Raw genomic sequence first — 46,137 nt, 5'->3', positions numbered from 1 at the left:
CGGCATCGGCGGCGCCACAGCGCGCCGGCTCCTGGAGGAAGGCGCGCGCGTCGTCCTCTCCGACGCGCACGCCCGCCGGCTCAAGGAGTCCGAGGAAGCGCTCGCCGCCGAGTTCGGCGCCGACCGGGTCGCGGCCCTGCCCTGCGACGTCACGGACGAGGCGCAGGTCGCGGCCCTCCTCGACCTCGCCGAGGAGCGCCACGGCCGGCTCGACATCGTCGTGAACAACGCCGGGCTCGGCGGCACCGCCGACCTGGTCGACATGACCGACGCGCAGTGGGACCGGGTCCTCGACGTCACGCTCAACGGCACCTTCCGCTGCACCCGCGCGGCACTGCGCCGGATGAAGGCCGCGGGCGACGGAATGGACGAGGGAGCGGACAACGGAGCCGACCACGGCGGTGTCATCGTCAACAACGCCTCCGTCATCGGCTGGCGCGCCCAGCGTGGCCAGGCGCACTACGCCGCCGCCAAGGCCGGCGTGATGGCGCTGACCCGCTGCGCGGCGGTCGAGGCGGCCGAGTACGGCGTCCGTGTCAACGCCGTGGCGCCGAGCCTGGCCATGCACCCGCACCTCGCCAAGGTCACCACCGACGAGCTGCTGCAAGAGCTGACCGCGCGCGAGGCGTTCGGGCGGTACGCCGAGCCCTGGGAGGTCGCCAACGTGATCGTCTTCCTGGCCAGCGCGTACTCGTCGTACATGACCGGCGAGGTCGTACCGGTCAGCAGCCAGCGTGCGTGAGCGGCCGGGCGACAATGGGACCGTGCCAACCGCCAAGAAGAAACCCAACGTGAGCCCGTCCCCCGAGCGCCGCCGCGAGCTGCTGGACACCGCAGCGGAGGTGTTCGCCGCGCAGGGCTACAACGCCACCACCGTACGCAAGATCGCGGACGCCGCGGGGATGCTGGCCGGCAGCCTCTACTACCACTTCGACTCCAAGGAGTCGATGCTGGACGAGATCCTCGCCACCTTCCTGGACGAGCTGTGGACCGGCTACGACACCGTGCTCGCCGCCGGCCTCGGCCCCCGGGAGACCATCGAGGCCCTGGTCACCGAGTCCTTCCGGGAGATCGACCGGCACCGCGCCGCCGTCGCCATCTACCAGAAGGAGGCCCGGACCCTCGCCACCCAGCCGCGCTTCGGCTACCTGGCCGACTCGCAGACGAAGTTCGAGAAGGCGTGGCTGGGCACGCTGGAGCGCGGGGTGGCCGACGGCGTGTTCCGCGCCGACCTGGACATCCGGCTCACCTACCGCTTCATCCGCGACACCGTCTGGGTCGCGGTGAGCTGGTACCGCCCGGGCGGACAGCACAGCCCGGAGGAGATCGCCCGCCAGTACCTCTCGATGGTCCTGGACGGCGTCGCCGTACGCACCTGACACCCGACCGAGGAGCAGCCGTCATGGCCGAGGCATACATCGTCGACGCGATACGCACCCCCGTGGGCCGCCGGAACGGCGGGCTCGCCGCCGTCCACCCGGCCGACCTCGGGGCCCATGTACTGGGGGCCCTGATGCGGCGCACCGGCATCGACCCGGCGGCCGTCGAGGACGTGGTGATGGGCTGCCTGGACACCGTCGGGCCGCAGGCCGGCGACATCGCCCGCACCTCCTGGCTGGCGGCCGGGCTCCCCGAGGAAGTACCGGGCGTCACCGTCGACCGGCAGTGCGGCTCCTCGCAGCAGGCCGTCCACTTCGCCGCGCAGGGCGTGCTCTCCGGCACCCAGGACCTGGTCGTGGCGGCCGGCACGCAGAACATGTCGATGATCCCGATCGCCTTCGCCAGCCGGCAGGCCGCCGAACCGCTCGGGCTCACCGAAGGCCCGTACGCGGGCAGCGAGGGCTGGCGGGCCCGGTACGGCGACGCGCCCGTCAACCAGTTCCACGGCGCCGAGCTGATCGCCGAGAAGTGGGGCATCACCCGCGAGGCGATGGAGGAGTTCGCGCTCCGCTCCCACCAGCGGGCCCTGCGCGCCGCCGACGAGGGCCGCTTCGACCGCGAGCTCGTACCGTACGGGGACGTGGCCGCCGACGAGGGGCCGCGCCGGGACACCTCGCTGGAAAAGATGGCGGCGCTGAAGCCCGTGGTCGAGGGCGGCCGGCTGACCGCCGCGGTCTCCTCCCAGGTCTCCGACGGCGCCTCGGCGATGCTGCTCGCCTCCGAGCGCGCCGTACGGGAACACGGCCTCACCCCGCGCGCCCGTATCCACCACCTCTCCGTACGCGGTGAGGACCCCATCCGCATGCTGTCCGCGCCGATCCCGGCCACCGCGCACGCCCTGAAGAAGACCGGCCTGACCATCGACGACATCGACCTGGTCGAGATCAACGAGGCGTTCGCGCCGGTCGTACTGGCCTGGCTGAAGGAGACCGGCGCCGACCCTTCGAGCGTCAACGTCAACGGCGGCGCCATCGCCCTCGGGCATCCGCTGGGGGCCACCGGTACGAAGCTCATGACCACGCTCCTCCACGAGCTGGAGCGCACCGGTGGCCGTTACGGCCTGCAGACGATGTGCGAGGGCGGCGGCCAGGCCAACGTCACCATCATCGAGCGCCTCTGACGCAGGCGGCCCATGTCTTCAGCGCTTCAGTCCTTGCTTCAGTGCTTCAGTGCTTCAGCGGGAGAGCAGGACCGGCTCCGCGCTCCAGCGGAAGACATGGGCCAGCTGCGGCTCCACGATCCCGGCGCCCGGAATCTCGCCGTCGAACCACCGGTCCACGCAGGTCCAGTGGAAGGGGTGGCCGAGATACTCCCCGGTCAGCCCCTCGATGTCCGCGTACTCCTGCTCCCAGACGTGCGTCCACCGGGAGGGCGTGAGCGCCTGGTCCACGCGGCTCAGCGCCCAGGAGCGGATGGTGGAGATATGGCCGGGCATGGCGAGGAGGTCCGCCTCCAGCCGCTCGACGGTACCGCCGGGTGTCCCGGCGCGTACGGCGAGGAGCAGCGTCCGTTTGACGCGCGGGCCGGAGAGGGGGACGACCCGGCCGCGTACGGGAGCGAGGGCGACCGTGTCGAGTGGTTCCGGCAGCCCGAGTCCGGCGGCGAGGGCGACGGGAGACCGGTCCGCCGTCACGTCCCAGGTGGCGCCGCGGCCGCCGAAACTGCCCGGAAGGTCGGAGGCCGCCGACCCGTCCGATACACCGGGCACCCCGCGCACCTCGTTGTACGCCTCGGCTCTTTCGGCCGGGAGCAGTGCCACCCAGCGGGTCATGATGCCGTCCTTTCGCCTTCATCGAGAGCGACCGGCTCCAGTACCTGGCGGTCGCGGTCCAGTGCGATCTCATCGGTACGCGCCCAGAACTCGGCGACCCGGACATCCCCGGCGGACGCCGCGCGCGCAACGAAGAACGCGCCGCTGTCCCGTACCGACCACAGGATCCGGACCGCCACCGTCTCCGGCCCGGTCCAGGTGCGCCAGAGGCGTTCCGCGACCATGCCGCGGCCGCGGGCACCCGGCAGATAGTCGGTGCGCCAGCGCCGCAGCCACGGCTCGACCTCGCCGGCCGGGAGGACGACGAGGTCGAGCACCTGAACCCCGCTCGTGTCGGCTTCGTTCATGACAGCTTCTCCAGGACCTCGGTGCGGTAGCGGTCGATCCGGTCGCGCAGGGCGTCGAGTCCACGGGGGCCCGACAGGCCGTCCGCGCCCCGGATGCGGGGTGCGATGACGAGACGGGTCGCGCCCGCGTCGACGAAGCCGCGTACCCAGGACGGATCCGACGCGCGTGCGCGGTCGCGGGAGCCCGGCCATACCGTGATCTCCACGGCGTCCGCCGGCCGCCCCGCCCGGTGTGCGGCCTCGCGCAGCAGGTCGGCCTGGCGTGTGAAGTCCTCCGGGCCGATCGTGTACGGGAACCAGCCGTCGCCGATGCGGCCCGCCCGGCGAACGGCCGGATCGCTGTTCCCGCCGAGCACCACGGGCACAGCGCCGCTCGCGGGCCGCGGCAGCGAGTGCAGGCCCTCGAAGGAGATGTGCCGCCCCTGGTACGAGGCGGGGCCGCCGCCCCACAGCGCGCGCATCGCGCCGACGCACTCCTCCAGCCGCCGCCCGCGGTCCCGGTAGGGCACGCCGACGGCGGCGTACTCCTCCTTCTGCCAGCCGATGCCCAGGCCCAGCAGCAGCCGGCCGTCGGAGTGCCGGTCGATCGTCGCGGCGCGCTTGGCCAGGACCACCGGGCTGTGCAGCGGGGCGACGATCATCGCGGTGCCGAAGCGCAAGGTGTCCGAAGCGCCGGCGAGGAAGGCGATGGTCTCCAGCGGGTCGGGCATGGGGACGGACCCGGAACTGCCCGGTATCCGGCCGTCGGGGGAGTACGGATAGAGCGGTTCGTACCGGTCGGCGACGGCGACGTGCTCGACCGTCCACAGCGACTCGACGCCGCATTCCTCCAGCGTGCCCGCCAGGTCGCGGAGGAAGCCGCCCGAGGTGATCAGGCCGTCGGTGAACGGTGCCATCATTCCCAGTCGGAGCATGCCGGTATCCCTTTCACTTCACCAGCCGGGCGCGGAGCCCGGCCAGGGTCGACGCGTGCAGGCCGAGGCCGTCGGTGAGATAGCCGTCGAGGCTGCCGTAGTCCTGCTCGACCTGGTCCAGGGCCGCCTGGAGGTAGTCCTCGCGGACCTCGAGGAGCGGGGTGAGCAGGTCCGGGTCCTGCATCAGACCGGCCTTCTTCAGGCCCGCGCGGGTCCTGTCGTCGGCCTGCTCCCGGTAGCCGTTGGAGCGGAGAAAGTCGCGGGTCGCGGCGGCCTCCGGCACGCCGACGGCACGCAGCAGTACGTAACTCAGCCAGCCGGTGCGGTCCTTGCCGGCGGTGCAGTGGAAGAGCAGGGGAGTCCGAGTCCCCTTGCCTGCCGCGATGTCCCTTACGGTCGCGGCGAATTGGCGGCGGGTGTCCGGATCGGTGACGAAGGAACGGTAGGTGGCGCGCATCAGCCGCGCCGCCCGGCCGCCCCCGAGCAGCTTCCGCTGGGTGGCCGGGTCCTTGGCGGCGAGGGCCCGGTTCGTCGTGTCGTTGAGTCCGCTGTCGTCCACGGGGCGGGAGGCGAGGGTGAGGCCGCGGGGGAGCCGGTCGGCGCCGTCGCGCGCGGTCTCGGCCGGGATGCGGAAGTCGACGACGGTACGGAGGCCCAGCGCGGCGAGCTTCGTACGGTCCGCCGGGGCCAGCTTGCCGAGCCCGTCGGCCCGGAAGACCCGGCCGTAGCGGACGTGGTGGCCGTCGGCGGTGCGGTAGCCGCCGAGGTCGCGGACGTTGACGGCGCCATGCAGTGCCACGCGGTGCACGGTGGGGGCCGACGACGAGGGGGCGGGGGAGGTGGCCGGGCGTGGTGGGGCGTCGGCCGCCGTGCACGCGGGGAGGCAGCCGAGGGCCAGGGCGGAGAGCACCACGCCGGCGGTTCTGCGGAGGCGGGTAGCACGCATCGGGGCGGCTCCAGGGGGAGTGGGAAGGTATCCGAGCGGGGCGTGCGGGTCGGTCAGCCCGTGGCGGGCAGGCCGCGGAGAGTGGCGTGGGCCTCCGCCATGACGCGGGCGACCAGCTCCGCACAGGGCGGCAGGTCGTCGATCAGGCCCGCGACCTGGCCCGCCGCCATCACGCCCAGATCCGTACGGCCGTCCACCATCGACCCCTTGAGCAGCATCGGAGTATTGGCGGCCAGCAGCACCTGACTCCACGTCATGTCCTTGCCGTGCCGCATCGCCAGGCCGTCCCTGACCAACTGCGGCCAGGACAGCCCGGATTCGCGCTTGAAGGCCGCGGCGTGGCGCACCGCGCGCAGCAGCGCGGCGGCCCGGCCGGAGCGTTCCAGCGCGTCGACCAGCTCGCTGCGCAGCATCCGGTGGGGGAGCCCGTCGACGGCGGTGGTGAGGGTGATGTCCTTGACGGTCGCGGCCAGGTAGCGGGCCTTGACCGGGTCGGGAACGGTGCTGTCGGAGGTGAGCAGGAAGCGGGTGCCCATGGCGATGCCGGCGGCGCCGTACGCCAGTGCCGCCACCAGACCGCGCCCGTCGCGGAACCCGCCGGCCGCCACGACCGGGATGTCCACCGCGTCCACGACCTGCGGCAGCAGCACGCTCGTGGCGACCTCCCCGGTGTGGCCGCCGCCCTCGCCGCCCTGCACGATCACCGCGTCGGCGCCCCAGGCGGCGACCTTCTCCGCGTGCCGCCGGGCCCCGATGGAGGGGATGACGACCACCCCGGCGTCCTTGAGCCGGGTGATCAGCTCCCGGGAGGGCGCGAGGGCGAAGGAGGCGACCCGTACGCCTTCCTCGATGATGATCCGTACCCGGTCGGCCGCGTCGCCCGCGTCGGCGCGCAGGTTGACGCCGAACGGCGCGTCCGTACGGGAGGCGACCTCGCGGACCGCGGCGCGCAGCCCGTCCACGGTCATGGTGGCCGAGGCCAGGATCCCCAGCGCGCCCGCGTTGGCGGCGGCCGAGACCAGGCGGGGACCGGCCACCCAGCCCATGCCGGTCTGCACGACGGGGTGGCGGACACCGACGAGTTTCGTCAATGCGGTCTCGATGCTGATGTCCGTCACGCCGCGGGCACCTCGCGCTCGCGCAGCCCTTTCGGATCGATCACGTCCCGGATCAGCCGCAGCTCCTCGGCGGTGGGCCGGCGGGTGCACGGCACGTCGTCGGGGACGGTCGGCGCGAAGCCGGTGGCCTCGCGTACCTGGTCGACGGTGACCCCCGGATGCAGCGACCGCAGCCGCATCGTCCGGTCCGGCGTCTCGAAGTCGAAGACGCCCAGGTCGCTGATGACTTCCGGGATGCGGTGGTAGCGGGTCGCGGCAGGGCCCGCCGCCGCGGCGCGGTCGTAGCCGACGCCGGACACCATGTCGACGCGCTCGACGAACACCCGGCGCGAATGCCGCGGCACCCAGTAACTCGTCGGATTGTTGAGCGTGTTGACGGGCGCGCCGCGCACGCCGAGGAGTTGGCGCTTCGGTCGTGCCCAGGCGCCGATGCAGCTGATGTTCTGGTTGCCGTGCCGGTCGATCTGGCTCGCGCCCATCATGACGTGCCGCCGCCCGCTCGCGACGAGCGCCAGGTGTTGACGGTACGGCAGCCAGCCCTCGGTCACCCCGGACGGTGCCCCGAGCGCCGGCACATCGCCCATCAGCAGGGCCTCGCCGTCCGTGAGCAGCAGATCGGGGGAGAAGGTGAGCTTGGCCAGCCGGGCGCCGATGGTGGGGATCGTGCCCATGGGGCTGGCCAGGATTTCGCCCGCGTCGCGCCACGCCTCGGCGCAGGCCACCACGCAGTACTCGGCGCGGGTCGCTGTGGTCGTCGTACCGCTGCTCATGCCGTCGTGCCCTCCTCGTGCAACGCCGCGACCGCGGCCTGGTAGCTGTGCTCGTCGCCGGACAGGAACCGGTCGGCGAAGGCCCGCCACGCGTCCGGGTCCTTGGCGGCCCGGACGTAGGCCCGTTGGAACGCCTCGTCGCGGCCGTAGTCGGGCGCGCAGGAGGTGAAGTGCGCGCCGTTCGGCGTCTCGACGACGCCGGTCACGAACGCCCGCTTGACCAGCAGCGACTGCGGCCCCTGGTCCTTGAGCAGCTCGGCGGTGTCCACCACGCGCTCGCAGGAGACGTACGCGGCGTCGGCGGCCTGGCAGAACAGGTCGTCGAAGTACGGATCGGGCCCGAGGTACTGGCCGTTGCCCTGCGCGTCGGCCCGGTTGAGGTGGACGAGCGCGGCGTCCAGCCGCAGGGCCGGCACGGCGGTCAGCTCCTCCCCGTCCTCGTACGGCGAGGTGACCGTGCGCAGTTCGGGATTGACGGTCAGCACGTCCGAGCCGAGGCCGGCCCGGATCGGCATGAAGGGCAGCCGGTGCGCGGCGGCGGTCAGCCCCCACATGACCATCGCCTCGTCCAGCTCGGTCAGTTGGAGGCCGCCGCGCTGCCGGGCCGCACAGAAGTGCGGCTCCAGCGGGACGGAGTCCAGCGTGCCGAAGGCGGTGACGAGCCGGCGGATCTTCCCTGCGGCGGCGAGCAGCCCGACGTCCGGGCCGCCGTAGGACACCACGGTCAGGTCGGTGAGGTCCGAGCGGAGCAGGGCCCGTACCAGGGCCATCGGCTTGCGGCGCGAGCCCCAGCCGCCGATGCCGAGCGTCATGCCGCTGGCCAGCCGGGCGACGACCGCGTCGGCCGTCATGGTCTTGTCGGTCACTGGCTGCCCTCCGTGGTGGCGGTGTTGTTCACGAACGCGTCGCGGTGCCGGTCGGCGAGGCCGCTGAGGTTGGCCTCGAAGGTGAAGCCCTGCTCGAAGCGGTAGCTGCGGCGTACGTCGACCGGGTCGATGCCGTTGATCGCGGCCTTGGCGAGGCGTAGCAGCGCGCCGTCCTTGGTGGCGATCTCGCCCGCCAACTCCCGGGCGGACGCGAGCAGTTGGTCGCGGGGTACGACCCGCCACACGGAACCGTGCCGGTGCAGTTCCTCGGCGGTGACGGTGCGTGAGGTGTAGTACAAGGTCCGCATCAGGTGCTGTGGGACCAGCCGGGCGAGATGGGTGGCCGCGCCCAGCGCGCCCCGGTCCAGCTCCGGCAGGCCGAACGTCGCGTCGTCGCTCGCCACGATCGCGTCCGCGTTGCCGACCAGGCCGATGCCGCCGCCCAGGCAGAAGCCCTGTACCGCGGCGACCACCGGGACTTCGCAGTCGTACACGGCGGCGAACGCCTCGTAACAGCCGCGGTTGGCGCCGACGAGCGCGTCGTGGCCGGGCGTGCGCTGCATCTCCTTGATGTCCACGCCGGCGTTGAAGCCGCGTCCGGCGGCGGTGAGGACGACGCAGCGGACCTTCGGCTCTGCCCCGGCGGTGCGGAGCGCGGCGGCCAGCTCGTACCAGCCGTTCACCGGCAGGGCGTTCACCGGTGGGAAGTCCACGGTGACGACCGCGATGCCCTCTTCGGGCGCTGAGGTGGAGACACCCATGAGCAGATCAGCTACCTTTCCACCAAACGTTTGTTAGGCGCGTGTTGCAGGCAAGGTAGCAGCGGACGGCGCGCCGCGGGAGGTGCTCAATGCCAGCGATCATCGATCTGTCGGGATACGTCGCCGTCGTCACGGGCGGCACGCGGGGCGTCGGCGCGGGCATCGCGCGCGCCCTGCTGGAAGCCGGGGCGGAGGTGGTGACCTGTGCGCGACGGCCCCCCGACCGGCCTGTCGAGGCGGCCGGCCGCGCCGCCCGCTTCGCCCCCGTCGACCTGCGGGACCCGGACGCCGTCGGCGCGTTCTTCGAGCGCGTCCGGAGCGAGTACGGGCGGCTGGACACCCTGGTCAACAACGCCGGGGGCACCCCGTTCCGTACCCTCGCCGACGGCGGCGCCCGGCGCGCGGCGCGGGTCGTCGAACTCAACCTGCTCGCCCCGCTGAACGCCTCGCTCGCCGCGTACGACGTCATGTGCCGGCAGCAGACGGGCGGCTCGATCACCATGATCGGCAGCGTCAGCGGCACCCGCCCGTCACCGGGCACCGCGGCCTACGGAGCCGCCAAGGCGGGCCTGGAGAACCTGGCCCGCTCGATGGCCGTGGAATGGGCCCCGAAGGTACGCGTCAACACCGTGACCCTCGGCATGGTCCGCACCGAACTGTCCCACCTGCACTACGGGGACGAGGCAGGCGTCGCGGCGGTGGGCCGCACGGTACCGCTGGGCAGGCTCGCCGAGCCCACCGAGATCGGCGACGCCTGCGTCTTCCTCGCCTCCGAGCGCGCCGCGTACATCAGCGGCGCCGCGCTGCTCGTGCACGGGGGAGGGGAACGCCCGGCGTTCCTCGACGCCGCCACCGTCAACCACACCGAAGGGAACCGGACACCATGACCGGACTGTGCAGTGAACGCGTCGCCGTCGTCACCGGAGCCGGCCGCGGACTGGGCCGCGCGCACGCCCTCGCCCTCGCCGCCGAGGGCGCCAAGGTCGTCGTCAACGACCTCGGCGTCGGCCTGGACGGCAGCGGAGCGGCCGCCGCCGGGCCGGCCCAGCAGGTCGTCGACGAGATCCGCGCCGCCGGCGGCGAGGCGGTCGCGCACGGCGGTGACATCGCCACGGCGGCCGGCGCCGCCTCGCTGATCAGCACCGCGCTCGGCACGTACGGCCGGCTGGACGCCCTGGTCAACAACGCGGGCTTCCTCCGCGACCGGATGCTCGTCAACCTCGACGAGGACGACTGGGACGACGTCCTGCGCGTCCATCTCAAGGGCCACTTCCTGCTGCTGAAGCACGCCGCGGCGCACTGGCGCGCGGAGGCCAAGGCCGGCCGCACGCCCGAGGCCCGGGTGATCAACACCAGCTCGGGGGCCGGGCTGCTCGGCAGCGTCGGCCAGGGCAACTACTCCGCCGCCAAGGCCGGCATCCTCGGCCTCACCCTCGTCGCCGCCGCCGAACTGGCCCGGTACGGCGTCCAGGTCAACGCGATCGCCCCGGCAGCGCGCACGCGGATGACCGAGGAGACCTTCGCCGGGACGATGGCGGCGCCGGGGGAGGGCGCGTTCGACGCGATGGCCCCCGAGAACGTCTCCCCGCTCGTCGTCTGGCTGGCCTCCGCCGCCTCCGCCGGGGTGAGCGGCCGGGTCTTCGAGGCGGAGGGCGGGCGGATCACCGTCATGGAGGGCTGGCGCCCCGGCCCCACCGCCGACAACGGCGCCCGCTGGACCCCGGCCGAGGCGGGCGAGGCCGCCCGGAAGCTGCTCGCGGTCGCCGAGCCGCCGCAGCCGGTGTACGGGGCGCGGTGAGAGCCTGCCGACTCCAAGGGCCCGGGGCCCCTTTCCCGCTCACCGGGAATTCCGCCTCCCGCCGCGGCCCCGGCCCGCCCTAGCCTCCCCGGACGACCCCTTGCCCGCAGGAGGACGAGACAAGATGACTGCTCTCCACGACGAGGTCCGCGTCATCGACGCGGGCCGGCCGCCCGCCCGCTACGCCCGCGGCTGGCACTGCCTCGGCCTCGCCGACCGCTTCAAGGACGGCGAGCCGCACGAGGTCGAGGCGTTCGGCACCAAGCTGGTGGTCTTCCAGGGGGAGCACGACGGCGCGCTGCACGTACTGAACGCCTACTGCCCGCACATGGGCGGCAACCTCGCGCACGGCTCCGTGAAGGGCGACACCCTCGCCTGCCCGTTCCACGACTGGCGCTGGTCCGGCAACGGCCGGTGCGCGGCCGTCCCGTACGCCCGCCGCGTCCCCCCGCGCGCCCGCACCCGCGCCTGGCCCACCCTGGAGGAGAACCGCCAGCTCTTCGTCTGGCACGACCCCGAGGGCAACCCCCCGCCCCCCGACGTGACCATCCCGCGCATCGAGGGCGTCTTCAGCGACGAGTGGAGCGACTGGACCTGGCACACCCTCCGCGTGGAGGGCGCCAACTGCCGGGAGATCGTCGACAACATCGTCGACATGGCGCACTTCTACTACGTCCACTACTCCTTCCCGACGTACTTCAAGAACGTCTTCGAGGGGCACATCGCCACCCAGTACATGGAGAGCGCCCCGCGCGAGGACGTGGACCTGGGCACCCTCAGCGCCCCGCTGCGCTCCGACGCCTCGTACTACGGCCCCTCCTACATGATCGACCGCCTCTGGTCGCCGGTGGCCGACGGCGTCGAGATGGAGATGGTGCTGATCAACTGCCACTATCCGATCGACGCGAACAGCTTCGTGCTGCAGTACGGCGCGATCGTGAAGAAGCTGCCGGGCATGACCGACGCGGAGGCCGCCGAGACCGCGCAGCTCACCTCCCGGGGCCTCGCGGCCGGCTTCGAGCAGGACGTGGAGATCTGGCGGCACAAGACCCGGATCGACAACCCGCTGCTGACCGAGGAGGACGGCCCGGTGTACCAGCTGCGCCGCTGGTACGAGCAGTTCTACCGGGACGCGGCCGAGGTGCCGGACGAGATGACGCGCCGGTTCGAGTTCGAGATCGACACCGCGCGGGCCAACAAGGCATGGCGCGCCGAGGTCGACGCGAACCTGGCCCGCCGCGCGGCGGGGACGGGGGCCGGGGCCTGACATGCAGCCGGTGGAGTGCGCGGCCTGCGGCAACCAGGTCCTGTGCGAGAAATTCAGCCCCGCCCACACCTCCGTGCAGTGGACGGCCGAAACGGCGTCCGCCTGCCCGGAGTTCGGCGCCCTGGTGGCCGCGGGGGAGACCGCCGCCCGGATCCGGACCTGCGCGGCGCTGCGCGGCAGCATCGACCGGGCCGTGACCGAGGGAACCCTGCGGATCACCACGTTGGAGGCCGCCGATGCCTGAGCCGCGTACGTACCGGCTGCGCGTCACCGAGGTGATCGACGAGACGGCCGAAGCCCGCTCCCTCGTCCTCCTGCCGCCTCCAGGGAGCGCCGACCGGTTCGCCTACCGCCCCGGGCAGTTCCTGACCCTGAAACTGCCCGGCCCGGACGGCGGTACGGCCGCCCGCTGCTACTCCCTCGCCAGCTCCCCGCACACCGGCGAACCGCTGAAGATCACCGTCAAGCGGGTGGCCGGCGGGCACGGCTCCCACTGGATCTGCGACCACGTGGCGGCCGGGGACGAACTGGAAGCGCTGCCCCCGGCGGGCACGTTCACGCCGGACTCGCTCGACGGGGACCTGCTGCTCGTCGCGGGCGGCAGCGGCATCACGCCCGTTGTCTCCCTCGCCAAGTCGGTGCTGGCCGGCGGGCGGGGCAGGGTCGCGCTGCTGTACGCCAACCGCGACGAGTCCGCGGTCATCTTCCGCGACGAGCTGCGGGAGCTGGCCGAGGACTTCCCCGAACGCCTCGTCGTGCTGCACTGGCTGGAGTCGGTCCAGGGGCTGCCCGCCGCGGACCGGCTGGCAGCCGTGCTCGCGCCGTATGCCGAATGCGAGACCTTCCTCTGCGGTCCCGAGCCGCTGATGGACGCGGCCGGGCAGGCGCTGCGCGCCCTGGGGGCGCCGGACATCCGGGTCCACCGCGAGCGGTTCTTCTCCCTCGGCGCCGACGTCTTCGAAGCGCCGGACGTCCCGGCGGCGGCGGAGGAGGCCGACGGCACGGCGGAGGTCGAGCTGGACGGCGAGACCCGTACGGTCCGCTGGCCGGCCCGCACCCCGCTGCTCGACGCGCTGCTCGCGGCGGGCGTGGACGCCCCGTACTCCTGCCGCGAGGGCTCCTGCGGCGCGTGCGCCTGCCGGGTCGTGTCCGGCGAGACGAAGATGCTCCGCAACGACGTACTGGACGAAGCGGACCTCGCCGAGGGATACGTCCTCGCCTGCCAGGCCGTACCCCTCACCGACCGGGTCCGGATCAGCTACTCCTGAGCCCGCGGGCGGACGCTCACATCCACTCCGCGAACCGCATCCACGACATCATCGTGTCCAGCTGCGCCGGCTCCAGGGCCGGCGCGGCCGCGTCACCGGCCGCGCGCGGCGGTGCCGTACGCCCCGGCCCGTACAGCGCGGACCACACCGCGCGCGCCGTCCCTTGCACTGTCGGGGCCAGCCGCTCCAGCTCGCGGTGGAGGCCGTTGCCGCAGACCGAGACCGCGGCGATCGCGCGGCCCGCGCCCCGCAGCGGCGCCGCGACGCACGACACGCCGCGGAAACCCTCCTCCCGGTCGAAGGCCACGCCGCGTTCGCGGACGCGCGCCAGCTCCGCGCGGAAGGGACGCGGCCGGGTGAGGGTGTACGCCGTACGCGGCCGGAGCCCCGCCCGCAGCACCTCCGCGACCAGCGCCTCGTCGCTGAAGGCCAGCACCGCCTTGCCGGTCGCCGTGCAGTACGCCGGCTGCCGGCCGCCGATCCGGGACGGTACCGACGCGTCGGCGCCGCCGCCGAGCCGTTCCAGGTAGACCACTTCGGGGCCGTCGAGGACGGCGAGATGCACGACGTGTCCGGTCCTCTCGTGCAGCGCGTGCAGATGCGGCAGGGCGGCCCGGCGCAGCCGGTTGTGGTGCGCGGCCGTCGCGCCGAGCTCCAGCATCCGCATGCCCAGGCGGTAGTCCCGGCCGTCCCGCTCCAGCCAGCCGAGCTGCACGAGCTGGTCGAGTATGCGGTGCACGGAGGAACGGGGCAGCCCGCAGCGGCGTACCACGTCCGTGAGCGTCAGCCGGGGCGTGGCCCCCTGGAAGGCACCCAGCACGAGTGCGGCCTTCTCCAGAAGCGACGGCGGATGCGTTGGCGGATGCACGGTCATCGGCGACTCCTGCGAGGAGCGGGGAGGGGTGCGGAGAGCCTGCCACGGTTCCCGCTCAGCGGGAACCCACTATTTCGAAACGAAATAGTCAGACGTACTGTCACGGCACCTCCGCACCTCCGCACCACACAGTCACATTCACGACTTGAGAGGGGACGCCCATGAGCGAACACGAGGTCCTCGCCGCCGTCCGGGAGCTCGCCCCGGTGCTCCGCGAACGCGCCGCCGAGGCCGAGGAGCTGTGCCGGGTGCCCGACGCCTCGGTCAAGGACATCGAGGGCACCGGCTTCTTCCGGCTGCTGCAGCCCAGGGCGTACGGCGGCTACGCGGCGGACCCGGTGCTCTTCTACGAGGCGGTCAAGGAGATCGCCAAGGCGTGCGGCTCGACCGGCTGGGTCTCCTCCGTGATCGGCGTCCACCCCTGGCACGTCGGCCTGTACGACCCGAGGGCACAGGAGGAGGTCTGGGGCGTGGACCGCGCCACCCGGATCGCCTCCTCCTACGCGCCGACCGGCCAGGTCACCGTGGCCGTCGGCGGCTTCCGGATCTCCGGCCGCTGGCACTTCTCCTCCGGCTGCGACCACGCCGACTGGGCGCTGCTCGGCGGCCTCGTCCTCGGCGAGGACGGCGCGCCGGTCGACATGCGCACCTTCCTCGTGCCCCGGACCCAGTACACCATCGACCGAGTCTGGGACACCGTGGGCCTGCGCGGCACCGGCAGCAACGACATCGTCATCGAGGACGCCTTCGTGCCCGAGCACCGGGCGCTGAGCTTCGGCCCGGTCAGCGCGTTGCGCACGCCGGGCCAGGAGCTGAACCCCGAGCCGCTGTACCGGCTGCCGTACGCCTCGGTCTTCACCACCACCATCTCCACCCCGATCGTCGGCATCGCGGAGGGCGCGTACGCGTCGTACACCGAGGCCACCAAGCGGCGGATCCGGGTCTCCTACGGCCAGAAGGTCGCCGAGGATCCGTTCGCGCAGGTCCGCATCGCCCGCGCGGCCAGTGACATCGACGCCTCCTGGCTGCAACTGCGCCGCAACATGAGCGAGCTGTACGCGGGCGCGGAGCGCGGCGAGGACCCGTCGGCGGAGCTGCGCGCCCGCGTCCGCCGCGACCAGGTGCTCGCCACGGAACGCGCGGTGGCGGCGGTGGACCTGCTGGTGGAGAACGCCGGCGGCGGCGCGATGCGCAACGGTCCCAACCCCGTCCAGCGCGCCTGGCGCGACGCGCACACCGGCCGCGGGCACGCCGCCAACGACCCCGAGCGCGCGCTGGTGCTCTTCGGGCAGGCGGCGCTCGGCCTCGACATCCAGGACACGATGCTCTGATGGGGGATCAGGTAATGGCGGTTACGTACGAGTCGACGTCCCGCACGGTCAAGGCCGGCGGCATCGATCTGCACTTCCACGAGGCGGGTCCCGCCGGAGCGCCCGTGGTGATCATGCTGCACGGCGGCGGCCCCGGCGCCTCCGGCTGGAGCAACTTCGGCGGCAACCTGCCCGTCTTCGCCCGTACCTTCCGCACCCTCCTCGTCGACCAGCCCTGCTTCGGCCGCTCCGCCAAGCCGGAGCTGGACAGGGACTACTTCAGCTACAGCGCGGGAGCCGTCGCGGCACTCATGGACGAACTGGGCATTGAACAGGCCCACTTCGTCGGCAACTCGCTCGGCGGCGGCACCTCCGTCCGCATGGCACTGGACCACCCGGCCAAGGTCCGCAAGCTGCTGCTGATGGGCCCCGGCGGCATCTCCCTCAACCTCTTCGCACCGGACCCGACCGAAGGCATCAAGCGGCTCTTCGAGTTCCAGGCGGCGCCGGAGCCGACCAAGGAGCAGCTGCGCGCGTTCCTCAGCGTCATGGCGTACGACCAGTCCATCGTCACCGACGAACTGGTCGAGGAGCGCTGGGCCTCGGCCACCGACCCCGAGACGAAGCTCGGCAACGCCCGGATGGCGGCGGCCTTCGCCAACCCGGCCTGGCAGGAGGACTGGATGCTCTGGCGCGAGGCGCACCGCATCACCCAGCCCGTCCTGCTCACCTGGGGCCGCGAGGACCGCACCAATCCGCTCGACGGCGCGCTGGTGGCCCTGAAGACCATCCCCGACGCCCGGCTGCACGTCTTCCCGCACTGCGGCCACTGGGCGCAGACCGAGCAGGCGGACGAGTTCAACCGGCTCGCGGCCGACTTCTTCTCCCACTGACCGCCCCACCAAGAAAGAGGTGTTCCCCATGGACATCCGCGCCCTGGGCTATCTGCGCGTGGAGACCACCAAGTTCGAGGAGTGGCGTACGTACGCGCTGGACCTCCTCGGCATGGTGGCGGCCACCGGCAGCGGCGAGGCCGGTGCTGACAAGGACGTGCTCCCTCTGCGGATCGACGACCGCGCCCATCGGCTCACCATCGTCCGCGGCACCGCCGACCGGCTCCAGGCGGCCGGCTGGGAGGTGGCGAACGCCACCGCGCTCGCGGCCGCAGGGCGGGAACTGGAGGCAGCAGGCTTCCCCGTCAAGGCCGCCGGAGACGCCGAGCTCGCAGAGCGCCGCGTCCAGGGACTGCTGCACGTCACCGACCCCTGCGGCAACCCCCTGGAGCTCTTCTGGGGCCAGGCGCAGGACCACACCCCGCTCGGCACCCCGTACGGCAACCGCTTCGTCACCGGCACGGCGGGTGACGAGGGCAATCTGGGCCTGGGCCATGTCGTCCTGCCCGTCCCGGACATCGAAGCGGCGCTGGACTTCTACGAGAACGTACTCGGCTTCCAGCTGCGCGACTCCATGAAGCTGCCCCCGCAGGCCGTCCCCACCGCCAAGGAACAGCGGGACTTCCACCTGATGCACTTCCTCAGCCCCAACCGGCGCCACCACAGCCTCGGCCTGTACCCGGGCGAACTGCCGCCCGGCATCGTGCACTTCATGGTCGAGCTGGAGACCCTCGACGACGTGGGACGCGGCCTGGACCGCATGCACGACGCGGGCATCCCCATCTCCTCGACCCTCGGCCGGCACACCAACGACCGGATGGTCTCCTTCTACGCCCAGGCGCCCGGCGGCTTCCAGGTCGAGTACGGCTGGGACGGTTTGATCGTCGACCCCGCCACCTGGGTCGCCAAGGAGATCACCGCCGACAGCTTCTGGGGGCACCGGTGGAACGGCTGACCGGGGGGACGACGGTGGACCCCGCCGGATTCCGCGACGTACTGGGCCGTTTCGCCACCGGCATCACCATCGTGGCCGGACTGGACGAGGGCGGCAGGCCCGCCGGCTTCGCGTGCCAGTCCTTCGCTTCGCTCTCCCTCGACCCGCCGCTGGTCATGCTGGCCGTCGGCAAGGCGTCCACAAGCTGGCCGGTGATCGAGCGCGCGGGCCGCTTCTGCGTCAACATCCTCGCCGAGCACCAGCGCGAGACCTGCGCCGCGTTCGGCCGCAGCGGCCCCGACAAGTTCGCCGGGGTGCCCTGGAGGACGGGCGAGCACAGGACTGTACGCATCGACGGCGCGCTCGCCTTCGTGGAGTGCGAGCTGCAGGCCGTGTACGAGGCGGGCGACCACCATCTGGTCACCGCGCGGGTCCTGGCGCTCGACGCCCGCGAGGACGGCCGCCCCCTCCTGTACTTCCGCAGCCGCTACGCAGTGGGGGCCTTCTGATGGATGCTTGGGATCACACGTACGACGTGGTGGTGATCGGGTCCGGCGCTGCCGGCCTGGCCGCAGCCCTCACCGCCCGGCTGCGCGGCCTCAGCGCGCTGGTCGTCGAGAAGACCGACCGGTACGGCGGCTCCACGGCGCTGTCCGGCGGTGCGGTCTGGGTGCCGGGCAATTTCCATCTCGACGCCGCGGGCCTCGGCGACACCCGGGAGAAGGCGCGCGCGTACCTCGACGCGACCGTGGGCGACCGGGTACCGGCGGAGCGCAAGGACGCGTATCTGGAGCACGGCCCGGCCATGCTGCGCGAATTCCACGACAAGACCGACGTCCGGTTCACGTACACCCCCGGGTACAGCGACTACTACCCGGAGCGGCTCGGCGGCGCCCCGCAGGGCCGCTCCGTCGAACCGGAGGTCTTCGACTTCAAGCGGCTCACGCCGGAGCAGCGCGCCACCATGCGCCGCGCCGGGCTGCCCACGTACGGGCTCACCATCACCTCCTACGACTTCCGCTACCTGAACATGGCCGCGCGTACGTGGGCGGGCAAGCGGACGTCCCTGAAGGTGGGCCTACGGGCGCTCGGCGCCCTGGCGGCCGGGCGCAAGCCGCTGGCCCTCGGCGAGGCGCTGATCGCCCGGATGCGGCACTCGCTCGACCGGCTCGGCGCTGACCTGTGGCTGTCCGCGCCGCTCACCGGCCTGGTGACGGAGGACGGCAGGGTCGCGGGCGTACGGGTCGGCCGCCACGGCGGCGAGATCACCGTACGCGCGAGGGGCGGCGTCGTCCTGGCCTCGGGCGGCTTCTCGCACAGTCAGCGGCTGCGCGAGAAGCACCTCCCGGCGCCCACCTCCACGGAGTGGAGCGCGGCGGCCGAGGGGCAGACCGGGGACGCCCTCGAAGCGGCCGTCGCGGCGGGCGCGGCGACCGACCTGATGGACAAGGTGTGGGGCGCGCCGTCCGTGGTGGCGCCCGGCGAGAAGCCGTTCTTCCTGGTCGCGGACCGCGGCATCCCCGGCATGGTGATCGTCGACCAGTCCGGCGCGCGGTACGCCAACGAGGCGGCGCCGTACCACGAGTTCGTCGACGCGATGTACGCGCACGACCGGCCCGGCGCCTCCACCGTGCCGTCCTGGCTCATCCTCGACGCCACCTCCAAGGCCCGGTACGTCTTCATGGGACTGCTCCCGGGCCAGCCGTTCCCGAAGAAGTGGACGGCGAACGGCTTCGTGAAGAAGGCCGGCACGGTCGAGGAGCTGGCCGCGCAGACCGGTCTGCCCGCCGACCGGCTGCGGGCGACCCTCGACCGCTTCAACGGCTTCGCCCGCGCGGGCCGCGACGAGGACTTCGGACGCGGCGACAGCGTCTACGACCGCTACTACGGCGACCCCACCCTGCCCGCACCCAACCTCGCCCCGCTGACCAAACCGCCCTTCTACGCCGTCCCCGTCCACCCCGGCGACATCGGCACCAAGGGCGGCCCGGTCACCGACGCGACGGCCCGCGTGCTGCGCGAGGACGGCTCGGCCATCGAGGGGCTGTACGCCTCCGGGAACGCCTCGGCCGCCGTGATGGGCGAGACGTACCCGGGCCCTGGCGCGACCATCGGCCCCGCGATGACGTTCAGCTGGATCGCGGTCAACGCCATCGCGGCCGGCCTCGGGGCCCGCTGACCGCCCGGCCCCACAGCCAGCAAGGAAGCCCGCCGGTACGGTACCGGCGGGCTTCAGCGCTTCCGGGCTCCTACTGCGCGGTCAGCCCGCCGTCGATGGCGAACTCGGCGCCCGTGACGTACGCCGACGCCTCCGACACCAGGTACAGCACCAGCTCCGCGACCTCCTCCGGGCGGCCCATCCGGCGCAGCGGTACGTTCGGCCACTCCCGCTCCCCGGCGTCCGCGCCGAGCGCGCCCGCGACCATCGGGGTGTCCACCATGCCGGGGTGCACGGAGTTGACCCGGATGCGGTGCCGGGCGAGGTCGAGCGCCGCCGACTTGGTGAGCCCGCGCAGCCCGAACTTCGTCGCCCCGTACGACGCGTGGCCCTGGATGCCGACCAGCCCCGCCGTGGAGGAGATGTTGACCACCGAGCCGCCGTCGCCCGTCGCACGCATCGCCGGGACGACGGCCTGGATCCCGAGGAACGGGCCGACGAGGTTCACCTGGAGGAGCCGTTGCAGGTTCTCCTCGCTCTCCTCCTCGATGGGCGCGGTGCGCCACAGCGCCGCGTTGTTCACCAGCGCGTCGACCCGCCCGAAGGCGTCCTCGGCGGCCCGTACGACCCGCTGCCAGCCCGCCGCGTCGGTCACGTCGTGGGCGACGAAGACCCCCTGCTCGCCGAGCGACTTGGCGACCGCACGGCCCGCTTCCTCCTGCACGTCCGTCAGGACGACGCGCGCGCCGTGCTCCGCGAACAGCCTTGCCTCGGCGGCCCCTTGTCCGCGCCCCGCACCGGTGACGAGTACGACTTTCCCGGCCAGCCGTGCCGCCATCAGCCCGCGTTCCCTTCGAGCGCGCGGAAGTGCGGGATGACCTTCTCGCCCCACTGCCGGATGGTCTCCATGCACACGTCCTGCGGCACGGTCCCCATCTGGACCAGGCACATCACCTCGTCGACGCCGATGCGGCGCAGCTGCTCGACGTAGTCGATGGCCGTCTCGGCGGTGCCGTAGGCGTGCTCGGCGTTGAAGGTACCGGTGTCGGCGGGGCGGGCCGGGATGTCCGCCTCGTGCAGCTTGGCGACGAGCTCGTCGCGGCGGCGCCCCATCGCGGCGACGTGGTCCTCGTCCTCCGCGTACACGGTCGGCTTCGGGCCGTTCCCGTACCAGTGCGCGATGGACTCGGCGAAGAACCGCTGGCCCCGGGTGCCGATCCGGTAGGCGGCGTCGGCGTCGTCCAGGACGATCGTGGGGCACAGCGCGGAGAAGTGGTCGTTGACCTCGGTGGAGACGAAGCGCTCGGTGCCGCGCATGGCGATGGCCTCGTCGTAGACCTTGCGCATCTCGCGTATGTCGTCGGCGCCCGCGAAGCCCAGCACGAGCGCGCCGATGCCCAGTTCGGCGGCGAGCTTGAGGGTGTCGTGCTTGCTGCACGCCATGAACAGCGGTGGGTGCGGAGCCTGTACGGGGCGGGGGAGTACCGCGCCGGGACCGATGTCGAGCGACCCGTGCCACTCGAAGGTCTCCTCGCGCCAGGCGGCGCTGACGATCCGCAGCGCCTCCTCCATCTGCGGATAGGTGTCCTCGGGCCGCACCCCGTACATGGACATCTCCTGCTTGGTGGCGCCGCGTCCGGAGCCGATGTCGACGCGGCCGCCGGAGAGCACGTCGAGCATGGCGGCCCGCTCGGCGACCCGTACCGGGTGCTGGTAGCCGAAGGGCATGGTCACCACGCCGTGGCCGATCCGGATGCGGGAGGTCTTCGCCGCCACCCAGGACAGGAAGACCTCGGACGCGCTCATGTGCGCGTACTGCGTCAGCGAGTGGTGCTCGACCGCCCAGATCCGGTCGAAGCCCATCTCCTCGGCGTGCACGGCCTGTTCGACGCAGTCCCGGATCACCTGGCGCTCGGATGCGGGAGACGGGTCGGCCATCTGCGCCTCGAAGATCATCGAGAACTTCACGACGGGCTCCTTCGCTCGACTATTTCTATTAGTAATACTCCTATCAGGTCTAGCGCGCACGCATAAGGGGGCACGGTCGGCTCGGCCGACCGTGCCCCCTTACGGAGTCGGTTCAGGAGTGCGGGCTCAGAGGCCGCACGGGCAGGCGCAACCGCACTCGCAGGTGCGCGGGTTGAGAAGGCCGGCGAGGCCGGCGCGGAGATGGGCTTCCAGGGTGGCGTCCGTGGCCGCGTCCAGGGCCGGCGTACGGAACGCCTTGCGCATCAGGCTCGTACCGAGGAGCCAGGCGGCGAGCAGTTCGGCGCGCAGCTCCGCGTCGGGTCCCTCCAGGCGCTCGGCGAACCGGCCGGAGAACACCTCGGCGACCTTGTCGCGGAACTGCCGGACGGCCTCCTCGCGGCTGGAGGAGCGGAGCACGGACAGCACCGGGTGCGGTATCTCCTCGTCCGGCGGGCCGCCGGTGACGAAGCCGCAGACCCAGGCGGCGACCTCGTCGAGCGGCACCTCCAGCAACGGGTCGAACATCGCGGTGTCCTCCATGGCCACCGACGCGAACAGGGCTTCCTTGGAGCCGAAATAGCGGTACACGAGGGCGGCGTCGACCCCCGCGTCCCCGGCGATGTCCCGGATGCTGGCGCCGTCGTAGCCGTACCTCCCGAAGCGCAGCGCGGCCGCCTCCATCAAGGCGCTGCGCGTGCCCGCCGCGTTGTGTTTGCGCGTCCTCGGGGGCTGCGCGCCGGTGTCGTTCTTCGCCTTCGGTGTCGATCCGTCCACGTGTTCGTACCTTCTTCGGCTCGTCGTTCAGCAGCACATGGTCCAGGATCCGGACCGTGTCCGGAAGTCATCGGTCGTTGTCATCAATCGTTGACCCCCTCCGGGGTCCGTGTCATAAAGTCGGGCGCCGACGATCATTCGAAAAGGTGATTATCAGTGACTGAACGACGCGTCGCCGTCATCGGTACCGGTTACGTGGGCCTGACCACCGGCGCCTGCCTGGCCTCCCTCGGACACCGGGTGGTGTGCGCGGACGCCGATCCGGGCAAGGTCGAGCGGCTCCGGAGGGCCGAGGTCGACATCCTGGAGCCGGGCCTGCCGGAACTGGTCCGGGAGGGACTGGAATCGGACCTTCTGGAATTCGTGGGAGACACCCCGGCCGCCGTGCGCGACGCCGAAGTGGTCTTCCTCTGCCTCCCGACGCCCATGGGCGCGGGCGGCGCCGCCGACCTGGCCGCCGTCGAGGCCGTCGCCGGGGAGATCCGCGCCGAGCTGCCGCACGGCGCCGTCGTGGTCAACAAGTCCACCGTGCCCGTCGGCACGGCGGACCGGGTCGCCGCGCTGCTCGGCCGGCCGGACGTGTCCGTGGTGAGCAACCCGGAGTTCCTCCGCGAGGGACGCGCCGTGCACGACTTCCTGCACCCGGACCGGATCGTGGTCGGGGGAGCGGACGCCGAGGCCGCGCGGCGGGTCGCGGAGCTGTACGTGCGGCTGGCGGCGCCGCTGGTCGTCACCGACGCCGGCAGCGCCGAACTCACCAAGTACGCGGCCAACTTCTTCCTCGCCATGAAGCTGTCCTTCGCCAACAACCTGGCGACGCTGTGCGAGCGCTTCGGCGCGGACATCGGCGACGTCACGGCGGGCATCGGCCACGACCCGCGCATCGGCGCCGCCTTCCTCCAGCCGGGCCCCGGCTGGGGCGGCTCCTGCCTCCCCAAGGACACCCACGCGCTGCTGTCCGTCTGCGAGGCGGCCGGGATCGACTTCCCGCTGCTGCGCGCCACCATCGAGACCAACGTCGAGCACCAGACCCGGCTCGTGGAACGCGTCGCGGCCCAGTGCTCGCGGGGCGACGGCTCGCTGACGGGCGTACGGCTGGCCCTGTACGGCCTGGTGTTCAAGGCCGGCACCTCCGACCTGCGGGACTCGCCCGCGCTGGCCATCGCCCGGCAGCTGCGGGAACGCGGCGCCGAGCTGTACGCCTACGACCCCGCGCTGAGCGAGACCCGGCCCGACCTGAGCGACCTGGTCACCCTCGTCGACGACCCGGTGAAGGCCGCCGAGGGAGCCGAGGCCGTCCTCGTACTCACCGAATGGCCCGAATTCATCGAACTGGACTGGGACGCGGTCGCCGCCCGCCTCGACGGCCGCATCGTCCACGACTTCCGCAACGTCCTCGTCCAGGAGCGGCTGGAGCGCGCCGGGCTCGTCCGGCAGAGCATTGGCAGCCCGTACACGATGGCCGGCTGACCGCCGGCAGGACTCCTGGCAGGGCCCCTCCCTCTCCCCATCCACCAGAGAGCCGGAACGACGGTGAAAAGGCCCCTCCCCCACCTCCACCGCACTCCCACAGACGCTACCGCCCACCACTGACAGTCGACCGGGGCCCGGCGCCCCACCCCCCACCACAGACGACCGAAAGGCCCCGTTTCATGCGAGTCTTGTGCACCACCCTCGGAAGTCCCTCGCACGGCCGCGCCCAGCTGCCCCTGCTGCGGGCCCTCGCGGCAGCGGGACACGAGGTACGCGTCGCGACCAACGAGGAGCTCGCCCCGCTCTTCCGCCACGACGACCTGCACGTCGTGTCCTGCCTGCCGGAATTCTCGCCGCAGGCGTTCGCCGACCCGGCACAGGACCTGGCCGGAACCGCGGACACGACCGAACTGGGCCCGGAACAGCAGCAGGCCGCCATGATGCGCTTCATGGTCCGGGTCCTGTCCGGCCCGATGGCCAAGCGGCTCCGCGAGTCGCTGCGCCCCATGGCACTGGAATTCCGCCCCCACCTCATCCTGCGCGACGGCATGGACCTCAGCTCCTGCCTCATCGCCGAGGAACTGGGCATCCCTCAGCTGCCCACGCCCTCCGGCGCGAGCAACGTCGTCGACCCGGCGGAGATCCACCCCGGCCTGAACGCCCTGCGCGCCGAGCTCGGGCTGCCCGCCCAGGAGGACCCGCTGTCGATCGTCCAACACGGGCGCGTCGACTACGTACCGGCGGACTTCTCCTTCGCCCGCCACCTGCCGGGCCCCCTCGCGTACCGCCAGACGGTGAACGTGGACCGCAGCTCCGTACTGCCCCACTGGGTCGCCGAACTGCCCACCGACCGGCCGCTGGTGTGGGCCGCCATCGGCACCGCGCTGCCCATGATCCAAAAGCGGCAGGAGCAGGGGGAACAGCTGCCGGAGATGCCCTTCGAGTTCCCCGACCCCGCCAAGACGCTGCAGAGCATCGTCGAGGCCGCGGCCAGGCTGGAGGAGTGCACGGTGATCGTCGCCACCTCCGGCGTACCGGTCGACACCACGGCGCTGCCGCCGCACGTCCACGTCACCGACCGGCTGCCGCAGCCGCTGCTCCTGGAGTGCGTCGACCTCTTCCTCACCCACGGCGGCTTCAACAGCATCCGTGAAGCGATGCGCACCGGCACACCGCTGGCGGTCCTCCCGCAGTTCGGCGACCAGCACCCCAACGCACAGCGCGTCGAGGAGCTGGGCCTCGGCCGGCAGATCACCGACCGCACCCCCGACGGCATCGCCGCGGTCTGCCGGCAGGTTCTTGCCGACTCCGGCGCCGCCGCCACCGCGCGCCGGGCCCGGCTGGAGATGCTGGCCCTGCCGGAGATCGAGAATGCCGTGGCCGACCTGGAGAGGCTCGCCGGAGAGCGCGCGTGACCTCCTCCGACGCGCTCCGCAAGCAGGAGCAGCAGCCCGCGGGCGGACCGGCCGGCCAGGCCGGGCCGCCCGCGCGGCTGTCCCACCGCGAAGTCGTCATCGTCATGTCCGGCCTGATGCTCGGCATGTTCCTCGGCGCGCTCGACCAGACCGTGGTCTCCTCCGCGCTCCGCACCATCGCCGACGACCTGCACGGACTGACCGCCCAGGCGTGGGTGACCACCGCGTACCTCGTCACCGGCACCATCGCCACGCCGCTGTACGGCAAGCTCTCCGACATCCACGGCCGCCGCCCCGTCTACCTGGTCGCGATCCTGCTCTTCGCCGCCGGGTCGCTGCTGTGCGGATGCGCCGCGTCCATCCACCAGCTCGCCGCGTTCCGCGCGGTCCAAGGGCTCGGTGGCGGCGGCCTGATGTCGCTGGCCATGACCGTGATCGCGGACATCACCTCGCCGCGCGAACGAGGCCGCTACCAGGGCTGGTTCATGGCGGTCTTCGCCGGGTCCAGCATCGTCGGGCCGGTGGTCGGCGGGGTGTTCGCGGGCAGCGGCACGGTGCTCGGCATCACCGGCTGGCGCTGGATCTTCCTGATCAACGTGCCGCTGGCCGCGGTAGCGCTGGCAGTGATCACGCGCGTACTGCGCCGCGTGCCGCACCAGCCCGTACGGCACCGCCTGGACTACGGCGGCGCGCTCGCCCTCGCCGTCGGCGTCGTCCCCCTCCTCGTCATCGCCGAGCAGGGCCGCAGCTGGGGCTGGGCCTCACCGGCAGCGCTCGCCCTGTATGCGACGGGGGCGGCCGGACTCGCCGCCTTCGTACTGATCGAGCGGCGCATGGGCGAGGCAGCGCTGCTTCCCCTCCGCCTCTTCCGCGTCCGCAGCTTCCGCCTCGGCACCCTGCTGCACTTCATCGTCGGCATCGGCATGTTCGGCGCGATGACCACGCTGCCGCTGTACCTCCAACTCGCCCAGGGCATGAGCCCGATGGCGGCGGGGCTGGCCATGCTGCCCACCACGGTCGCCAACGTCGCCGTCACACTGACGGTCGGCCGGCTGATGTCCCGTACTGGACGCCTGAAGGTGCACCTGGTCACGGGCGTCGGCTGCTTCACCGCCGCGATGCTCGTGTACGCGACGCTCCAGGTGGACAGCCCGTTGTGGTACGTCTCGATCGGCATGCTCTTCATGGGTGCGGGGCTGGGCGCGGCGATGCAGACCATGACGACGCTGGCCCAGTCCGAGGTGCCGCGTACGGACATGGGCGCGGCGACCGCCTCGGTGAACTTCTTCCGCTCCAACGGCGGCACGGTCGGCGCCGCGGCCTTCCTCTCCGTACTGTTCTCGCTGGCCGGCTCGCGCATCAGCGAGCAGCTCGCCGAGGCGTTTCGCCACCCGTCCCTGCGCCGGCTCGCCGAAGAGCCCGGCAACGCCCGGGCGCTGAGCGGGGTGCTGCGCCCGCACGGCGGCCTGAACCTGGAGGACTCCGCCTTCCTGCGCACCCTGGACCCGCGCCTGGCGCTGCCCTTCCTGGAGGGCTACGTCGCCGCCATGCGCATCGTGTTCCTGGCGGGCGCGGCGGTGACCCTGCTGGCCTTCCTCGTCGCGCTGCTGCGGGTGCCGAACCTCAAGCTTTCGGACGAGTGACAGGTACGGGGAGCTGCGTCGCGCCTCTTGACCCGCCAGTCAGGTAAAACTTAACGTCCATTCACCTTCTGAATTCGGGGCAGGCAATGCAGCCTGTCCATTGCCGAAAAGGTGAACTCATGCAGGGGATGCGACGACGCACGCTTCTGAGTGCGGCCGGTGGTACAGCCGTTGTCGGCGGGCTCCTCGGATCGGGGAACGCGCAGGCCGCCGCCCCGGCCGCACGAGGCGTTCCCCGCGCCTCCGGTCCGTACGATCAGAAGATCAAGCAGCTGATGGGCCGGATGACGGTCGACGAGAAGTTCGGCCAGCTCCAGCAGCTGCCGTGGACCTGGGACACCGGCCCCGGCGGCGGCGAGACCAAGGCGGTCGAGGACGCCGCGCGCAAGGGCATGCTCGGCTCGGTCTTCTCCCTCTTCGGCGCGAAGACCACCAACGCCCTGCAGAAGATCGCCGTCGAGGAGTCCCGGCTCGGCATCCCGCTGGTCTTCGGGCTGGACGTGATCCACGGCATGTGGACCAACTTCCCCATTCCGCTCGGCCAGGCGGCCAGTTTCGACCCGGAGGTCACCGCAGCGGACGCCGAGGTGTCCGCCAAGGAGGCCCGCTCCAGCGGCGTGCACTGGACCTTCGCCCCGATGATGGACGTCACCCACGAGCCGCGCTGGGGCCGCATCGCGGAGGGCAACGGCGAGGACCCCTACCTCACCTCGGCGTTCGCCGCCGCCAAGGTACGCGGGTACCAGGGCAAGGACCCCAAGGACCTCCAGGCCAAGGACCGGATGGCGGCCTGTGCCAAGCACTTCGTCGCGTACGGCGGCGCGGAGGGCGGCCGTGACTACAACACGGTCGACGTCTCCGAGTCCCGGCTGCGCAACCTCTACCTGCCGCCGTTCAAGGCCGCGCTGGACGCCGGCGTGGCGACCGTCATGGCGTCCTTCAACACCATCAGCGGCGTGCCGGCGCACGGCAACCCGCACACCCTCACCGACATCCTCAAGCGGGAGTGGGGCTTCGACGGGCTGGTGGTCAGCGACTTCACCGGCGTGCAGGAGCTGATCGCGCACGGCTTCGCCGAGGACGGCGCCGACGCGGCGCGGCTGTCGCTGAACGCCGGCGTCGACATGGAGATGACCAGCACCCACTTCGTCGAGAACGGCAAGAAGCTGCTGCGCGCCGGCAAGCTGGAGCAGAGCCGGCTGGACGACGCGGTGTACCGGGTCCTGCAGCTGAAGTTCCGACTGGGCCTCTTCGACCACCCCTACGTCGAGGAGAAGGACGAGATCACGGAGCCGTCCGCCGCGGCCCGCAAGGCGGCCCGCGCCGCAGGCAGCCGCTCGATGGTCCTGCTGAAGAACTCCGCGCACTCCGGCAAGGGCGGGCCCGTCCTGCCGCTCTCCGCCAGCGCCTCCTCGATCGCGGTCGTCGGCCCCTTCGCCGACTCCGCCGACCTGCTCGGCACCTGGGTGATCCCGGCCGCCGAGAAGAAGTTCCCGGCGGTGAAGGTGCTGGACGCGGTGAAGAAGGCCGCGCCGAAGGCGAAGGTCACGTACGCGAAGGGCGTCGACGCGGCGGGCAAGGACACCAGCGGCATCGCCGAGGCCGTCGCCGCCGCCAAGGCCGCCGAGGTGACCGTCGTCGTGGTCGGCGAGCCCCCGGCGATCAGCGGCGAGGCCGCGGCGCGCAGCGACATCTCGCTGCCGGGCGCGCAGGAGAAGCTGGTCGAGGCGGTCGCGGCCACCGGCAAGCCGTTCGTGGTGGTACTCGTGAACGGCCGCCCCCTGACCCTCGGCGATTGGCTGGAACAGGCGCCCGCCGTACTGGAAGCCTGGCACCCCGGCATCGAGGCAGGCCACGCCATCGCGGACGTCCTCTTCGGCACCGTGAACCCGGGCGGCAAGCTCCCGGTCTCCTTCCCCCGTACGGTCGGCCAGATCCCGATCCACTACAACCACGAGTCCACAGGGCGTCCCTACGACCCGGACAACAAGTACACGTCCAAGTACCTGGACCTGCCCGACGGCCCGCAGTTCCCGTTCGGCTTCGGGCTCAGCTACACCGACTTCGCGCTCGGCGAGCCGAAGCTCAGCCGGTCGGGCGTGGCCGCCGACGCGCTGCGCAAGGGCGACACCCTGGAGGTGTCGGTCGAGGTGCGGAACACCGGCGAGCGGGCCGGCGACGAGGTCGTACAGCTCTACGTGCACGACCGCGCCGCCTCCCTCACCCAGCCGGTCCGCAGGCTCCGCGGCTTCCGCCGGGTGACCCTGGAGCCGGGGAAGCACACCACGGTGCGCTTCCGCCTCGGCGCCGAGGACCTGGGCTTCTGGACGAACGACAGCCGCGGACACTTCACCGTGGAGCCGGGCGCGTTCGACCTCTACGTGGGCACCAGCTCGGCGGCCACCGCCAAGGTCGGCCTCACGGTGACCTGACGGACGGGGACCCGGTCAGCTGCTGGTGGGGAAGGTCCACTCGTGGTTGTTGTGGGCCTCGTCGGCGCAGGGGAAGATGCTCAGGTTGCGGTCCTGGCTGTCCGCCACCTGCGAGTCCAGGCACTGGTTGTCGCTCTTGACGTTGCGGATCCAGTACCGGCCCTCGGCCTTCTTGTCCAGCCACCACAGCTGGTTGTCGTCGGGCGTGCCGTTGCACCTGAACTCCGTCACCCGCGTCGCCGGGCGGGCGCCGCCGAAGTTGGGCAGGTCCATGCAGAGCCCGTCCTTGTCGTTGCGGATGACGAAGACGGGCGCCCCGTTCGGCCCGCCGTGGTCGAGCTTCTTGTCCAGGTTCCACAGCTGGTTGTCGGACGTGGCGCTGTTGCACCCCGACTGGTTGACGGGGCCGTCGGGGCGGCCCTGGTCAGTGGGGATGTCGGCGCACGTCTGGTTGGTCACGTTCTTGACCAGCACCCGGGTGAGGGTCGGCGGCAGGCCGTTGTCCGGCCCGCCGTCGGCGGGCTTGGCGGGGGCCGGATTCGCCGGAGGGGCCGGCTTCTGCTCCTGGCCGCCGGAGTCCGCGGGCGCTTCGGTCTGCTGCTGCTCGGGCTTGGGGGCTTCCGTGGGCGGCGGCAGCGTGGCGGCGGCACCGTTCGCGGGCTTCTCCTGGGCCTTGGTGTTGACCGCCGGCTGGTAGGTGAACCAGAGGATGAGCCCCGTAATGGTGAGCGCGAGCAGCAGGCCCAGCACCGTCATCAGCCAGTAGGGGAAGACGCTGCGCTGTACGTATGTGCCGTCCACCGCCATCGGTTCGCTGCCCGAGCGCCGCACGGCGAGGTTGTAGGGCCGCTGCTGCTTGTGGCCCGCCCAGGTGATCTGGCGGGGCTTGAGGGTGGCGTCCACGAACGCGGCGCGGCCGGGATCGATCTGTACGTTGGCCGGCCTGATCTCGTACGACAGCTCGTCAGCCTGGTCGCCGCCCGCGATCGAGGCGGTGAGCTTGGTGTTGCCGAGGTTGTCCACGGCCAGCTTCGGGCGCCCCCGGAACCGTCCCTTGACGGTGTGCGGGACCAGTTCGGCCCGTATCTCGCTGAAGGGCGTGATGGTGAGGTTGCCCTCGACGACGGTGGTGGCGTCCGGGTGTTCGGTGGGAATGACCTGCACGCCGTACGGATTCGGCCCGGCCGTGGCGTCGGGGGTGCGCGGCGGCGCGAAGGTCAGTTCCACGGTCCCCGTGGTGCCCGGGTACAGCCGGACCGTCGCGGGTTCCACGGTCACGTACGGCGCGATGTCGCCGACCGGCACGAAGCGGTACTCGTCGACGACGTCGCCGGTGTTGCGGAGTCTCAGCCGTACGGAGGTCGTGTTGCCGGGGTCCACGGTGGCGGACGAGGGCTCGAGGGAGGTCCAGATGCTCACGCCCGCGACGCTACGGCAGGGCCCGGCCGCAGGTCAGGAGGCCACGGGGCAGGAGTGATGCCCGAACGCGCGCCGCACTCTGCCCTGTTGGTACGCAACCGGCGGGCCGTGCGGCACCGGGGACGGCCGGGGACGGCCGGCAGGGACATCGGGTTGCTGTCCTTCAGGGCACCGGCGCTGCCCTGAAGAAGGAACCGGAGGACGTTCACCTGGGTGCGGACCGTCCCGGAGGGTGATCTCGGATCGTGTCCAGCATCGCGAGGAGAGCAGAGCATGTCGTCGTACCTGTCGCCGGGCGTCTACGTCGAGGAGGTGGCCGGTGGCTCGCGCCCGATTGAGGGGGTGGGCACCTCCGTCGCGGCCTTCGTCGGACTCGCCCCGAGCGGACCGCTGAACAAGCCGACGCTGGTCACCAACTGGACTCAGTACGTCGCCGAGTTCGGTGAGTTCACCGACGGGTACTACCTCGCGCACTCCGTCTACGGCTTCTTCAACAACGGTGGCTCCGCCGCGTACATCGTGCGGGTCGGCGGGGCGAAGGGCGGCGAGAACGGGCAGGCACCGGCCGCCGTCGCCGGCCGGACCACCACCCCCGCGGCGCTGCCGCCCGGTGAGCCGCAGGCGCTCGGTACGTTCAAGGTCGCGGCCCTCGCGCCCGGCAGCGGCGGCGACGGGCTCAGTGTCGAGGTGGCGGACGCCGAGGGCGAGGGTCCCGCCGAGCGGTTCCGGCTGATCGTCAAGGACGGCGGCAAGACCGCCGAGACCTTCGACGTCACCGCCAAGAAGGGCGGCCGCAACTACGTCGTCACCCAGGTCAAGGAACGCTCCCAGCTGATCTCCGTGCAGGAGGCGGCCCCCGCCGCGCAGCTGGCCCGCCCCGAGAACCAGACCGTGGCCCTGCCCGCGCCGGCTCCCGCCCCGGCCGCCGCCCCCGCTGCCGGCGAGGCGGACGGCAGCCACCCCGGCCCCGCCCAGTACCTCGGCGACTCCGCCGACCGCACCGGCTTCGGCGGCCTGGAAGCGGTCGACGAGATCTCGATGGTGGCCGTCCCCGACCTGATGGCCGCCTACCAGCGCGGCGCGATCGACCTGGAAGCCGTCAAGGCAGTCCAGCTCGGCCTGATCGCGCACTGCGAGCTGATGGGCGACCGGGTGGCCGTCATCGACCCGCCGCCCGGCCTCAACGCCCGCGGCATCCGCGTCTGGCGCCAGGAGACCGCCGGTTACGACTCCAAGTACGCGGCGCTCTACTACCCGTGGATCAAGGTCTTCGACCCGGCCACCGGCGAGTCGCGCACCGTCCCGCCGAGCGGCCACATCTCGGGCATCTGGGCCCGCAACGACTCCGAGCGCGGCGTGCACAAGGCGCCCGCCAACGAGATCGTCCGCGGCGCCGTCGACCTGGAGATGCAGATCACCCGCGGCGAGCAGGACCTGCTCAACCCGATCGGCGTCAACTGCATCCGCGCCTTCCCGGGCCGCGGCATCCGCGTCTGGGGCGCCCGCACCCTCGCCTCCGACCCGGCCTGGCGCTACCTGAACATCCGTCGGTACTTCAACTACCTGGAGGAGTCGATCCTGATCGGCACCCAGTGGGTGGTGTTCGAGCCGAACGACCAGCAGCTGTGGGCGCGGATCCGGCGCAACGTCTCCGCCTTCCTCGTCACCGAGTGGCGCGAGGGCGCGCTCTTCGGCTCCCGGCCGGAGGAGGCGTTCTACGTCAAGTGTGACGCCGAGACCAACCCCCAGGAGTCGGTGGACCTCGGGCGGGTCATCTGCGAGATCGGCATCGCGCCCGTCAAGCCGGCGGAGTTCGTGATCTTCCGACTGGCCCAGTTCTCCAGCGGCAGCGGCGAGCTGGAGGAGTAACAGCCCCTGTCTCCCCTCCGCACCTCTTCTCCGCACGATCAGTAATCAGCAAAGGACACCGGACGACCCATGAGTCTCCAGCCGGGTGACGCCCTCACCTCACATAATTTCGGCCTCCAGATCGACGGCGTGATGGTCGAGTACCTCCAGGAGGTCAACGGCCTGACCATCGAGCAGGACGTCATCGAGTACCAGCAGGTCTCCGCGCAGGGCAAGCCCGTCACGAAGAAGCTGCCCGGCGTGAAGAAGGCGGGCACCTGCACGGTCGTACGCGGCATGACCCAGTCCGCGGCCTTCAACCAGTGGATCACCGAGTCGGTGGCCGGGGTCATGAGCACGGCCCGCAAGAACGCCACCATCATGGTGATGGACTATCAGAACAACCCGGTCAAGCGGTACAACATGCGCAACGCCTGGTGCAGCAAGGTCGACACCAGCACGGTGAAGGCCGGCGAGGCGTCCGCGCTCACCGAGACCGTGACCATCACGTTCGAAGAACTGGTCATCGAGTAATGCGCCGTACCGCTCCCAGGTCGCCCGCCGCGGCGGCGCCGGCTGCCGGTCCCGAAGACGGGCCGGAAGCCGGTCCGGAAACCGGGGCCGCGGCCACCGGAATCGCGCCCCCGCCCGCGGCCGCCCCCGCGGCGCCGCAGCGGCGCAGCCTGAGCACCGAGTTCGCCTTCGAGCTGCCGCGCGGCTACGTCGACGAGTCGGGGACCGTCCACCGGGACGGGGTGATGCGCCTAGCGACCGCCAAGGACGAACTGGTACCGCTGCGGGATCTGCGGGTTCAGGAGAACCCGGCCTATCTGTCGGTGGTGCTGCTCGGCCGGGTGATCACCCGGCTGGGCTCGCTGCCGCTGGTGCACGACGGCGTGGTGGAGAACATGTTCGCCTCCGACCTCGCCTTCCTGCAGGACTTCTACCGGCAGATCAACGCCGAGGGCCACACGCGGGCCGGGGTGTCGTGTCCGCACTGCGAGCAGCCGTTCGAGGTCGAACTCGGCGGGAGCCGCCTGGGGGAATCGTGACGTACGCGACCGACCGCATGCATGAGGAGATCGCGTACATCGCCTACCACTTCCACTGGAGCCTGGAGGAGATCCTGGACCTCGAACACCGCGACCGGCGCCGGTACGTAGAGCAGATCGCGACGCTGGTGACCCGCGCGGAGGCGGAGCGGTAATGGGAATGCTCGACCGGTTCCGGCGGGGCCGGGGCGATGTGGCGGGGATCGATGCGGGTACGGGCGCTGGCCCCGGTGCTGGGGCTGTGGCCGCTGCCGGGCCGGTGTCCGGGTCCGGGTCCGTCGGTGCGACGGGCCCTGCCGGGCTGCCGCCGATCCAGCGCGCGGTGGCGCATCCGGCGCGGCACACGGTGGCTTCGGCCGACTTCTCCGCGTCGCTGGCGTCCTTCCAGAGCCCTGCGTTCATGGGCACGCTTTCGCACGCCGTACTCGACAGCGCGCCGGCCGGACTGATCCGGGACGCCCTGACCCCCGCGACGACGTCCGTCCGGGGCCTCGGCGACCCGGCGCTGTCCCTCCCGGTGGTACGGGCCGAGGACGCGCAGGGTGAGGCGTACGGGCATGGGCACGGGCACGGGTATGAACACGGGCACGGGCTCGTAGCTGGGGCCGGGGCGGCAGGCGAGGCCGGAGTGACCGGTGCGCCCTCTGCCTCTCCCTCTCCTTCTCCCTCCGCCTCGCCCTCTGCCTCGCCCTTGCTGTCCGGTGGGTCCCCCTCGGTTCAGCGGGCGCGGGGGCCGCGGGTCGTACCGGTGGTCGCTGCGGCTCCTCGCGCTGCGGCTCGTCGCGCTGCGACGGGCGCGACGCCGCCTGCGGTGTCCGGGCCGGGCACGACGGCTTCGGCGCCTGAAGCGGCACCGACGCCTGGAGCGGGCCCGATGCCCGAGTCGGGGCCGATGCCCGAGTCGGCTTCGATGCCTGTGGCGGCTTCGTTGCCTGTGGCGGGGACGAGGCCGGTCGCGGGTTCGCGGTCCGTGGACGTCTCGCGGCCTGTGGCGGCTTCTCGGCCTGTAGGCGCTTCAGCGGCTGCGGCTGTCACGACGGCCGCGGAGTCCCGAGAGGCCGCGGCGGTTGCCAAGCCATCGTTGACCAAGGCGTCGGTTCCCGGCACTGTGCAGCGCAGGACGTTGCCGACCGCGTTGCCGGTGCGGAGGACGGCGAGCGAGCCGGCGCCTGAGCCGGTGCGGCAGCCTGCTGCCGCAACCGAGGTGGCTGAGGCGGCTGTTCCGGCCGCTGCGGTCGCCGCAGTCGCCGCGGTCGCTTCGCAGGAAAGTGTGGTCGCTGAGGAGTCCGCTCCGGTACCGCCGCGGCAGACGTCCGTACCCGTGCCACCGACACCGCAGGTACGGACGGCTGTGTCGGTCCCGCCGGGAGAGGCGGCCGTACCGTTGTCGTCGGCGCCTGTCGGTCCCGTGCAGCGCTCTGCGGAGCGGTCTGCGGAGCGCAGCGCGTCGGCGAGCGTGCCGGAGCAGGCCGTCACTCCCGTTCAGCGGCCCGCGACGGCCCGGTCGGAACGGCCGGTTGAGCCGGTTCAGCCGGTACAGCGGGCTCGTTCGTCTCAGCCGGGTGAGATCGTTCGCCCGGCTGGGCCCGCTGATGCCGCTCGGCCGGTTCAGCCGGTTCGGCCGGCACCGGCTGCTGGGCCGATGGGTCCTGTCAGGCCTGGCCGGTCGGGCAGGCCCGCCGGGCTCGGCGCCCCCGTCAAGGCCGATGGCGGCGAGACGCCAGGAGCCGTCACCGCTTCGGTATCGCCCACCGTCCCGGCTTCTCCCACCGGTCCGGCTGCTCCCGTCGGCCCGACGCCCCCCGCCGCTGCGACCTCCGCGTCCACGGCGGCAGTTGTAGCGTCTCCGGCTGCTCCGACGACCTCGGCCCCGGCCCCGGCCTCGACCTCGGCTCCGGTACGCCGTCCTGGACTCGGCGCCCCGGTGTCGGCACCGCCCGCAGCGGCGAAGCCACAGCCACGCGCCGAAGCCGGTGACCGGCCGGTCGTCCAGCGACTGGCTGCCACGTCCCCTGCTCCCGCGCCCGCTCCCGTGTCCACGGCTGCTCCCGCTCCCGCGCCCGCTCCCGCGAAGCGGGACGGTGGGCGAACGGCTGCTCGGCAGCGGCCGGTGTCAGGGCTGGGGGCACCGCTGGTGCGCCCGGCTCGGTCCGATGTCGAGGCGCCGGTGACGCCTACCGCGCCCGCCCCGCAGAGCGGTCCGAAGCCGGTGGCGCTGCGACGCGTCAGCCCGGGGAGTACCACAGGGACAGGGAAGGCCACCAAGACCGTCAGGACCGGTGCGGCTGCCGGATCAGGCGGCCCCGGGGACACAGTCCAGCGTGCTGTCACGCCTCCCACGCAGGCCCAGCGTCTGACAGCGCCGCCCGCCGCGCCCACGACCGCGACTGCGGCCACGCCCACGAGCGCGCCCACGACCGCGACCGCGCCCACGCCCACGACCGCGGCTACGCCCACCATGCGTACGCCGGACACGCGCCCGGCACAGCCGCGGGGTGACCGTGCCCGTACCGCTGCCCGTACCGCTGCCCGTACCGCTGACCGCGACCGGGCCGCCGTGCCGCTGGCAGCGCCGGCTTCGGCGCCGTCCGTGCAGCTCCCCGTACAGCGGGCGTCCGCAACGCCGGCGGTGACGCCTTCGGTGACGCCGACCGTGCGTCCGTCCGCGCCGCGACCGGCCACCCCGCTCGTCACACCGCCGGTACAGCGGACACCGGCACCGACACCGCCACCACCTCCGGTACAGCGGGCACCGGCACCGGTACCCGCACCCGCACCGCCACCCCCTCCCGTACAGAACACCCCGCCCGCCCCGCCACCGCCACCCGCGCCCCAGTCTCCCGCCGTCGTCCAGCGGGCGGCCCGTGGGCGGGACGTGCGGCAGGGCGGGTCGGGCAAGGGCGGGGGCGCGGGGGCGCGGTCCGGTGGGTTCGACCCCCGGGAGCTGTCGGACGGGCAGGTGGACGAGTTGACGCATCGGCTCATCGGCCCGCTGACCCGGCTGCTGCGCACCGAACTACGGCTCGACCGCGAACGGATCGGCAGGCTGCGCGACCCCCGCCGATGACCACCGCCCCGCACCGCCCCACCCGCATAACCCGCAAAACAGCAAGCGCCAAGCAGTACGCAGCACCAGGAAGGCCAGGCCCACCCGATGCCTCAGGACCAGGATCCGGGCTCCACCATCTTCTTCAACCTGACCATCGACGGGGAGAGTCTGGGCGACTTCAACGGATGCGAGGGGCTTTCCTCGCAGGTGGAGATCGAGCAGCGGCAGGAGGGCGGCAACAACGGGTTTGTGTGGCAACTGCCCTCCCGCGTGAGCTTTTCGCACATCACGCTGACCCGGCCGCTCACCCCGGACACCGCCAAGGTGGCCGCGTGGATCTCCTCCGTCACCAGCGGCGCGGTGCGCCCCACCGCGCAGATCGCGGCGCTGCGCGCGGACGGCTCGGTCGTCGCGCGGTGGGGGCTGCTCGACGTGCTGCCGGTCAGCTGGCGCGGGCCCTCCCTGGACCCGGCCAGCCCGGCCGTGGCCACCGAAACGCTGGAGATCGCGCACCACGGCTTCACGGACGCGGGGGCGGCGTAGATGGCCGGCAGGGGAAAGGGCGGTGCGGGCAAGAGCCTGGTGCGGGCCACGCTCGCCATCCACCAGCCGCCCCTTGGGTACAGCACCAAGCCCGGCGGTCTGATCAGCACCTTCAGTTTCGACTTCAATCCGGGGCAGCTCGCGCTGAGCCGCCGCGCCGAGTGGAAGACGACGCCGACCGCCGCCGTACGCGACGGCGCGCTCCCGGAGTTCATGGGGTCCGCGCCCCGTGAGATGACGGTGGAGGTGTTCCTGGACCGGTCCGGGAATCCGGACAGCAACGATGTGCGGAAGAACGTCGAGGCGCTGTTCTCCTGCTGCGAGGTGACCTCGGCCAGCATCGCGGCGAAGCAGCCGTCGACGCCGTGGGTGGTGTTCGAGTGGGGGTCGTTCTCCACTGCCCGCTTCACCGCGTACGTCAGCGCCGTCGAGGCCTCGTACACCCTCTTCGGCACCACCGGCGTGCCCATCCGGGCCACCTGCCAGGTGCACCTGCACGAGATCCCGAGCCGGACCTCCGGCCAGAACCCCACCTCCGGCGCGCTCACCGCGCGCCGGGTGCACCGCGTGGTGGCGGGCGACTCGCTGCAGTTCCTCGCCTGGCGGGAGTACGGCGACGCCACCGCCTGGCGCACCATCGCCGAGGCCAACGACATCGACAATCCCGCACAGCTGCGGCCGGGGACCGAACTGATGCTCCCCGCCGCTGAAGAGGTCGGCTCCTGATGACGCAGATCGGCTACTCCAACGTCTTCCACGTCAAGGTCGGCGGCGCGCCGCTGAGGCCGGAGCTCGCCCGGCTGCTCGTCGGTGGCTGGGTCGACTTCGGTGCCGGGGTGCCCGGAGCCTTCCAGCTCACCTTCCGCGACCCGAAGCGGAAGCTGCTCGGTGAGGCGGGCATCACGATCGGGACGGAGGTCGTGCTGGCGCCGGTGGCCGACGGGCAGGGGGCCCAGTCCCCGCTGCTCACGGGTGAGGTGACGGGGCTGGAGACGGACTACGACGGGACCGGGACGTTCACCGTCGTACGGGGTTACGACCTGGGCCACCGGATGCTGCGCCAGCGCCGGGTCGCCGGTTACCGCTCCATGACCGCCTCCGACATCGTCCGGAAGCTGGCCGGCCAGGACCGGGTACCGGTCGGCCGGATCGACGGCACCACCGCCAAGTACGAGTTCCTCACCCAGGCCAACGTCACCGACTGGGACTTCGTGTGCCGGCTGGCGGACGAGAGCGAGCGGGTGCTGTCGCTGAGCCCCAAGGGCAAGCTCCAGTTCCTCCGGCCCGATCCGGCCTCCGGCGCGCCCCCGGTGAGCACGCCGAGCGAGAAGAGCCCCTTCGTCCTGGAGGCGGGCATGGACATCCTGCGCTGCCGGGCCGCGGTCACCTCCGCCGACCAGGTGAGTTCGGTGCAGGCGCGCGGCTGGGACGTGACGACCAAGCGCGACCTGGTCGGCCGGGCCACGGCCGCCACCACGCCGGGCGTGGCCATCGGGACGACGCCGGGCCGGGCCTCCAGCGCGTTCGGCGCCGCCACGCTGGTGGAGACCGACACCCCGCTCGACACCCAGGCCCAGGTCCGGTACGCGGCCGAGGCGCTCGCCGACGACGTGACCGGCGCCTTCGCCGAACTGGAGGTGACGGTACGCGGCAACCCCAAGCTGCGGCCCGGCGTCCCGGTCGCGCTCGCGGACGTGGGGGCGCCCTTCGAGGGCAAGTACACGGTGACCGCCGCCCGGCACTCCTTCGGCGACGGCCGGCACTACGAGACCCTGCTGACCGTCAGCGGCCGGCAGTGGCGTTCTCTGTACGGCCTGGCCTCGGGCGGCACGAGCGTGCAGCCACGACTGCCGAGCGTCGCCAACGCGCTGGTCACCGACGTCAAGGACCCGCTCAAGCAGGGGCGGGTCAAGCTGCGCTTCCCCTGGCTGGACGACAAGTACACCAGCGACTGGGCGCGGACCGTGCAGTTCGGCGGCGTGAAGGGCGGGGGCGTGATCACGCCGGACGTGGGTGACGAGGTGCTGGTCGCGTTCGACCGGGGAACTCTGGACCATCCGTATGTGATCGGCGGACTCTACAACGGGCGGGACAAGCCGGATCCGGTGGACGTGCCGCTGTACGACGCCACGAAGGGCACCATCACCCGGCGTACCGTCGCCGACCGCAGTGGTAACCGCATCGACCTGCTCGACCAGCGCACCGGCGGCAAGCGCGGCGTACGGCTGAGCACCGGGGACGACAAGCTGACGGTCAATCTGGACCGTACGGGCACCGAGATCACCATCAACAGCTCCGGCAGCGTCACCATCAAGGGCAGCCGTTCGGTGTCCGTCGAGGCGGGCACGGACCTGAACCTGAGCGCCCGCCGCAATCTGACCATCAAGAGCGGCGGCATGCTCAACATCCAGGGCCGGGGGCTGGTCAACCTCAAGTCCCTCGCCGGTGCGGTCAACGTGGACGCGATGGGCGCGCTGAGCCTGAAGGCGGTGGGCGCCGCGACGGTCAGCGCCGGCGGCACGATCCAGGTCAACTCCGTCGCCAACGTCGGCATCCGCGCCGCCACGCTGCTGCTCCAGGGCGTCGTGCTGGTCAACAACAAGCCGTACCCGATCCCGTGACGGCCGAGCGGATCACCCGGTACGGCACGGAACAGAGAAGGCAGGTGGCCCACTGATGGCCGATCAGTTCGTCGGGTCCGGCTGGTCGTTCCCGCTGCGCATCAGCCCCACGGGCGGCATCGCCCTGGTCAGCGGGGAGCGCGAGGTCGAGGAGGCCATGCGGCTGGTGCTGGCCACCGCACCGGGCGAGCGCCCGATGCGCCCCGAGTTCGGCTGCGCCATCCACGACATGGTGTTCGCACCGGTCAACGAGGCCACGGCGGGCCGCATTCAGCACGAGGTGTACGCCAGCCTGGACCGCTGGGAGCCGCGCATCGAGGTGGACGACGTCACCGTGACGGCCGGCGACGACCAGGGCGTGCTCTACATCGACGTGCGCTACGCGGTACGCGGCACCAACAACCCGCGCAGCCTGGTCTTCCCGTTCTACGTCATTCCCTCGCACGACGAGCCGGCCGGCTCCCCCTCCGCCGGCCCGCCCGGCGGCCCCGACCCTCTTTCCCGTACGCCCGACGAGCACATTGGAAGCGACCGCTGATGGCCCTGCCCTCCCCGAACCTCGACGACCGGCGTTTCCAGCAGTTCGTCGACGACGCCAAGCGCTACATCCAGCAGCGCGCCCCGGAGTGGACCGACCACAACGTCTCCGACCCCGGCGTCACGCTCGTCGAGACCGTCGCGCACATGGCCGACCAGGTCGTCTACCGGCTCAACCGGGTGCCGGAGAAGAACCACCTGGCCTTCCTCGACCTGCTCGGCATCACGCTCTTCCCGCCGTCCGCCGCCCGGGCCGACGTGACGTTCTGGCTCTCCGCACCCCAGGAGCAGCCCGTACGGCTGGCCGTCGGGACCGAGGTCGCCACCGCGCGCACCGAGAGCGAGGAAGCGGCCGTCTTCGCCACCGAGGCCGAACTGACGGTCGTGCCGAGCGAGTTGTCCTATCTCGTGGTCCAGCCGCACGGCGCTGAGGTGACCGAGCGGACCTCCGACCTCGTCGAGGGCAAGGACGTGCACTGCTTCGCCGAGTCGCCGCGCCCGGGCGACCGGATGCTGTTCGGGCTCAGCGCCGCCGTACCGCACTGCGCAGTGGTACTGACCCTGGGAAGCCGCGTCGACGGCGTCGGCGTGGACCCCCGGCAGCCCCCGCTGGCCTGGGAGGCGTGGACCGCGGACGGCTGGGTGGCCTGCGAGGTCGACCGTGACACCACCGGCGGTCTGAACCGCCCCGGCGAGGTCGTCCTGCACGTCCCCGGCGGCCACGTCCTCTCCCGCACCGGCCGGCGGGAAGCCGGCTGGCTGCGCTGCCGGGTCACCGAAGCCGCCGCGGGCCAGCCCTTCTACACCACCTCGCCCACCATCCGCTCCGCCGAGGCGTTCACCATCGGCGGCACCACCCGCGCCGTGCACGCCGACACCGTCCGCGACGAACTCCTCGGCGAGTCCCCCGGGCTGCCGGGGCACCGGCTGCGCCTCACCCACGCACCGGTGGTCGGCGACGCGCCCCCGCTGCACCTCCAGGTCGCCGAGCGCGACGGCTGGACCGACTGGCAGGTCGTCGGGCACTTCGCCGCCTCCGGCCCCGACGACCGGCACGTCACCCTCGACGCCGCCACCGGCGAGGTCGCCTTCGGCCCCGCCGTACGCGAACCCGACGGCACCCTCCGCCAGTACGGTGCCGTACCGCCCAAGGGCGCCGTCATCCGCGCCCGCCGGTACCGCACCGGCGGCGGCAGGACGGGCAACGTCGCCCGCGGCGCCATCCAGGTGCTGCGCGACTCCGTCCCGTACGTCGCCGAGGTCACCAACCGCGAGGCGGCCAGTGGCGGGGTGGACGGGGAGACCGTGGAGGAGGCCAAGGTCCGGGCGCCCATCGCGCTGAGCGCCCAGGACCGGGCCGTCACCCTGCGCGACTACGAGGAACTGGCCCGCCGCGCGGCGCCCGAGACGGCCCGCATCACCTGCCTGGCCGCCGAGCCGGACGAACACGGCGCGCACGCCGTACGCGTCCTCGTCATCCCGCAGGCCGTGCCCGACCCGGGCGGCCGGCTCCGCTTCGAACAGCTCGTACCGAACGACGCACTGCTCGACCGCATCACCCGTTACCTCGACGACCGGCGGCTGATCGGGACCCGGCTGGCGGTGGGCCCGCCGTACTACCAGGGCGTCACCGTCGTCGCGACCGTGCACGCCTTCCGCGGCACCGACACCGACCGGGTGCGGCGGGAGGCCCACGACGCGCTCCACCGCCACCTGGACCCGCTGACCGGCGGCGCGCACGGCACCGGATGGCCCTTCGGGCGGCCGGTGCAGGCCGGCGAGGTCTTCGCGGTCCTGCAGCGGGTGCCCGGCGTCGAACTCGTCGACGAAGTACTGCTGCACCCCGCCGACCCGCTCACCGGCAAGCGCGGCGACGCCACCGACCGGATCGACCTGGACCCCTCGGCGCTGGTCTTCTCCTTCGACCACCGCGTACGAGTGATCGGGGACGCGTCATGAGGGGGTCGATCGACGGCCTGGGCTCCTCCGCGCCGCTGGGCGCCATGCTGCCCGCCGTCTTCGCCGAGGACGATCTGGCCCAGCGCTTCGTCGCCGGGCTCGACGAGGTACTCGCTCCCATCCACAACGTCCTGGACTGCCTGGACGCCTACTTCACCCCCTCACTCGCCCCGGCCGACTTCACCCGCTGGCTCGGCGAGTGGGTCGGCGCCGCGCCCGACGGCGGCTCGGACCTCCCGGAGGACCCGGCACAGCTGCGGGCCGCGGTCGCCGCCGCCGTACATCTGCACCGCATCCGCGGCACCCGGCGCGGCCTGGAGGAGGCGATCCGGCTCGCCTTCGGCGTGGCACCGGAGATCACCGAGAGCGGCGCCGCCACCTGGAACGCCCGGCCGCTCGGCCCGGTACCCGGCGAACGCCGACCCCGCCTGCACGTCACACTCCGGCTCCCCGACCCGGGCCCGGCCGACGCACACCGGCTGGAGCGGCTCGTCGCAGCCGCCCGCCCCGCACACATGCCCTACACGGTCCAGGTGACCGCAGTTGAAAGGACATCGGACAGGTGACCGACCCCACCTCTCCCGCCGCCAACGACGGCCGGGCGGCCGGCTACGGCAGCTCCGGCTCAGGCTCCGACGCCGGCGAGGCCCGGCGCCGGCCGGTGGACTGCCCCGAGTGCGGCACCCGTGCCGCACCGGGCCAGTCCTTCTGCGACAGCTGCGGCGCGGTACTCGGCTGGAATCCGGGCCCGGGCCCGGCAGCGGCCCCGACGACGAACACCGACCCCGAGCGCGCCAGTGAGGTGACTGCCCGTCAGGAGAGCGACGCTCAGGTGACCGCTCGCCCGGAGGAGGCGGACACGGCCGCTCCGGGCCCGTCCGGCACGCCCTCGAGTCCGCCCGGGACCACCACGTCCCAGGACGCCGCGACCGTCCCCGTCGAACGGCAGCAGCCGGACTCCGCGGCGGCCGACGAGCGGGCCAGGGCGCTGCTCGTGCCCGTGGCGGACCCCGAAGGACGTGCCGACGCGGCACCCTCCGTGGCACCGGTGCTCCCCGGCCGGCCGGAAGCCGCCCGGCCCCGGGCACAGGCCCCCGTCGGCGCGCCCGACGAGGACGGTGGTCCCCCCTGCCAGTGGTGCGGCACCGGCAATCGCCCCGACCGGCACTTCTGCCGCCGCTGCGCCATGTCGCTCGCCGCCCGCCCGGACGGCCCGGTCCGGCTTCCCTGGTGGCGCCGGATACTGGACCGCAACAACCGTCCCGCGCCCTGGGCGGGGTCCCGTCCGCGCCTCCGCCGGGACCTCGGCCGCATCCTCAGCTGGATCGCCTGGGCTCTCGTGATCGCCCTGGTGGTGACCGCCGCGTTCAACGTCGGCACCGCCGTGGACGCCGTACGCGACCACTTCGCCAAGCGGGCACCGGTCGGCCCGGACACCGTCGCGGCGTCCCGCTCCTACCAGCACCACGGCCCCGAGAAGGTCTTCGACAAGTACAACAACACCTGGTGGGGACCCGGCGTCACGCAGGCGGGGGAGGGCGAGTGGATCGAGGCACGGTTCCAGGAGCCGGTCCGCCTGCTCGACCTGCTGATCACCCCCGGCAAGTCGGCGCGCCCCGCCGACCTCACCAAGGCCACCCTCCCGCACCGCGTCGAGGCCCTCATCACGACCTCGAAGGGACACCACCTCACCCGCAGTTTCACCCTCGACCAGGCCAGCGGCGCCCAGCGCGTCCCCTTCCGCGTCGGCGAGGTCAGCTCCGTACGGTTCGTCGTGCGCTCCTCTTACCAGCCCAACGCCGACAACCAGGTCTCCTTCGCCGAGATCGAGTTCTTCGGCCGCTCGCAGGCGTCGAGTTCATGAGGCCCGGGGGAGGGGAGAGTACTCCCGGGCGAACAGGAGGGTGCCACCATGCGTGACACGGAACAGCAGCGGGCCCCGGGCACGGGCCGCCGGGAGCCGGCATCGGCCCGGGCACGTACGGAGGCGGGGCCCGGCCTCGCCCGGTCGGTGGCGGCGCTCACCGGCCGGGGCGGGCGGCCCACCGCGGGGGACATCACCGCGCTGCAACGGGCCGCGGGCAACACCGCGGTGACGGCCGCACTGGCCGGGACCGCGGACCCGGCCCCCGTGCAGCGGTCCGCCGTGCACGACGTGCTCCGCAGCCAGGGCCGGCCGCTCGACGACGAGGTACGCGGCGACATGGAGGCCCGGCTCGGCGCGGACTTCTCCACCGTACGGCTGCACAGCGACGGGGTCGCGCAGCGTTCGGCGGCCGAGGTCGGCGCCCGCGCGTACACCTCCGGCGAGCACATCGTCCTCGGCGCCGGCGGCACCGACCGGCACACGCTCGCCCATGAGCTGACCCACGTCATCCAGCAACGCCAGGGGCCTGTCGCCGGCACCGACCGCGGGGACGGGCTGCGCGTCAGCGACCCGTCCGACGCGTACGAGCGCGCCGCCGAGGCCAACGCGACCCGCGCCCTGGCGGGCCCGGCACCGGTACAGCGCGCGGAGGGCGCGGCGGCGACGCGGGGCGGAGGGACCGCGGAACCCGTCGTGCAGCGCGCGATCGCCGGAGCGCAACGCACCCGCATCACCGACGCGTTGAAGGCGGGCAGCCAGGTCGTGGTGGCGGCCGGGGACGGGTCCCGCGGCCGGCTCACCTTTCACGGCGACCACTACCGGGTACAGAAGTCGAAGCGGGACACGGTCACCGTGGACGAGGCGACCCTGTGGCGGGACTACACCCTGCTGGGGACGGTCCGCGCGGGCGAGCGACTGCCCCTGGACCTGGACCCGGGCGACCTGCCCGGCAACACGAAGACACAGGAGCGCAACGGGGCGCAGGTGATGGACTTCGACACCTCACCCGTCGCCTTCGCGCACTACTCCTACGACCTGATGCCCGGGCCCGGCAAGGGCGGGAACCAGCGGACCAACGATCACCTCACCATCGAGAATTCGCTGCCGGCCATGCTCACCAGCCTGAAGCACAGCCCCGGGAAGGTGGAGGCCGACCTCCACGAGCGCCCGCACAAGATGAAGCCGCACTTCAACCGGCAACTGAACGAGGCCGGTCACGCGGACATCGACAACATCAATTTCCGCCCCACCGAGAACCGCCAGGGTCCCCGCCCGATCGGTGCCGCCCTCGATCCCACCGGCGCGCTGCGCGCCGACAAGAACCGCAAGGACACGGCGGCCGACCCGATCCCCGTGGAGGAGCGGATCCACCTGGAGTCGTTCCTCGGCTACATCGACACCGCCATGCGCCGGCTGGAACTGGGCCAGGGGATGCGCACGGCGATCGCCGATTCCATCCGTACCATGCAGGGCCGCATGGGCTTCGACGCCGACAAGCTGTACCTCAACTTCAAGCAGCGCGAGGACTTCACCCGTTTCGTGGTCCTGGTGACGAGCCTGACGGGCAGCCGGGGGATCCCCGACGTGCTGGCGCAGATGGCCGGGAACGAGGCGAAGGCCGACCTGAGCGATGCCGACTTCCGGCTGATCCGGGACCACCTGGACTCGCCGCTCCGGGAGCAGATCGCGGACAAGGTCGAGGGCGGCGGCACCTGGTCCGTCGTGGGTAACGGCCCCGACCTCAAGGCCGTCCGCTCCGCGATCGCCAAGCACTACTGGGACACCATCGTCGACTGGGCGAGGAACCCCTAACCCGCATGCCGGTCGTCGGAATCCCCGATGCCGTCGCCGTCCAGGGCCTCCCGCAGCGCGGTGCGGCGTTGTATGCCCAGTTTGCGGTAGGTGCTGGTCAGGTGGGTCTCCACGGTGCGGCGGGCGAGGTGCAGCAGGGCGCCGATCTCGGCGTTGGTGCGGCCGTCGGCGGCGAGCGCGGCGATGCGGCGTTCGCGACGACCGGGGTGACGTTCTTCAGGGCCAGCTCGTGGCCGCCGGGCAGGGCCTGCCCGAAGGCGGAGAGCTTGACCGACATCTCGGCCCGGGTG

Annotated in this window: 43 protein-coding genes and 1 pseudogene; 29 read left to right on the top strand and 15 right to left on the bottom strand. The window is 72.4% G+C overall.

Going from position 1 to position 46,137, the window contains the following annotated elements:
• From ABT381_RS15465 to ABT381_RS15455, 3 genes are all read left to right on the top strand, one after another.
• On the top strand, positions 1-742 hold a 742-nt coding region (locus ABT381_RS15465; protein WP_351593419.1), incomplete at its 5' end, for an SDR family oxidoreductase.
• Positions 743-764: 22 nt separating this feature from the next.
• Positions 765-1,379, top strand: coding sequence for a TetR/AcrR family transcriptional regulator (locus ABT381_RS15460; protein ID WP_351593416.1), 615 nt, complete (start codon positions 765-767; stop codon positions 1,377-1,379).
• A gap of 23 nt (positions 1,380-1,402) precedes the next feature.
• Positions 1,403-2,560, top strand: a complete 1,158-nt coding sequence (locus ABT381_RS15455) for an acetyl-CoA C-acetyltransferase (protein WP_351593413.1) — start codon at positions 1,403-1,405, stop codon at positions 2,558-2,560.
• A gap of 54 nt (positions 2,561-2,614) precedes the next feature.
• On the opposite strand, the gene ABT381_RS15450 is transcribed toward ABT381_RS15455, so the two are convergent.
• From ABT381_RS15450 to ABT381_RS15415, 8 genes are read right to left on the bottom strand one after another with little or no spacing between them, the layout of a single operon-like run.
• Positions 2,615-3,211 carry a Dabb family protein gene (locus ABT381_RS15450; protein ID WP_351593410.1) on the bottom strand — a complete coding sequence of 199 codons (597 nt, stop codon included), beginning with the start codon at positions 3,209-3,211 and terminating at the stop codon, positions 2,615-2,617.
• Positions 3,208-3,558: a hypothetical protein gene (locus ABT381_RS15445; RefSeq protein ID WP_351593408.1), complete on the bottom strand. Its 351-nt coding sequence runs from the start codon at positions 3,556-3,558 to the stop codon at positions 3,208-3,210. The genes ABT381_RS15450 and ABT381_RS15445 overlap by 4 nt, the downstream gene beginning before the upstream one ends.
• The gene (locus ABT381_RS15440) at positions 3,555-4,472 is read right to left on the bottom strand and encodes a TIGR03619 family F420-dependent LLM class oxidoreductase (protein WP_351593405.1); all 918 of its coding nucleotides are present in this window, start codon (positions 4,470-4,472) and stop codon (positions 3,555-3,557) included. Before ABT381_RS15440 ends, ABT381_RS15445 begins: the two co-directional genes overlap by 4 nt.
• Positions 4,473-4,485: 13 nt before the next feature.
• Entirely contained in the window at positions 4,486-5,418 is a 933-nt protein-coding gene (locus ABT381_RS15435; RefSeq protein WP_351593402.1) for a tyrosine-protein phosphatase, read from the bottom strand.
• A 53-nt stretch (positions 5,419-5,471) separates the two neighbouring features.
• Complete coding sequence (locus tag ABT381_RS15430) at positions 5,472-6,521, bottom strand: NAD(P)H-dependent flavin oxidoreductase (protein WP_351593422.1); 1,050 nt, start codon at positions 6,519-6,521, stop codon at positions 5,472-5,474.
• Between the two features lie 11 nt (positions 6,522-6,532).
• Positions 6,533-7,306 carry a CoA-transferase subunit beta gene (locus tag ABT381_RS15425; protein WP_351593399.1) on the bottom strand — a complete coding sequence of 258 codons (774 nt, stop codon included), beginning with the start codon at positions 7,304-7,306 and terminating at the stop codon, positions 6,533-6,535.
• Positions 7,303-8,172, bottom strand: a complete 870-nt coding sequence (locus tag ABT381_RS15420; RefSeq protein ID WP_351593396.1) for a CoA transferase subunit A — start codon at positions 8,170-8,172, stop codon at positions 7,303-7,305. Before ABT381_RS15420 ends, ABT381_RS15425 begins: the two co-directional genes overlap by 4 nt.
• Positions 8,169-8,933 carry an enoyl-CoA hydratase family protein gene (locus tag ABT381_RS15415; protein WP_351593393.1) on the bottom strand — a complete coding sequence of 255 codons (765 nt, stop codon included), beginning with the start codon at positions 8,931-8,933 and terminating at the stop codon, positions 8,169-8,171. Before ABT381_RS15415 ends, ABT381_RS15420 begins: the two co-directional genes overlap by 4 nt.
• Before the next feature lie 89 nt (positions 8,934-9,022).
• Between ABT381_RS15415 and ABT381_RS15410 the strand changes: the two genes are divergently transcribed.
• The 5 genes from ABT381_RS15410 to ABT381_RS15390 all read left to right on the top strand — a co-directional run bounded on the left by ABT381_RS15410 (position 9,023) and on the right by ABT381_RS15390 (position 13,266).
• Positions 9,023-9,820: an SDR family oxidoreductase gene (locus ABT381_RS15410; protein ID WP_351593390.1), complete on the top strand. Its 798-nt coding sequence runs from the start codon at positions 9,023-9,025 to the stop codon at positions 9,818-9,820.
• A complete protein-coding gene (locus tag ABT381_RS15405; RefSeq protein ID WP_351593389.1) occupies positions 9,817-10,731 on the top strand; it encodes an SDR family oxidoreductase in 915 nt (304 codons plus the stop codon). Before ABT381_RS15410 ends, ABT381_RS15405 begins: the two co-directional genes overlap by 4 nt.
• 124 nt (positions 10,732-10,855) lie before the next feature.
• The gene (locus ABT381_RS15400) at positions 10,856-11,998 is read left to right on the top strand and encodes a 3-ketosteroid-9-alpha-monooxygenase, oxygenase component (protein ID WP_351593387.1); all 1,143 of its coding nucleotides are present in this window, start codon (positions 10,856-10,858) and stop codon (positions 11,996-11,998) included.
• A gap of 1 nt (position 11,999) precedes the next feature.
• Complete coding sequence (locus tag ABT381_RS15395; RefSeq protein ID WP_351593384.1) at positions 12,000-12,242, top strand: hypothetical protein; 243 nt, start codon at positions 12,000-12,002, stop codon at positions 12,240-12,242.
• Entirely contained in the window at positions 12,235-13,266 is a 1,032-nt protein-coding gene (locus tag ABT381_RS15390; protein WP_351593381.1) for a 2Fe-2S iron-sulfur cluster-binding protein, read from the top strand. The genes ABT381_RS15395 and ABT381_RS15390 overlap by 8 nt, the downstream gene beginning before the upstream one ends.
• Positions 13,267-13,282: 16 nt before the next feature.
• On the opposite strand, the gene ABT381_RS15385 is transcribed toward ABT381_RS15390, so the two are convergent.
• Positions 13,283-14,140, bottom strand: a complete 858-nt coding sequence (locus tag ABT381_RS15385; RefSeq protein ID WP_351593379.1) for an IclR family transcriptional regulator — start codon at positions 14,138-14,140, stop codon at positions 13,283-13,285.
• 161 nt (positions 14,141-14,301) lie between these two features.
• Here ABT381_RS15385 and hsaA point away from each other — a divergent pair, with 161 nt between their 5' ends.
• The 5 genes from hsaA to ABT381_RS15360 are packed head-to-tail and all read left to right on the top strand — an operon-like array spanning position 14,302 to position 19,456.
• Positions 14,302-15,471 carry a 3-hydroxy-9,10-secoandrosta-1,3,5(10)-triene-9,17-dione monooxygenase oxygenase subunit gene (gene hsaA / locus ABT381_RS15380; protein WP_351593376.1) on the top strand — a complete coding sequence of 390 codons (1,170 nt, stop codon included), beginning with the start codon at positions 14,302-14,304 and terminating at the stop codon, positions 15,469-15,471.
• Entirely contained in the window at positions 15,471-16,343 is an 873-nt protein-coding gene (hsaD, locus tag ABT381_RS15375) for a 4,5:9,10-diseco-3-hydroxy-5,9,17-trioxoandrosta-1(10),2-diene-4-oate hydrolase (RefSeq protein ID WP_351593373.1), read from the top strand. Before hsaA ends, hsaD begins: the two co-directional genes overlap by 1 nt.
• A 28-nt stretch (positions 16,344-16,371) precedes the next feature.
• On the top strand, positions 16,372-17,298 hold the full coding sequence (locus ABT381_RS15370) for a VOC family protein (RefSeq protein ID WP_351593370.1): 927 nt from the start codon (positions 16,372-16,374) through the stop codon (positions 17,296-17,298).
• On the top strand, positions 17,286-17,786 hold the full coding sequence (locus tag ABT381_RS15365) for a flavin reductase family protein (RefSeq protein ID WP_351593367.1): 501 nt from the start codon (positions 17,286-17,288) through the stop codon (positions 17,784-17,786). The genes ABT381_RS15370 and ABT381_RS15365 overlap by 13 nt, the downstream gene beginning before the upstream one ends.
• The gene (locus ABT381_RS15360; RefSeq protein ID WP_351593364.1) at positions 17,786-19,456 is read left to right on the top strand and encodes an FAD-dependent oxidoreductase; all 1,671 of its coding nucleotides are present in this window, start codon (positions 17,786-17,788) and stop codon (positions 19,454-19,456) included. The genes ABT381_RS15365 and ABT381_RS15360 overlap by 1 nt, the downstream gene beginning before the upstream one ends.
• A gap of 70 nt (positions 19,457-19,526) precedes the next feature.
• On the opposite strand, the gene ABT381_RS15355 is transcribed toward ABT381_RS15360, so the two are convergent.
• From ABT381_RS15355 to ABT381_RS15345, 3 genes are all read right to left on the bottom strand, one after another.
• Complete coding sequence (locus ABT381_RS15355) at positions 19,527-20,273, bottom strand: glucose 1-dehydrogenase (protein ID WP_351593361.1); 747 nt, start codon at positions 20,271-20,273, stop codon at positions 19,527-19,529.
• Positions 20,273-21,403, bottom strand: coding sequence for an LLM class flavin-dependent oxidoreductase (locus ABT381_RS15350; RefSeq protein WP_351593358.1), 1,131 nt, complete (start codon positions 21,401-21,403; stop codon positions 20,273-20,275). Before ABT381_RS15350 ends, ABT381_RS15355 begins: the two co-directional genes overlap by 1 nt.
• Positions 21,404-21,529: 126 nt before the next feature.
• A complete protein-coding gene (locus tag ABT381_RS15345; RefSeq protein WP_351593355.1) occupies positions 21,530-22,177 on the bottom strand; it encodes a TetR/AcrR family transcriptional regulator in 648 nt (215 codons plus the stop codon).
• Between the two features lie 156 nt (positions 22,178-22,333).
• Here ABT381_RS15345 and ABT381_RS15340 point away from each other — a divergent pair, with 156 nt between their 5' ends.
• The 4 genes from ABT381_RS15340 to bglX all read left to right on the top strand — a co-directional run bounded on the left by ABT381_RS15340 (position 22,334) and on the right by bglX (position 29,140).
• The gene (locus ABT381_RS15340) at positions 22,334-23,647 is read left to right on the top strand and encodes a UDP-glucose dehydrogenase family protein (protein ID WP_351593353.1); all 1,314 of its coding nucleotides are present in this window, start codon (positions 22,334-22,336) and stop codon (positions 23,645-23,647) included.
• Between the two features lie 182 nt (positions 23,648-23,829).
• Complete coding sequence (locus ABT381_RS15335) at positions 23,830-25,065, top strand: glycosyltransferase (protein ID WP_351593350.1); 1,236 nt, start codon at positions 23,830-23,832, stop codon at positions 25,063-25,065.
• Positions 25,062-26,708: an MDR family MFS transporter gene (locus ABT381_RS15330; RefSeq protein WP_351593347.1), complete on the top strand. Its 1,647-nt coding sequence runs from the start codon at positions 25,062-25,064 to the stop codon at positions 26,706-26,708. The genes ABT381_RS15335 and ABT381_RS15330 overlap by 4 nt, the downstream gene beginning before the upstream one ends.
• Before the next feature lie 119 nt (positions 26,709-26,827).
• A complete protein-coding gene (gene bglX, locus ABT381_RS15325) occupies positions 26,828-29,140 on the top strand; it encodes a beta-glucosidase BglX (RefSeq protein ID WP_351593344.1) in 2,313 nt (770 codons plus the stop codon).
• A gap of 15 nt (positions 29,141-29,155) precedes the next feature.
• Here the strand turns inward: bglX and ABT381_RS15320 are convergent, their stop codons facing one another.
• Entirely contained in the window at positions 29,156-30,559 is a 1,404-nt protein-coding gene (locus tag ABT381_RS15320) for an RICIN domain-containing protein (RefSeq protein WP_351593341.1), read from the bottom strand.
• A gap of 273 nt (positions 30,560-30,832) precedes the next feature.
• Between ABT381_RS15320 and ABT381_RS15315 the strand changes: the two genes are divergently transcribed.
• The 12 genes from ABT381_RS15315 (at position 30,833) to ABT381_RS15260 (ending at position 45,847) form a co-directional block, all read left to right on the top strand.
• Complete coding sequence (locus tag ABT381_RS15315; protein WP_351593338.1) at positions 30,833-32,428, top strand: phage tail sheath family protein; 1,596 nt, start codon at positions 30,833-30,835, stop codon at positions 32,426-32,428.
• A 69-nt stretch (positions 32,429-32,497) separates the two neighbouring features.
• On the top strand, positions 32,498-32,941 hold the full coding sequence (locus ABT381_RS15310) for a phage tail protein (RefSeq protein WP_351593335.1): 444 nt from the start codon (positions 32,498-32,500) through the stop codon (positions 32,939-32,941).
• Positions 32,941-33,459 (top strand): hypothetical protein, encoded by a 519-nt coding sequence (locus ABT381_RS15305; protein ID WP_351593332.1) that lies wholly within the window; start codon positions 32,941-32,943, stop codon positions 33,457-33,459. Before ABT381_RS15310 ends, ABT381_RS15305 begins: the two co-directional genes overlap by 1 nt.
• Positions 33,456-33,614 (top strand): DUF6760 family protein, encoded by a 159-nt coding sequence (locus ABT381_RS15300; RefSeq protein WP_351593329.1) that lies wholly within the window; start codon positions 33,456-33,458, stop codon positions 33,612-33,614. Before ABT381_RS15305 ends, ABT381_RS15300 begins: the two co-directional genes overlap by 4 nt.
• Positions 33,615-36,613: 2,999 nt before the next feature.
• Positions 36,614-37,051, top strand: coding sequence for a phage tail protein (locus ABT381_RS15295; protein WP_351593326.1), 438 nt, complete (start codon positions 36,614-36,616; stop codon positions 37,049-37,051).
• On the top strand, positions 37,052-37,777 hold the full coding sequence (locus tag ABT381_RS15290; protein WP_351593324.1) for a CIS tube protein: 726 nt from the start codon (positions 37,052-37,054) through the stop codon (positions 37,775-37,777).
• Positions 37,777-39,672 carry a VgrG-related protein gene (locus tag ABT381_RS15285; protein WP_351593322.1) on the top strand — a complete coding sequence of 632 codons (1,896 nt, stop codon included), beginning with the start codon at positions 37,777-37,779 and terminating at the stop codon, positions 39,670-39,672. The genes ABT381_RS15290 and ABT381_RS15285 overlap by 1 nt, the downstream gene beginning before the upstream one ends.
• 55 nt (positions 39,673-39,727) lie before the next feature.
• On the top strand, positions 39,728-40,210 hold the full coding sequence (locus tag ABT381_RS15280; RefSeq protein ID WP_351593320.1) for a GPW/gp25 family protein: 483 nt from the start codon (positions 39,728-39,730) through the stop codon (positions 40,208-40,210).
• The gene (locus tag ABT381_RS15275; protein ID WP_351593317.1) at positions 40,210-42,168 is read left to right on the top strand and encodes a putative baseplate assembly protein; all 1,959 of its coding nucleotides are present in this window, start codon (positions 40,210-40,212) and stop codon (positions 42,166-42,168) included. The genes ABT381_RS15280 and ABT381_RS15275 overlap by 1 nt, the downstream gene beginning before the upstream one ends.
• Positions 42,165-42,734: a phage tail protein gene (locus ABT381_RS15270; protein ID WP_351593314.1), complete on the top strand. Its 570-nt coding sequence runs from the start codon at positions 42,165-42,167 to the stop codon at positions 42,732-42,734. Before ABT381_RS15275 ends, ABT381_RS15270 begins: the two co-directional genes overlap by 4 nt.
• Positions 42,731-44,032 carry a zinc ribbon domain-containing protein gene (locus ABT381_RS15265; protein ID WP_351593311.1) on the top strand — a complete coding sequence of 434 codons (1,302 nt, stop codon included), beginning with the start codon at positions 42,731-42,733 and terminating at the stop codon, positions 44,030-44,032. Before ABT381_RS15270 ends, ABT381_RS15265 begins: the two co-directional genes overlap by 4 nt.
• Positions 44,033-44,080: 48 nt before the next feature.
• On the top strand, positions 44,081-45,847 hold the full coding sequence (locus tag ABT381_RS15260; protein WP_351593308.1) for an eCIS core domain-containing protein: 1,767 nt from the start codon (positions 44,081-44,083) through the stop codon (positions 45,845-45,847).
• On the opposite strand, the gene ABT381_RS15255 is transcribed toward ABT381_RS15260, so the two are convergent.
• Complete coding sequence (locus tag ABT381_RS15255; protein ID WP_502965707.1) at positions 45,844-45,993, bottom strand: LuxR C-terminal-related transcriptional regulator; 150 nt, start codon at positions 45,991-45,993, stop codon at positions 45,844-45,846. The genes ABT381_RS15260 and ABT381_RS15255 overlap by 4 nt on opposite strands.
• Positions 45,994-46,028: 35 nt before the next feature.
• Positions 46,029-46,137 (bottom strand): annotated as a pseudogene (locus ABT381_RS15250) (proline dehydrogenase family protein); the annotation flags it as partial.

Origin of the sequence: Streptomyces sp. NPDC000151 (genome assembly GCF_040301705.1) — a bacterium.
Taxonomy (GTDB): domain Bacteria; phylum Actinomycetota; class Actinomycetes; order Streptomycetales; family Streptomycetaceae; genus Streptomyces.
The sequence above is the reverse complement of the archived record's forward strand: the minus strand, read 5'-3'. Positions and strand labels throughout refer to the sequence as shown.

Excerpts from the sequence above, each read along its gene's own strand:
- ABT381_RS15455 (WP_351593413.1), top strand. The coding sequence starts at position 1,403 with ATGGCCGAGGCATACATCGTCGACGCGATACGCACCCCCGTGGGCCGC.
- ABT381_RS15450 (WP_351593410.1), bottom strand. The coding sequence starts at position 3,211 with ATGACCCGCTGGGTGGCACTGCTCCCGGCCGAAAGAGCCGAGGCGTAC.
- ABT381_RS15445 (WP_351593408.1), bottom strand. The coding sequence starts at position 3,558 with ATGAACGAAGCCGACACGAGCGGGGTTCAGGTGCTCGACCTCGTCGTC.
- ABT381_RS15440 (WP_351593405.1), bottom strand. The coding sequence starts at position 4,472 with ATGCTCCGACTGGGAATGATGGCACCGTTCACCGACGGCCTGATCACC.
- ABT381_RS15435 (WP_351593402.1), bottom strand. The coding sequence starts at position 5,418 with ATGCGTGCTACCCGCCTCCGCAGAACCGCCGGCGTGGTGCTCTCCGCC.
- ABT381_RS15425 (WP_351593399.1), bottom strand. The coding sequence starts at position 7,306 with ATGAGCAGCGGTACGACGACCACAGCGACCCGCGCCGAGTACTGCGTG.
- ABT381_RS15415 (WP_351593393.1), bottom strand. The coding sequence starts at position 8,933 with ATGGGTGTCTCCACCTCAGCGCCCGAAGAGGGCATCGCGGTCGTCACC.
- ABT381_RS15410 (WP_351593390.1), top strand. The coding sequence starts at position 9,023 with ATGCCAGCGATCATCGATCTGTCGGGATACGTCGCCGTCGTCACGGGC.
- ABT381_RS15405 (WP_351593389.1), top strand. The coding sequence starts at position 9,817 with ATGACCGGACTGTGCAGTGAACGCGTCGCCGTCGTCACCGGAGCCGGC.
- ABT381_RS15400 (WP_351593387.1), top strand. The coding sequence starts at position 10,856 with ATGACTGCTCTCCACGACGAGGTCCGCGTCATCGACGCGGGCCGGCCG.
- ABT381_RS15395 (WP_351593384.1), top strand. The coding sequence starts at position 12,000 with ATGCAGCCGGTGGAGTGCGCGGCCTGCGGCAACCAGGTCCTGTGCGAG.
- ABT381_RS15390 (WP_351593381.1), top strand. The coding sequence starts at position 12,235 with ATGCCTGAGCCGCGTACGTACCGGCTGCGCGTCACCGAGGTGATCGAC.
- ABT381_RS15385 (WP_351593379.1), bottom strand. The coding sequence starts at position 14,140 with ATGACCGTGCATCCGCCAACGCATCCGCCGTCGCTTCTGGAGAAGGCC.
- hsaA (WP_351593376.1), top strand. The coding sequence starts at position 14,302 with ATGAGCGAACACGAGGTCCTCGCCGCCGTCCGGGAGCTCGCCCCGGTG.
- hsaD (WP_351593373.1), top strand. The coding sequence starts at position 15,471 with ATGGGGGATCAGGTAATGGCGGTTACGTACGAGTCGACGTCCCGCACG.
- ABT381_RS15370 (WP_351593370.1), top strand. The coding sequence starts at position 16,372 with ATGGACATCCGCGCCCTGGGCTATCTGCGCGTGGAGACCACCAAGTTC.
- ABT381_RS15360 (WP_351593364.1), top strand. The coding sequence starts at position 17,786 with ATGGATGCTTGGGATCACACGTACGACGTGGTGGTGATCGGGTCCGGC.
- ABT381_RS15355 (WP_351593361.1), bottom strand. The coding sequence starts at position 20,273 with ATGGCGGCACGGCTGGCCGGGAAAGTCGTACTCGTCACCGGTGCGGGG.
- ABT381_RS15335 (WP_351593350.1), top strand. The coding sequence starts at position 23,830 with ATGCGAGTCTTGTGCACCACCCTCGGAAGTCCCTCGCACGGCCGCGCC.
- bglX (WP_351593344.1), top strand. The coding sequence starts at position 26,828 with ATGCAGGGGATGCGACGACGCACGCTTCTGAGTGCGGCCGGTGGTACA.
- ABT381_RS15315 (WP_351593338.1), top strand. The coding sequence starts at position 30,833 with ATGTCGTCGTACCTGTCGCCGGGCGTCTACGTCGAGGAGGTGGCCGGT.
- ABT381_RS15310 (WP_351593335.1), top strand. The coding sequence starts at position 32,498 with ATGAGTCTCCAGCCGGGTGACGCCCTCACCTCACATAATTTCGGCCTC.
- ABT381_RS15305 (WP_351593332.1), top strand. The coding sequence starts at position 32,941 with ATGCGCCGTACCGCTCCCAGGTCGCCCGCCGCGGCGGCGCCGGCTGCC.
- ABT381_RS15295 (WP_351593326.1), top strand. The coding sequence starts at position 36,614 with ATGCCTCAGGACCAGGATCCGGGCTCCACCATCTTCTTCAACCTGACC.
- ABT381_RS15290 (WP_351593324.1), top strand. The coding sequence starts at position 37,052 with ATGGCCGGCAGGGGAAAGGGCGGTGCGGGCAAGAGCCTGGTGCGGGCC.
- ABT381_RS15285 (WP_351593322.1), top strand. The coding sequence starts at position 37,777 with ATGACGCAGATCGGCTACTCCAACGTCTTCCACGTCAAGGTCGGCGGC.
- ABT381_RS15280 (WP_351593320.1), top strand. The coding sequence starts at position 39,728 with ATGGCCGATCAGTTCGTCGGGTCCGGCTGGTCGTTCCCGCTGCGCATC.
- ABT381_RS15275 (WP_351593317.1), top strand. The coding sequence starts at position 40,210 with ATGGCCCTGCCCTCCCCGAACCTCGACGACCGGCGTTTCCAGCAGTTC.
- ABT381_RS15270 (WP_351593314.1), top strand. The coding sequence starts at position 42,165 with ATGAGGGGGTCGATCGACGGCCTGGGCTCCTCCGCGCCGCTGGGCGCC.
- ABT381_RS15260 (WP_351593308.1), top strand. The coding sequence starts at position 44,081 with ATGCGTGACACGGAACAGCAGCGGGCCCCGGGCACGGGCCGCCGGGAG.